Genomic DNA, 57,671 nt, shown 5'->3' with positions numbered 1-57,671 from the left:
TAAAGCTTTTGATCATCGCATTCGCCTTGGCATTATGTCGGTATTGATGGTAAATGAAAGTGCCGATTTCAATATGCTGAAAGAATTACTTGGCGTAACCGACGGAAATCTTGCCAGTCATACTAAAGCATTGGAAACCGAAAATTATATTATGATTGAAAAGCAATTTATCGGCAAAAAACCGAATACACGTTACATCGCCACAAACGAAGGTAAAAAAGCATTCAAAGAACATATTGAAGCGCTTGAAAAATTATTATCCAAAAACTAACGCTATTTTTTTATCTATTAACTTTGAAATTCAAAGTACTTTTAAATATTACTTATGAGAGATTTAATCATCGAAAAAATGTATGAATGGAGTAAAAAACCCTATCAAAAGTTCTTCAAAAAGAACGAACCCTGGAATATTACGCCAAAAGATTTGATTTTGCTGCCCAACGACAGTTTAGGCTTTCACATGGGTTGTTTTTTGCTGAAATACAACTTTGAAATGCAACCCAAATTGGAAGCTCACGATGTCATTCATGTGTTGACCAACACTGGAGTTTCGGTGATTGAAGAAATTGGGATGCAATATTATCTGTTAGGCAACGGCAAAAAAAGCGCCTATTTGTTTATGGTGATTTTCGCTGGAACGCTTTTCTACCCTAACCGACTGAAAACGTTTTACAAATATTACAAACGCGGTCAAAATGCGCATCAGTTTTACCATTTTCCTTTTCATAAAATGCTTTACAAATCACTGAGAGAAATTCAATTCACTTTTAATATTCGATAACATGAACTTTGCCTTAAAACTGTATCATCAAGACAAAAAAGTAAATCAAACGCTTTTTTTGTACATGATTTATTGTCTCACGCTACTTTTGGTTAGAGCCAAAATCACGCAATCTGTCTATTTGTTTTTCCTGATTTGGAACTTGTTTCTTGCTTTCGTTCCTTATATAATCAGTTCTTACTTTCAATCATTGGACACAAAAAACAATCCTAAATTTAAACTTTACACTCTATTGACAATTTGGCTTTTGTTTATCCCAAATTCGTTTTACATCATTACCGATTTGGTGCATTTGGACAATTCGGACGGATTTATTTTTTGGTTGGATTTAATCATCATCAGTTCGTATGCTTTGATTGGTTTTGGATTGGGATTGTTATCGCTTTCACATTTTGAAAAAACACTCCAAACGATTATTTCAAAGAAATACGCAACAATAACTCTGTTTTGTATTTCGTCTTTATGCGGTTTCGGAATTTATGTTGGACGAATTCTTCGCTACAACAGTTGGGATATCATCAGTAATCCGTTCGATTTAATTGTTGACCTTTTTATTGCGGCAACTTCCAAAACATCTTTGTTCTTCTCCGTTCAATTTGGAATTTTCATCTATTTCGCCTTTTTGATTAAAAAAAATATCACTTCTAAATAATTTATTCATGGAAACATTTTCACTCGAAAATCAAAAGTCTGCCGGATTTTCAACCTATTTAGCAATTGGTTCTTTTGGCATTGGAACGATTATTTTGATACTTCATTTTCTTTTTCCTCATAAAGACGGCATTCTAATCTTGGGCTTTTTCTACACGCTTTTTGCCATTCTTATCAACGGAATTACTTTTCTGAATTTACTCTTTCAGTTTTTCATCAAACCCACAGAACGTGAAGATTTAGCCATCAAAATGCTAATTATGTTAGCTAACATTCCAATCACACTATTGTACATCTACATCGTATTTCACAAATTTTAATCAATTATAAAACTCAACATCATGGAAAATCAAGAAATTCAAAACCAAGAACCAAAATCGTTCTTTCAATCAACAACTGCCAAAATGATTATGGTAGGTTTTTTAACCTTAGTCTTACTCATTCCGCTATTTTTTGTTCAGGATTTAATATCTGAACGTTCGCAACGCAAAAACGAAGTCACGAGAGAAGTTTCCAATCTTTGGGGAAGCGATATTCTGTTTTATGGTCCGATTTTAAAAATTCCTTATACTTCGTATGACAATTATAACGTTACCGATACTAAAACCGGCGTAACAACCATTCAGAAAAAAACAACAATTAATTATGCTTACTTTTTTCCAAATGAGTTGACCAATTCATCCAAAGTAATGAAGAATGAATCGTTGAAACGAGGTATTTTTAATCCAATTGTTTTTACGGCAAATATGAATTTTAAAGGAAATTTCACTTCGCCCAATTTTTCTAAATTGAATATTGCTCCCGAAAATATTCAATGGGATAAAGCTTCGATTATTGTAAAAACAACCAATTTAAAAAGCATTAAAAGCGAATTGAAAGTACAAGTAAACAACGAAAAACTGTCTTTTGAACCTCAAAACAACGACAAAACCGACTATAGTTTGCTTTCAACATCGGTTTTTGATTATAAAAATTTGGCAACCAATGACAAAATCAACTTCAATTTCAACATTGTTTACAACGGAAGCAACAGTTTGAAATTTGTCCCAATTGGAAAAGTAACGAATGTTTCCATTGATTCAGATTGGCAATCACCAAGTTTTGAAGGAACTTTTGCTTCAAATGATACTACAAAAAGCATTTCTGCGAAAGGTTTTCACGCCGATTGGAAAGTTTTAGACATCAACCGAACGTTTTCGCAGCAATACAGCAACGTTTTACCTGATTTGGATGATTATCTCTTTGGCGTAAAATTAATCGAAACAGTGGACGAATATCAGCAAAATGAGCGCGTTTCCAAATATGGTTTCCTTGTGATTGGTTTAACGTTCTTGATTTTCTTCCTAATTCAGTCGATTAGCAAAATCAATATCCACATTTTTCAGTATTCCATGATTGGAATTGCGTTGATTATGTTTTACACGCTTTTGATTTCAATTACAGAACACAGTAGTTTTAGTTTGGCGTATGGCATTTCGGGAATTGCAGTTGTGGCTTTAATTACTCTGTATTCGGTTTCTATTCTTAAAAACAAAAAATTTCCAATGTTTATTGCCACATCGCTTTCGGTTTTATATGCTTTTATCTTTGTGATTATCCAAATGGAAGATTACGCTTTACTTGCCGGAAGCATTGGTTTGTTCTTTATTTTGGCAGCTGTGATGTATTTTTCTAGAAAAATCGATTGGAGTAAATAGTTGTTGCACAAAGTTTCGCAGAGTTCTCACAGAGTTACACAAAATATTCTGTGAGACTTTTTGTTTTAAAACATATAAGGCATTTAAGAAAAATAAGCTTAATTCCTTTGTGAAACTTCGTGAAAACACTTTGTGAAACTTTGTGCTACAAAAAATCACAAATCAACTTTCCAATCCAATTCTGGTTTATACCAAAGTTGTCCTTTTTCAACCACAAGCGGACAATCAAAATTATTGGTGTACAAACTTCCGGTTCCTAAACCTTGCGGCATTTTTGTATTCAGTGTAAAAGTAAATTGTGCAATCGCATTCAAACCAATGTTGCTTTCCAAAGCCGAAGTAATCCACCAACCAATATTGTATTTTTCTGCCAACGAAATCCATTCTAAAGTTCCTCGAAATCCACCAATAAAACTTGGCTTTAAAATGATGTATTGTGGCATGATTTTTTGTAACAAATTTTCTTTTTCTGATGATGAAAACACGCCAATCAGTTCTTCGTCTAAAGCTATAGGTAAATTCGTATTTTTACACAAGACTGACATAGTGTCAGTATGATTTTTTTGTATCGGTTGCTCTATACTATGTAATTTAAAACCAGTCAATTGATTTATTTTATTTAAAGCTTCATTTTCATTAAAAGCTCCGTTAGCATCAACCCGAATTTCAATCGTGTTTTCATCAAAATTTTGACGAATAAAGCGTAATAACTCCAATTCTTTGTCAAATTCTATCGCTCCGATTTTCATTTTTATACAACCAAAACCTTGCGCAATCTTCTCCTCTATTTGCCGCTTCATGAACGCTTCATTTCCCATCCAAACCAACCCATTTATGACAATCGATTTTTCACCAGAAACAAATTCGGAAGGAAATAATTCAAAGGGATCTTTACTTCGTAAAGACAAAAAAGCCATCTCCATTCCAAACTGAATGGACGGAAATTCAATTAATTCTTGCCATAATTTTTCCTCGCCAAAATGAATGTTTTCGCATGTCCATTGCAGTTTTTCTTCATAATCAACTCTATCATCAGCCGAAAGTCCTCGAAGAATTCCACATTCACCTATTCCTTTTTTGCCGTTTTCTTCTAAAATAATGAACCAAGTTTCTTTTTCCGTCATAACACCTCGCGACGTTCCTGAAGCTTGCTTAAATTGAAGGATATGCTTTTTATACGTTGCTTTCAACATGGTTTTTTATTCTAAAATTCGTAAAATCTTCTTGAAATCATCTGTTGGTAAACCGTTTTTCTTGAAGTTTTCAAAATCTTCTTTAGTTGCTTCTACCCAGCTTTTACTGGAGCTCACATTATTTGAACGGTATTTTTTATGAATATCTTTCGCATCGCTTACGCGATCAGAAAACAAGTAAACGTGCGCCAAACGCAATTGATGTTCGATATTTGTAGCATTCATTGAAATCGCTTTCTTAATTGCCACTTCCGCTTTTATGTATTGCTTTGTCATCAAATAAAAATCGCCTTGTAAACCATAATCCAAATCGGTTGCTCTACCTTTTTGAATGATTTCGTTTTCAATCAACGACATTCCTTTTTCGTATTCTTTAGCTGATAAAAATCGTTTTGCCTCAGCCCGAATTCCATCCAAATAACTTTTCATTAAACCTGATTTTTTCAAGCTTTCCTCCATCACATCATTAAATGCTTTTGCTTTTTCGGCTGGAATTATTCCTTTATAATCATTAAAATTATATTTTGAAGTAAAAGTTTCGATAAAATATCCTAATAATTTATCTTTCTGATTTATAGATTTAAAAATTTCATTGTTTTCAACTTCAGAAAGTAATTCTTTTTTCGCTGCATTTGTCCAACCATTTTTGAATTTATAATCCACCCAAGGCACAACTTCAAAAACTATTTTTTGCTTCATAATCCAATTATCGCTTTCAAAAACAAACCATAGATTTTGATTACCGTTTAAACATTTCGATTTCTCCGAAAGCAGTTTAACTTCTTTGTTTATCGGTTCGTCTTGGACAACACAAGCATTTTTTAAAACACTTGACTTCTCGTATTCCAAAGCGTCTTTTTCATTGGTAAAAACAACATATTTACATTTGTCGTCACCAGAAATTGTAGAAGCCAAAAAAACTGCTCCAGCTGAACCTTGACTAATCCCTGTTGGATCAGGAATTGCTTTTAACACCGAAACCAAACTCGACGAAATCTTTTGATTATCATCTAAAATCGAAATTCGATACACGACTTCGGTTGTTCCAAGCGGAAAATCGGCAGTTTTGATCATTTTCTTTTTTCCAGCACCAAGCATAATCGTTTCGTTTGTGGTTCGAATATTATCCCAATATCCATCTTTGGATTGCGCTAAAACCAAAGAAGAAAACAACACAAGTAATACATTCAATTTTGTATTCATAACTTATTTTTATTTTACCTAAAACAATAAGAGTGCCAAAAATTTGACACTCTTTATTTTTTATTATTTATTTGATTTACAAATCAATACTTTGTCCTATCTCAAGTAACATTAAATCCTTTCCGGCATCGAAAAATTTCTTTTTCGCCTCATCGTGATCAACCATTATAAACCCAAAAGTATCAAAATGACAACCCAAAATCTTATCGCATTCTACGAAATCAGAAGCCATAATCGCATCTTCAACATCCATTGTAAAGCAATTTCCGATTGGAAAAACAGCCAAATCTAACTTGGTTCGCATTGGAATCAACTTCATATCCATCGTTAACGCTGTATCGCCAGAAACGTAAATATTTTTATGTTCGCCTTCAATTACAAAACCACCAGGATTTCCACCATACGTTCCGTCAGGAAAAGCACTAGAATGAACCGCGGCAACATATTTCACTTTTCCGAAATCAAAATTCCAGCTTCCACCCAAATTCATCGGATGATATTGAAAACCTTTGTTTCCGTAATACGTAGCGATTTCCCAATTAGAAACAATCACCGAATTGTTGTTTTTTGCAATTGCTTCAACATCTAAAATATGATCAAAATGCGCGTGAGTTATCAGAATATAATCTGCTTTTAACGAATTTATATCGATGTGCGCCGCTTTTTCATTGCCCGAAATAAACGGATCGACGATGATGTTTTTTCCGCTTACTTCAATTCCGATGCAAGCATGACCGTAAAATGTAATTTTCATAACTTATTTTTTATTTTTCTATTTCAAATACTTCTTTAAAAATATTTTCAAGCTTTCTTTTTTTTAGCCACATATAAAAACAGCTAAAAAACACAAAGCAAATCATTATTGAGTTTGCAATCACAAAATCTTTATAACTAGCCGATTTCACCTGAAAATAAAAAACTAAATTAAACAACGGAAACATAGCTAAAGGCATTATTCTAAACCAATAATAAATAAATCCCAAGTGTTTAATTTCATAACTCACTTCTGTTTGATTATTACCTTTCAACTTGTAATCACCACTAATTCTATATGTATTTGGAAAATATTCAAAAGTTTCAGTAATTTCAAACTTATTCTTTCCATACATTCCGAAGAACATTTTATCAGTTTTTGTAAATATGAAAAACACAATATTCAATGAATATCTTTTTGTATGCAAAGTTCCACGCTCTACATTTACCTTCAAAAACTCATTAAACTTCTCATTATCAACTTCAAAAGTACTTTTCAATCTTTTATGTTTTAAATAAAATTTTTAAACATAATTCACAACAACATCTGATATAAAAAATATCAAACACAAAGCTAAAAGCACTGCCAATAAAAATGTACTTATCGCTAATTTCTTCAATTCTGGATCTAAAAGTCGTGGCGTTTTGTTTCTATAAACCGTCATCAAATGACTAATCATTGGAAAATAAGCCACAACAAAAAAGTATTGATCAAAATGAAACTCATTCAAAAAAGCAAAAATCAGCACCAAAACCATCGCCGAAATCACCAAAAAGAAGTGATATTTCTTTGCCCAAGCTCCGCCGTTTTTTACTACAATCGTGTTTTTTCCAGCTTTTCTATCGCTTTCTTCGTCGCGCATGTTGTTTAAATTCAAAACTCCAACACTTAAAAAACCGATTGAAGTAGCTGGCAATAACAATAACCAATCCAATGATTTAGAAAACATAAAATATACTCCAAACGTGCTTACCATTCCAAAAAAGATAAACACAAAAACATCACCATAACCACGATAACCATAAGCACCTTTTCCAACGGTATATCGAATAGCTGAAGCAATTGCCAAAATTCCCAACACAAGAAAGATTAAAGAAAATAACAAGTATTTCTCTTTGAAAGCAAAATAAATCAACAGAACAGCAAATAATAGCGTAATTAAAGAAGTAATTATAATTGCTCGTTTCATTTCTGCAGGCGAAATCACACCGCTTTGTACTGCTCGTTTTGGCCCAACTCTATCGTTGTTGTCCGTTCCTTTTACACCATCGCCATAATCATTGGCAAAATTGGACAGAATTTGCAATCCTAACGTGGTTAATAGCGCAAAAATCACAATATTCCAATTGAACATTCCTTGTGACATCGCATAAAAACTTCCCACAATAATACCCGACACTGATAACGGTAATGTTCTCACTCGTGCAGCTTCAACCCAATGTTTCATTTTATTATATATTAAATTTTAGATATTAGATTTTAAATATTTGATATTTGAAATCTAATATTTTATATCAATTCCAATTACTATCTTTTTTTTCAATTTGGTATAACCAAAGATTGACATATTGATTGATTTTTTTAAAATTGCCTAGTTGAAAATTCACATTTCCTCCTGCGGTATGTATCGTCAATGACCCAATATTCAAACTTTTATGCCAAAACAATTGTGATGTTGTAATGGCTTGTATTTTTTCTATTTTAATAATTTCGTTATCTATATCCCAAGCACCGCTTTGCATAATTACATGTTTATCATTTATATGCAAACTATTGTTTTTAAACCCAAACAATAATCCGATAAATATAAAAACAGTATAAAATACCGCAATACTTTTGTATTCAAAAATGGAATTGACAAACCAATTACCTATCGTTAAATAAGCAGTTAAAGGTAATACAATTAATATAAAGATTGAAAATAGAAGTTTACGAAAATTTGGTTTTAATTTTTCTCCTTTTTCTGGGATTTCATTAAAAATTAATTGCAGAATTTCATCTCGCTCTATCTCGTTACAACCCGGAATTTCAATGATTGCTTTGTCTTTCTTGGTTTCGTCACTAATGGTTTGCTTGATGCTGATTTCAAGGATTTTTAGCTTTTTCTGGAAAAAATTTCGTGTAATTTTCACTATTTGAACTTTTTCTGGCTTTAAAATCGTGCTTTGCGTAGCGATTAATCCATAAGACATGATGAGCGAACCTTTTTGCTTAGCGATTTTAAAACCGTAATATTTTACCAATGTTCTAACGATATTGACGATGAAAATTACCGTAAACAATAACAATATCGCTACTAAAACCGAATAAACAGCGGTATAATTTGCAATAAAATCTTCCACTTTGCTTCCATCGATCAATTCATCTGCGCCAGCATGATTGAGATTTTCATAAATCGTAAAGAAAAAAGTCAACAACAAACCGATACTTTTGGCATAATTGGACGTAATTCCAACTTTTAGCAAACTGATTAAATCAATTTTCAGGAATGGCTTGTCCTCAATTTCTCTTTCAACCTCAACTGAATTATCAATAACTTCAACTCGTTCGTTATCCAAAAGCTTTGATTTTAAAGCCATGGCAACTTCTTTTGAAACAGCATTGATTACGGCTTCTTTTTCTTCACTTCCAGCAGAATCAATGTTAACTTGATACACATCAACTATTCGATGAATGATGTTTTGTTTTAGATTAACTTGTTGGATTTTATGTAATTGTACAACCGTTTTTGTTTTGTTCAAAATGCCGTGTTGCACAATGAATTCATTTTGCTCTTCATCAATATAAAAAGTAAAAGTTCGGTATTTTAAATACGAATAAACGCCGAAACCCAATAAAACCAAGACGAAAATTCCAATTCCCCAAAAAATATCCGTTGCTTTTCCTTTCAGAAAAAAAATGATAAGTACAATCCACATCGCTTTCATAAATTCGAAAAGCGAATTGGCAAACAAGACAAGTAAACCTGTTTTGGATTGTCTTTGAGGTGTTGAAAATTCGGATTTTATCATAGTTGCTTTTGAATTTTACCCATTAGCAACTGCTTGATATCTTCGGCTTGCTCTTTTTTAATTCCTGGAATTGATACATCACTAGAATCGCCGCCAGCAGTGAAGATTTCTACTTTTGCTAAATCAAAATAACGAGAAATAAAACCTTCGTGTAGCGCAACATGTTGTACTCGATTGTATGGAATAATCATCGTGTTTGTGGCTAAAATTCCGCTTCGATAGATTACATCGTGTTCTCTAAAAGCGAAACCTCTTTTTTTAAATGAAATGCGACACAACAGAAATGTAAAACCTAAAAACAAAATATAAACCAATCCGAAAAGCCAAGCAATGGAATGAATTTCTTCAACAAAATAGATAATTACGGCTAAAACAACTCCAATAATTAGAAAAGTTGCCACAATATTGAATAAAATTACATTCCAATATTTTGATTGCAACGCATTCAAATTTACCGCTTCATATCTTGGTAAAGCTGAAATATCAATTGGTTCGTTGGTAAAGTTTTCCATTTTTAATATTAGATTTTAGATATTCATTTGTTTATCAGAAATAGTTAAAACTTAAAACCAATTCCTATTTGAATATAATGAGTTTTTGACGAACCCGACATAGAATCTGTATCGAAAGCAACATATCTGTAACTTCCTTCTGCAAAAAGCACATCACTAAAATGATATCTTAAACCTGGATTTAAACTTATTCCGTTAAAGTTGTATTTCTTTGATTGATTTGGATTAAATACTGGATCAGGATTTGACCCCACAAAAAACTCGTCAAAATCAATTTTATAACTAAAAAACGAATACCCTAAATTAAAAAATGGTCTTAGTTTAGCATTAAAAGCGTTTACTTCTATTCCAATATTAGGATTAAAAACCAAAGCGTCATTTTTGAAAAAATTACTGCTTTCTTGTAAATAATCCAACCCTAAACCTGCGGAAACACTAACCTTTTCATTTTGATAAAACGAATAACGAGCATCCAAACCAATAATTCCACTGTATTCATGGTTTACAAGACTACCATCATCTAAATTACCGATATAATGCAAACTCACAGAAAATTTTGACTTATTCTTTACATCTTGCGAAAATGAAACGAACGAACTCAACAACAATACACTTAAAACTAATTTCTTCATTTTTTTATATAAATTATGGTAACCACTTTTTATCAAAGTTAGGTTTTCTTTTTTCTAAAAATGCATCGCGACCTTCTTTAGCTTCATCAGTCATATACGCTAAACGTGTAGCTTCGCCAGCAAAAACTTGTTGTCCAACCATTCCGTCATCGGTTAAATTCATGGCGAATTTTAGCATTTTGATAGATGTTGGCGATTTTGCCAAAATCTCTTGCGCCCATTCATAAGCTGTATCTTCCAACTCAGCATGCGGAATTACGGCATTTACCATTCCCATTTCGAAAGCTTCTTGAGCGGAATAATTTCGACCTAAAAAGAAAATTTCACGTGCCTTTTTCTGTCCGACCATTTTAGCCAAATACGCCGAACCATATCCGCCGTCAAAACTCGTTACATCGGCATCGGTTTGTTTAAAAATGGCGTGTTCTTTACTTGCTAAAGTTAAATCGCAAACGACATGAAGCGAATGTCCGCCGCCAACAGCCCAACCTGAAACAACGCAAATCACCGCTTTTGGCATAAAACGAATTAATCGCTGTACATCCAAAATATTCAATCTATGATAACCATCATCACCTACATAACCTTGATGACCACGCGCTTTTTGATCGCCACCAGAACAAAACGACCAAATTCCATCTTTAGAACTCGGACCTTCGGCAGAAAGCAAAACAACACCAATCGATGTATCTTCTTGTGCATCGTGAAAAGCTTGTAATAATTCGGCTGTAGTTTTTGGACGAAAAGCGTTGCGAACATCAGGTCGATTGAAAGCAATTCGCGCTACGCCATTGCATTTTTTGTAGGTTATATCTTCAAATTCTTTGACAGTTACCCAGTTGATTGTACTCATATTAGTATCTGATTTTTAAATTTACAGTTCTTATTATTTAGTTAAAAAAAACAGCTTACTGATGAAAACTATTATTTTAGCGTAAAAATAAACGATTTTACCCTTAAAACTAAACTATCTATTGTAATATTATGAATAAATTTTCTCTGTATTTGGGAGTTTTATCCCTAAGCTTTGCTTCCTATTCGCAGCAATATGATTTCCAAACCATTAAAGAAATAAACTGTTTACCTGTAACTTCGCAAGGAATTACTGGAACTTGCTGGAGTTTTTCGAGTACATCATTTCTTGAAGCCGAAATCATTCGCACAACTGGACAAAAAGTAGATTTATCCGAAATGTATAATGTTCGTTTTACTTATTTGGCGAAAGCCGAAAATTATGTAATGCGACAAGGAAAAGCACAGTTTGGCGAAGGCGGATTAAACCACGATGTTATCAATAGTGCTAAAAAACACGGACTTGCAACCGAAGCGGTTTTTAGTGGAAAACTTTCTGCTGATGCCAAACACGATCATTCAAAAATGGTTGGTGAACTTGAGCTAATTGTTAGAAAAGCGGTAGCCGAAACACCATTAAAATATCCAAATTGGAAAGAAGATTACAACGCTGTTTTAGACAAATATCTTGGTAAAATTGACGCTGTAAAACCAACTGATGCAAAAGAATACAAAATCAATTTAAACGATTATGTAACGATTACTTCTTTCAATCATGCGCCATTTTATTCGAAATTTATTTTGAATATTCCTGATAATTTTTCGAATGAAAGCTTTTACAATGTTACTTTAGATGAATTTATTCAAAACATTAACAATGCATTAGATAAAGGATTTACTTTAGCATTAGATAGCGATGTAAGTGAAGAAACTTTTTCGGGTAAAAATGGTATTGCGGTAATTCCTCAAAATAGCGATGATGTAAAGACTATTTTAACCGAAATCAAACCTGAAAAACAAATCACGCAAGAATATCGTCAGGCGGAATTTGAAAATTACAATACGGTTGATGATCACTTGATGCACATTGTTGGAAAAGTGAAAGACCAAAAAGGAAACATTTATTACAAAGTAAAAAACTCTTGGGGAACGAATTCTGGAAAAGATGGTTTTATGTACATGAGTGTTCCTTTTATAAAACTCAAAGCAATCTCTGTTATGCTTCATAAAGATGGTTTGACAAAACAAACCCGAAAAGCATTGAATATTTAATAAAAAAGGAAGCAAATGCTTCCTTTTTTGTTATCCTATTTTTACTGAAGTCATCGTCAACGAACCACCAACAGCTTTATCGTTAAAAAATGAAATTTCGTCTTTACCGTTTTGCAATCCTAAAGTATAAAGCAACGGATAATAATGATCTGGCGTTGGAATTGCCAATTTTGCTGCCGTTCCAAGCGATTGATAATTAATTAATGATTTGAAATCGTTATCCGTGATTTTCTGTTTGAATAATGAATTCATTTCATTCGCCCAATCAAAACCATATTCTGGCTCGTTGAGTTTATCCCAAGCTACCATTCTCAGATTATGTACCATATTTCCGCTACCGATAATCAAAACACCTTTTTTTCGCAATGAAGCTAGTTCTTTTGCTAAATCATAATGATATTGTGGTGGCTTATTGTAATCAATACTTAATTGCAATACCGGAATATCAGCATCGGGATACATGTGTCGAACGACTGTCCAAGTTCCATGATCCAAACCCCAATCATGATCTAAACCAACATGAGTTGAAGTAATCAACTTTGCCGTTTCTTCCGCTAAAATTGGATTTCCTTTTGCTGGATATTGTACATCAAACAATGCTTGAGGAAAACCTCCAAAATCATGAATGGTTTTAGGATTTTCCATTGCAGTAATATGTGTTCCTTTTGTCAACCAATGTGCCGAAACGACCAAAACTGCTTTTGGACGAGGAATTTCTCGACCTAATTTTGCCCATTTTTGCGAAAACTCATTGTCTTCTATTCCGTTCATTGGCGAACCGTGTCCAATAAAAAGAACTGGCAACTGAACATCTGTTTCCTTTAACTCTTTTGACCAATTATATAATGGTGTTAATGCCATAGCGGTTGTTCCTCCTATTATTGCTTTTATAAAATCTTTGCGCTGCATGATTTTAATATTTGTATATACAAATGTATAAATAATTCGCATCTGTAACATGTAAATATTTGTTAAATGTTTAGAATAAATTAAAATCTAAATAATGTACAATTAACATAAAAATGGTACCTTTAATAAAAATAAAATTAATGGAAAATAATATCTTCTTTTTCGGAATTATTGCGGTTGTATTGATTGTTTTAATCATATTCTTGGTTCGTCAAAATCAGAAAGACAAAGAAAAATTAGAAGAATATCTAAACAACGAAAACTCTTTTATTGACAAAGAAGACAACGAATTAAATGACGATTAATCTAAATTTTGTTTTATTTTTACGTTTATTAAATAAATTTAAAGAATGAAGCTCAAGATTTTTCTATTCGTTTTCTTCATTGGAATTACAACTGCTTTTAGTCAAACTATTGACGAAAAATTTGTTGCTGGCAAATGGAAAGTAAAAAAAGCTATCGTTACTAAAAACGGAGAAAATCCCGAAATCTTAGAACTTTTAGATGGTTTCCAAAAAGCAACTTATGTTTTTAATGCTAATCACACTTTTGAATTTTCAACTACGAGTAAATCCAAAATGATAGAACAATTGGGAAACATTTTCAAGAAAAACGAATGGTATTTTGATGCCAATAAAAAACAGCTTCGTGTTGGTCATAACGACGACAACTACTCCAACATTATTTTTCACATAAAAATTGAAGACAAAAAAATCATTTTTACAATAGAAGATACTTTCATCGAAATGGTTATGAAGAAAGTCAAATAGATTTTTACTGAAATTATTTCACTATTTTTGGGTAACCAAATAAATGATTTTGCAAAAAATTAAACAAAACAAAGAACTTATTAGTTATGCAATTGCAATGGCGATTTTGTTGCTATTGCTTCGATTATTGGAATACAAATTTCTTGTTTTAGAATATAAAGTCGAAATCTACGCTGGAATTATAGCAATCATTTTTCTATTAATTGGTATTTGGGTTGCCAATAAAGTTACCAAACCCAAAGTTGAAACTGTAGTCGTTGAAAAAGAAGTTAAAATCTTTCAAGACAATTTTTCTATAAACACCGAAGCGATTGAAACCTTAAAAATCAGTAGTCGTGAATTGGAAGTTTTACAACTAATGGCAAAAGGTTTGAGCAATCAAGAAATTGCCGATGCGCTTTTTGTTTCTTTGCATACGATTAAAACGCACAACGCTAATTTGTTTGAAAAACTAGACGTAAAACGCAGAACACAAGCGGTTGAAGTGGCAAAAAAACTCCAAATCATCACTCCTACTTTAGCGTGATTTTAGCAAAATCATACTAAAGAATGAGCCAAAATACTATTCAAAAAACCAATTTTGCTTCCTAATCAAAAATCTTTTATTATGAGAAAAATTATTATCACTTATGGATTAATTGCGGGAATTATTGTGGCTTCGTTCATGTTCTACAGCACGTATTCCTATATAACTGATCCAACATTTGAGCCAAGCATGATTATTGGCTATACTGGAATGTTGGTTGCCTATGTTTTTGTTTTTTTGGGAATTAAAAATTATCGCGATAAGCAAAACAACGGTTTCATTTCCTTTGGAAAAGCCTTAAAAATTGGCTATTGGATTTCGTTTATTGCAGCAACAATGTATGTTGGCGTTTGGTTGATTGAATATTACTGTTTCTTCCCCGATTTTATGGATAAATATGTAGAAACGGCAATCAACAAACTCGACAAAGCGACTTTAACTGCCGCAGAAATTAAAGCAGAAACCGATAAATTAAATATGTATAAAGAACTATACAAAAACCCAATTTGGGTAATTTTGATTACCTATTCCGAAGTTTTAGTTCCAATAGGTTTATTAGTTCCATTGATTTGTGCTTTAATCTTGAAGAAAAAACCGTCGACCAACGAATAAAGAAGCTTCTTTCCATCACTCAAAAATTTACAATTGCGGAAAATCATTTTTTATGGTTTTCCGCATTTTTTTTGAAAAAACACCAAAAAAACATCAGTTTTAAGCAAAAAACCCGTTTCTTTTTTGTATTTTGTAACCTTTTGAAGAAAGAAGCGTATAATCAAAACTATAAACCAATTACTATGACATTTTTTGAAAACCTTGAACCATTACTCAGAGCGTTTTGGTATATCGCTTTGCCAGTAAGTTTGTTTTTTTTGCTCCAAACCATTATGACTTTTGCTGGTTTTGGCGGAGCTGATGTTGAAACCGATATTGAAACTGAAGGTCACGACATTGGCGATGCACCTTTTGAATTATTCACACTTCGTAATCTTATTAATTTCCTATTAGGATTTAGCTGGAGCGGAATTTCATTTTACAATTCTATCGAAAACAAAACCGTTTTAATCGTCGTTGCAACAGTCGTTGGAGCTAGTTTTGTTGCTTTATTTTTCTTCATTATTAAGCAAATGATGAAACTTAACGAAAATAACTCTTTTTCACTAGACAAAGCCATCGATAAAACCGCAACAGTATATCTTTCTATTCCCGAAAAAAAATCAGGGAAAGGTAAAATTCAAATCAGTATCAACGGTTCATTTCACGAATTAGAAGCTTTAACCGAAAACGACCGAATTGAAACTGGCGTAGTCGTTTCTGTGACTAAAATTGAGAACAATATCCTAATTGTAGAAAAAATTTAATCCTTTATATATGCAACAAATCATTATTATCGTCGTTTTAGTCTTTGTGCTTTTTGTAACTATTACAGCACTAATTTCGCGTTACAAACGTTGTCCTTCGGATAAAATATTAGTTATCTATGGAAAAACTGGTGGAACTTCTGCTAAATGTGTTCACGGTGGCGGAGCTTTCATTTGGCCAGTTATTCAAGATTATGCTTTCTTAGATTTAAAACCTATTTCTATTGAAGCCAATTTGACCAACGCACTTTCTAGACAAAATATTCGTGTTGATGTTCCGTGTCGATTTACCATTGCCATTTCTACTGAAACCGATAGTATGAATACGGCTGCCGAGCGTTTGCTTGGTTTAGCACCAGAACAAATTCAGGAATTGGCAAAAGATATTCTTTTTGGTCAGTTACGTTTGGTTATTGCTACGATGACGATTGAAGAAATAAATTCCGACAGAGATAAATTCTTGGATAATATTTCTAAAAACGTAGATTCTGAATTGAAAAAAATCGGTTTGAAATTGATTAACGTAAACGTTACCGATATCAAAGACGAATCGGGTTATATTGAAGCATTAGGAAAAGAAGCTGCTGCTAAAGCGATTAACGAAGCTAAAATTTCGGTTGCTGAGCAAGAAAAAATCGGGGAAACCGGAAAAGCAATGGCAGACAGAGAAAAAGACGTCCAAATTGCAGAAACACATCGTGATCGTGACGTAAAAATTGCGATTACTAATAAAGATAGAGAAGTAAGTATTGCAGCTGCATTTAAAGACGAAAGTATTGGTAAAGCTGAAGCACAAAGAGATACGCGTGTCGCAACATCTGAAGCGAATGCTATTGCTATTCAAGGAGAAAACGAAGCAAAAATTGCCATTGCACAATCAGAAGCAACTCGTCGTGAAAAAGAAGCAGAAGCATTGCGTATTGCTTTAGCATCAGAAAAAGTTCAAAGTGCAAAAGCTTTAGAAGAATCGTATGTTGCAGAACAAAAAGCCGAAGCTGCTCGTGCTGAAAGAGAACGTTCTACACAAAATGCAAACGTGGTTATTCCGGCAGAAATTGCAAAACAAAAAGCCATCATCGAAGCTCAAGCCGAAGCCGAAAGAATTCGTGAGCAAGCAAAAGGTGAAGCCGATGCGATTTATGCAAAAATGGAAGCTGAAGCAAAAGGTTTATATGAAATCTTAACCAAGCAAGCCGAAGGTTACAAAGAAGTTGTAACTGCTGCTGGTGGTGATCCAACGAAAGCATTCCAATTATTGTTAATCGAAAAATTACCTGAATTAGTTAAAACTCAAGTTGAAGCCGTTAAAAATATCAAAATTGATAAAATTACCGTTTGGGATTCGGGAAATAATACCGATGGAAATGGTTCAACAGCCAATTTTGTTTCAGGAATGATGAAAACCGTTCCGCCATTGAACGATTTATTTAATATGGCTGGATTGAATTTGCCAACCTATTTAAAAGGTGAAAATGTTGCTGAAGAAGTAAAACCAGTTGACGAAAAGCCAACAAATACAGAAGAAATTTAAAAACTTCTGAATTAAACCAAAGCTTCATTATTTCTTACAAAAGGATAATTTAGTCTTTAAAAAAGTTTGCCAAATAATTAGTAGAAAAGAACAATTTTTACTTTTTGTTTGGCCTTTTTTATTACTTTTAATTCATAAACTTTTTGACTCTCTTTACTAATGAAAATATACAATTCGCTATTCGCTTTTTTTCTGCTGATTTCCAATTTGATAATTGCACAAACTAACCCAATTGAAGATTGGGCAAACCTAAAAAAATATGAAGCAGAAAATAAAACTGTTAAGCCAATGAAAAATGCAACCGTATTGATGGGCGATTCTATAACTGAATTCTGGAAACCAACTAGTCCTGATTTTTTCAAGAAATATCCTTTACTCGACCGAGGAATCAGCGGACAAACAACTTCGCAAATGTTGCTTCGGTTTGAGCAAGATGTAATTCAATTGAAACCATCAACAGTTGTAATTTTAGCCGGAATTAATGATATTGCAGAAAATACTGGTCCAATTACGCTTGAAGAAATTTTCGCCAATATTAAAAACATGGTTGAAAAAGCTAAAGAAAACAAAATTAAAGTTGTTTTGTGCTCCGTTTTACCAGCTAATAATTTCTATTGGAACACAAAAATTCTTCCTGCCGATAAAGTAATCATGCTAAACAAAATGATTAACGAATATGCTATCAAAAACAAAATCACCTACGTTGATTATTATTCAAAAATGGTTGATGATAAAAAAGGTTTACAAAAAATATATGGTGAAGATGGTGTTCATCCTAATGCCGAAGGATATAAAATCATGGAAACTTTACTTTTGAAAGCACTTCCGTTTTAAAACAAATATAGTCATGAAAATAAACATTACCCTTTTCATTTATTTCGTTTTTCAAATAGGTTTTAGTAAAAAGAATAAAAATTAATGCTGCTTCGAGTATTTAGAAATAAAAAAAAGGAAGCTTAAAGCTTCCCATTTTTAATTTCTTCCACAATTTCTGGATTTAGTAAGGTTGAAATATCCCCAAAATTAGAGAAATCGCCTTCGGCTATTTTGCGTAAAATTCTACGCATGATTTTACCCGAACGAGTTTTTGGCAATCCGGAAACAAACTGAATTTTATCCAATTTAGCAATTGGTCCTATTTGATCTGAAATCAGTTGATTGATTTCTTTTGCTAAATTATCTTGGTTACGGCTTTCTCCTGTTTCTTTCAAAATTACAAATCCATAAAGTGCATTTCCTTTTACATCGTGTTGGAAACCAACAATTGCGCTTTCCGCTACCGCTGGATGTTCATTTATAGAATCTTCAATTGGCGCTGTTCCAAGGTTATGTCCCGAAACAATAATCACGTCATCAACTCGACCTGTAATTCTGTAATAACCTACTTCATCACGCAATGCGCCATCGCCTGTGAAATATTTCCCTGGAAAAGCCGTAAAATAAGTTTCTCTATAACGTTGATGATCACCCCAAATGGTTCTGGCGATTGACGGCCAAGGAAACTTAATGCATAAACTTCCGGTAACTTGATTTCCTTCAATTTCGTTTCGCAATTCATCCATCAAAACAGGTTGAATTCCCGGTAACGGTAATGATGCATAAGTAGGTTTTGTAGGTGTTACAAACGGAATTGGTGAAATCATAATTCCTCCGGTTTCTGTTTGCCACCAAGTATCTACCAATGGACATCTTTTTCCTCCAACATGATCATTGTACCAATGCCAAGCTTCTTCATTGATAGGTTCTCCAACCGAACCAATCACTCGCAATGATTTCAAAGGGTATTTTTGAATATAATCTATGCTTTCTTTTGCCAAAGCACGAATAGCTGTTGGCGCCGTATAGAACTGAGTTATTTTATGTTTTTCAATTACATCCCAAAAACGACTGAAATTAGGATAAGACGGAACACCTTCAAAAATTACAGTTGTTGCGCCATTTAATAATGGTCCATATAATATATAAGAGTGACCTGTAATCCAACCGATATCAGCAGTACACCAATAAATATCATTTTCCTCGTAGTTAAAAATATTCTTGAACGTATAAGCTGTGTAAACCATATATCCGGCAGTAGTATGAACCATTCCTTTTGGCTTTCCTGTTGAACCTGATGTATAAAGAATGAACAAAGGATCTTCGGCATCCATGATTTCAGCAACACTATTCCCGATAGCAGCATCCAATAATGGTTGTAACCATAAATCACGACCTTCTTTCATATTGACAATCGTGTTGGTTCTTTTGGCTACCAAAACTTTCTCTACTGTAGGACATTTTTCAAGTGATTCGTCCACAATTCCTTTTAAATCAATGGACTTATTACCACGGTAGCTTCCGTCTGATGTGATAACCATTTTACATTCGCAATCATTGATTCGCGCAGCAACTGCCGAAGCCGAAAATCCTGCAAAAATCACCGAATGTATAGCTCCAATTCTGGCACAAGCCAAAACAGCCACTGCTAATTCAGGTATCATTGGTAAATAAATACAAACTCTGTCGCCTTTTTTAACACCTTGATCACGAAGTACATTTGCCATTTTTGCAACTCTTACATACAATTCGTTATAGGAAATATGCAAAGCTGGTTCGTCAGGATTATTAGGTTCAAAAATGATTGCGGTTTTGTCGCCACGTCTAGCTAAATGCCTATCGATACAGTTTTTAGTAATATTTACTTTAGCATCAATAAACCAACGGAACTTGGCTTCTTGAAAGTCAAAATCGAATACTTTTTCCCATTTTTGATACCAAGTAAAGTTTTCATCGGCTATTTTATCCCAAAATTTTCTCGGCTCGCGAACCGATTTTTTATACATTTTGAAATAGTGTTCTAAATTCTGTATTTTATAATAACTCATTGTTAATCTCCTTTTTTAATCGTTTGATATTGTAAATATAAATATTCTATGAATGTCATTTTATTTTTTGTTGCAAAATAAATATATATAGTTATTAACTATTTGAATGAACCAATTTTTGCTTTTACAAATTCTTCTCTCACTTCATCAATAATTGCTTCATCATCAATGGTTGATGGAATTTGGAATTTTTCTCCATCGGATATGCTTCGCAAAAGTTTACGTAAGATTTTACCCGAACGAGTTTTTGGTAATCGCTGAACTAAAACTACATCTCGTAAAGAAGCAACCGCTCCAATTTTTTCTCTGACTAATTGTACTATTTCATATTGCAATTGAAAATGTTCTATATTTTCGCCAAATTTTGTGACTACTAGAGCTAACGGTATTTGTCCTTTCAGTTCATCATTAATTCCGATCACAGCACATTCAGCAACTGCTTGATGTGATGCTACAATTTCTTCCATTTCGGCAGTTGATAATCGATGTCCTGCAACGTTTATCACATCATCTACTCTACCGGTAATAAAAATATAACCATCATCATCTTTAAATCCACCATCACCGGAAAAATAATAACCTGGAAATTTAGTCAAATAACCTGCTTGAAAGCGTTCATTATCATTCCAAATATCCAATAACGTTCCTGGTGGCAAAGGCAATTTGATTACAACATAACCTTCTTCATTTGCTCCAAGTTCCTGACCATTTTCTCCCAAAATCTGAATATCATAACCCGAAACTGCTTTACCTGACGAACCTGGTTTTATCGGTAAATATTCAACTCCCATCATATTAGCAATCATTGGCCAACCTGATTCTGTTTGCCACCAATGATCGATTGCCGGAATTGGAATATGTTTTTGATACCATTCTAACGTAGCTACATCACATCGTTCGCCTGCTAAAAACTGAGTTCGCAAACTTGAAATATCATATTGTTTGATGAATTCACCATTTGGATCTTCTTTTTTAATGGCACGAATGGCCGTTGGTGCCGTGAACATCGCGCTTACTTTATGCTCAGCAACAACTCGCCAAAATGTACTCGAATCTGGCGTTTTTATCGGTTTTCCTTCAAAAACTATCGTGGCATTTCGATTAATTAACGGTCCGTAAACTATGAAACTATGACCAACAACCCAACCAACATCTGAAGCTGCCCAAAAAACCTCATCGGGTTTTACGCCGTAAATTTTTTGCATCGAAAATTTTAAAGCAACAGCATATCCAGCGGTATCACGAACAATTCCTTTTGGTTTTCCTGTTGTTCCCGATGTATATAAAACATACAACGGATGTGTCGTTTCTACCGGAACGCAAGGAACTTCTTCCGAACCGTAAACTAACGCATCATAATCGACATCGTATTTCTTAAACGGAATTCTTGCTCCTAATTTTCGGTTTAAAACCACTACTTTTTTAGGTTTATGTTCAGCCAATTCAATGGCTTCATCCACCAAAGGTTTGTAGGCAATCAATCGATCAATCTCAATTCCCGACGAAGCTGTAAGAATAACTCGTGGTTTGCAATCATCAATACGAATCGCTAATTCATGTGGAGCAAACCCGCCAAAAACAACCGAATGCGTTACTCCTATTCTAGCACAAGCCAACATGGCAAAAGCCGCTTGTGGAATCATTGGCATATAAATAACTGCTGTATGTCCTTTTTTTAGTCCTAACGATGTTAAACCTCCGGCTAATCTTGCCACTTCTGATTTTACTTCGTTGAATGTATATTTTTTTACCGTTTGTGTAACCGGAGAATCATAAATGATAGCGGTTTGTTCGCCATATCCGTCTTGAATGTGTTTGTCCAAAGCTAAATAACATGCATTTAATATTCCGTCTTTGTACCATAATGGATAACCAGTTTCATCGTTGGAAAGAATTTGCTCCGGTTTAGCAAACCAATCAATTTCATTAGCCTGTTCTGTCCAAAATTTTTCAGGGTTTTCGATACTTTTATTGTAAAATTCTTGATAGTTCATTTTGTTAATTGTTAGTTCAGTTGTGAATGTAGTTATGGAATCCTATTCGGTTTGAATAAGACAAATTCATTATTTTTAATTGTTTATTTTGGGTTAAATTCCTAGCAGTTCGTTTACTTGTTCTACTACTTTTTTGATGGAAAAAGGTTTGGTTAAATAGGCATCGGCACCAAGTGTCATTCCTTTTTCTATATCGCTTTCTTTATTTTTTGCCGAAAGAAAAAGAACTTTGCAATGATTTAATTCTTCGTTCTTTTTAATTTGTTCCAATGTTTCAAATCCATCAACCAAAGGCATCATAATATCCAGAATAATAACATCGGGAAAATGAGTTTTTAAAATATCCAATGCTTCCTGTCCGTCACGAGCAATGAATACTTCAAAATTATTTTTCTTAAAAGTATATTCCAATGACATTACAATATTAGGCTCATCGTCAACTATTAAAATCTTCTTCATATATAGATTTGTTACTACATTAATTGATTATTGTTGCTTTTTTTGGTAAGGTAAAAGTAAGACAAGCACCGCCAGTGGCATTATTTCTTGCCCAAATTTTGCCTTTATGATGCTCGATTATTTGCTTACAAATTGCCAATCCCAAACCGCTACCAATTGGTTTTTTAAAATTTTGATTGGTTGACTGATAAAATTTATCAAAAATTGCTTCAAAATCACTTGACGCAATTCCTTTACCGTTGTCGCTTACTTCTATTTGCAAGTAATCGTGTTTATCATAAACAGCTAAGGTAATCAATCCGTTGGTTTCTGCACAAAATTTAATCGCATTAGAAACCAAATTCGTTATTACTTGAACAATTCGGTCTTCATCATAATCAGCTTTCAGATTTCTATTTCCTTCAATGTGAACCAAAATATCTTTATTCGTAATTAATTGTTGCAATGGTTCGATGGAATTTTCAATCGTTTCAATAATCAAATTATTCGAAAAGTTAACTTTTTGTCTTCCGGTTTCAAATTTTTCCAAATCGAGGATTTTATCAATCAACCTATTTAATCTATCTGATTCAGAAATAATGTTTTGTAAGAATTGTTTTTTGAGTTCTTCGGGAATTTCATCATCGTCGTGCAAAATTTCGCTGGAAGCTCGAATAGCGGTGATTGGCGTTCGCAATTCATGAGTTACTGTGTCCAAAAACTCGTCTTTTTGTTTGTCTTTTTCCATCAACGAAAGATTAGCTTCATGCAGTTTGGCTGAAATTTCTTTTAATTCATTGGACGTTTCGGTTAATTTTTTGTTGATAATGATGTTTTCTTTGGATTCTTCTAAAATCTTCAACACTTCGGGTAACGTAATTTTCTCTTCTTTTACTACACTTGAAATCAATATTTTAGCCGAAGCTGTTCCAATATGTCCTGTTAATAAATTTTCGGAGAATTTGATTAAACGAGCATCCGCCAATTCTTCATTCTTATCTACATTGTATTTGAGATTGAAGATATTCATTGCACGTTTTGTTCTTTCTTCGCCTAAAAATCTCACTAAAACTTTCTCAATATCTGTTCTATAAGCTGTTCCTCGCCAAACGAATGCATTTTCATGCATATTGATGTATTTATTGATGTCCAAGAACATTTCGGCATAATTTCGTTCTCTGTAATTTCCTTTAAAACTAACCGAAACCGCAATAAATGTCATAAAATTGAATAACAAACTCCAAAATAACGCATGTGGAATTGGATCGAGATAATCTAATCCGAAAAGTTGTAATGGTTTTAATAATTTTATTCCAAACAATCCTTCAGTAATAAAAGAAGTATCGGCTCGAGTTATTCCGATGGCATAAGGAATTAACAACGTATATAAGCAAATAATAAAACCAACTATTAATCCCGAAACGGCACCGGTTCTTGAACCTCTTCGCCAAAATAATGCTCCAAAAAATGATGGTGCTAATTGAGCAATAATTACAAAAGCAACCATTCCGATAGAAACCAAATTATAATCGAGAGCAAAAACACGATACAAGAAATAAGCAATGATAATCATCGAAAAAATCCCTATTCGTCTAATGTTTACAATCTTTTTATTGATGGTTGATTGTTCGTTATTTTGCAATCTTCCTAGTAATCCATACGGAATAATTAAGTTATTACTCACCATTGTTGAAAGTCCGATAGAAGAAACCACAATCATCGAAATTGCTGCGGAAAATCCTCCGAGAAAAACCATTACCGTTAATGTTTCATTTCCTAAAAACTGAGGAATTAGTAATGAATACATATCGGAATTTGCATTTTGACCATCAAACATGATATTTCCACCCCAAGCTATTGGAAACACAAAAATATTGAATAACAAAAGGTATAAAGGAAACAGCCAAATAGCTGTATTGACATGACTTTCTCTTGTATTTTCTATTACTGAAACCTGAAACTGTCTTGGCAACAAAAACATGGAAAATAAAGAAAGTACGCACAGAAAAAACCAGTTTATGGCTTGAGGCAAACCTCCAACCGTATTCTTTTTATGGAAATTTTCCAATAATGAAGCTTTGGCATAAATATCATCGAAACCATCAAAAACAAAAAATGTGACATATACACCAATGATGATAAAAAATACCAATTTTAGAATACTTTCTAATGCAACAGCTGTTACAATTCCTTTTCTTTTCTCGGAAGCATCGACATATTTTGTTCCGTAAATTGAAGCAAAGATTGCTAATGCAAATGCAATATAAGTTGTACTATCATCAAAAACATAGGTTCTTGCTTTGGTATTAGTTACAATGTGAAATGTTTCGGCTATGGCTTTCAGTTGCAATCCGATATAAGGTAGAATTCCAAAAAGGCAAACAATCGTAACTAAAGCTCCGAGAAAACGACTGTTTCCATAGCGAAGCGAAATAAAATCGGCAATGCTGGAAACTTTGTTTACTCTGGAAATTCGGATGATTTTTTTCATCAAAATAATCCAAGTAGGAATAATAATTATTGGTCCAAGATAAATGGGAATATAACTTAATCCTGAATCGGCTGCTACACCAATACTACCATAATACGTCCAAGCTGTACAATAAATTGCTAACGAAAATGAATAAACATAAGGATTGTTTACCCATTTTGAATTTCCTCTTTTTTCTGCCCAATTGGCAATTAAAAAAAGAATTCCAAGGTAAATCCCTAATATGATTAACAATCCTAAACTACTCATAATAGCGTTTTAGCAAAATATAGGACAACAGTATAGAGAACAACCATACCGAAAAAATGTAAACATAAATAACCGGTATTCCCATACAACTTTCTGAACTGTCAAAAAGTAATAAAATAGGAAGATTTAACCCTATTAAAAGGATTAGTGAAATGATTACAAATTTTTGTTGATGTCTTTGTTTCATAATTCTAAAAACCACAAGCTCTTATAAAAAGAGCTCATGGAAAATAACCAATCAATTTATTAACTAATCTTCATATTCGTTGGTTAAGGCGTACCAACCAAAAATGGTCAATCCGGTAACAACCATTGGCAATAATATAAAAAATACTATAATTCCAAATACCAAATCGTCTTGTTTTCCTGTGGTTAATTTGTAACCAAATATCCCAATGGAAAAATAGGCAACTGCAATTGCTAATGCAATCCAAACAATACCTAAATATTTTTTTAATGCGTTCATAATCTTATCTTTTAGTCGTGAAGTGTATTAATTTTTCTGTCGATGTAAATCATTCCAATAACAAAACAAACTGCCGCTATTGCAATTGGATACCATAATCCTTCGAGATAAAACTCAGGATCGCCGGCTTCTTTAGCATTGGTTACAAAATAGGTTGAAATAGCAGGAAGCAAACCTCCAAAAATTCCATTACCTACGTGATATGGCAACGACATTGATGTATATCTAATTTTTACTGGGAACATTTCTACCAAGAATGCTGCAATTGGTCCATAAACCATCGTTACAAAAATAACTTGAATAAATACCATAAAGACCAAAAACCATTTATCGGCACTATTGATTGTTTTTGTAACTTTAGTATCAACTTTTTCTTTTCCTTTATCATCAACCATCAATTTTCCGTTTTCAAAATGCTTGGTTTTGATTTCTTCCACTAAAGTTCCATCGGTATAAGCTTTTGTAGTAGTATAAACAGAGTCAATCTTTGTAGCGTCGATTTCTTTCAAAGACGGAACTACTTTAGTTTGTTCTGCTATTTCTACTTTTTTGGTTAAATCGGTAGAATCATACATTGCTCTATAAATTGGTCTGTATAGTAAAATAGCCAACAACATTCCCGCCATCATAATTGATTTTCGTCCCCATTTATCACTCAACCATCCGAAGAATACGAAAAACGGCGTTCCTAAAATTAATGCAATACCAAGTAACATATCCACTTGAGAAGAATCAATACTCTGAACTGTTTTCAAGAAATTCATCGCATAAAATTGTCCTGTGTACCAAACAACTCCTTGTCCCATTGTTGCTCCAAATAATGCTAAAAGAACAAATTTCAAATTGTATTTGTTGCCAAAACTTTCCTTCAATGGATTGGTTGCTGTTTTTCCTTCGGCTTTAGCTTTGGCAAAAACTGGGGATTCATCCATATTTTTTCTAATCAAATAAGAAACATACACCATCAAAATAGAAACCCAAAACGGAACTCTCCAACCCCAATCGTCGAAGGCTTCTTTAGATAACAGACTTTTTGTGATTAAAATTACCATCAGCGAAATGAATAAACCAACTGTTGCAGTTGTTTGAATCCAAGAAGTCCAATAGCCTTTTTCGCCTTTTGGTGCATGTTCAGCTACATAAGTTGCCGCTCCGCCATATTCACCTCCAAGGGCTAAACCTTGCAGCAAACGAAGAATTAAGACCAATACTGGCGCTAAAAATCCAATACTTTCATAACTTGGAATACATCCAATGACAAAAGTTGCTCCACCCATCAACATTAAGGTTACCATAAAGGTATATTTTCTTCCGATTAAATCGCCTAATCTTCCGAAAAATAATGCTCCAAACGGACGCACCACGAAACCTGCTGCAAAGGTTGCTAATGTTGACAAGAAAGCTGCTGTTGGATTATCAGACGGGAAAAATTTTGTTGATAAAACAACGGCTAAACTTCCGAAAATATAGAAGTCATACCATTCAATCATCGTTCCCATTGAGGAAGCGGATATTACTTTCCAAATTCCTTTTTTTGAATTGTTGCTCATAGTATATAATTTTTGGTTTGATTAATTTTATAAATAAATTTGAAGTTGTAGCGTAAACTCTCCTTTTGAACTGTCTTTGTTTCCAATCGCTGTATAAACAGGTCTAGTTGAATATTGAGCTGTTACTTTTGCATGATGTCCGTCAAGAAGCAAGTTAGTTCCAAAATCAAATTGAGAACTTGGTGCATCCAATCGTTCAAAGTTTTTATATGTATAAGCAGCAAATGGTTGTACTCTTACTTTTGGTTTATCCACAGAAGAAGGTAAAAGTACTCCAGCTTGTGTGTACCAAATATTCCCTGTTCCAATAGTAGGTTGTGCATTTCCTGCTCCAGCCAAAGCCGGTGTTCCAGTAAAAGTTGGGTCAACCGATGAAACATTCATAATTCCAATGTTTCTTAAATAATTTGGTCCAAAATCGAAATTATAGAAAACACTATAAGCTGTTACTGCTGCTTTGTTTTTTGCTGTTCCAAACGGCATGTCTAAAAAGGTATCTACTGCAAATAAATTAATATTGTGCTTTTTAACTTCTCCAGCTACTGAAGTTCGGGTAGCATCTGGTGCGGAATAAAACCCGGCACCAACATTGAAAACTCTTTTTGTTCCTAAATATGTTCCTACTTTGAACGGAAGGAAATTAGATTCCTGGTCTAAAAATTGATATTCAAAATAACCTGCTTTTGACCATTGTGTATTTCCACTATTATCAACTGCTATTGCTGCATCTGCTGTTGGCACATCTGCTGGAGCTAAATTAGTAGCAAAAGGTTTGTTGAAACTTATACGATATTCTAATTTACCATATTTTCCTTTGGCAAAAAGTCCAATTTGACGCGCAAATTGGTCGGAGTTTTCTATTAACGGCCAATTAAAAATAGGTGCATCAACTGTTAAAAAATTAAGTGTTGAAGCCATTGTCATTCGTGACAATCCCATAAAATAATGCAATCCGCCACCAAGAGAAAGACAGAAATTCTTTGATTCTTCGGGAAGTACTACAGCATATTCGTTCCATGCATCATGAAAAAACAATCCTGGTTTTTTTCCTCCACCATAACCTCCAGTTCCCGATGTTCCAGATGCTCCACCATTGGTAAATGTTTGATTATTTATACCAAAATGTGTCATAACCATATAGCGCTTTGAAATTTGAGCATACGCCAGAAAACGTAATCGTCTGTTTCCAATATCAAAACTGGAAGAAGCCGATTCTCCATTTATAGCCGATCCCGAATTATTATCTGTTGATCTTAGCCATACTTGATTCCATGCTATCACACGCATATACTTTGAACCATCTGGATTAATATTAATTTTTAAACCTGAACCGTAATCTGTAGAACCCTGAGCAAAGCTTAGCTTGGCTAATAACAGCAGCACTACACTTAATGCCAATTTTTTCATTTTAATTTATTGGTTTTAGTTAGTTTTTGGTTCAGCCAAATTCCAATAAATCATTGATGAAAAAAATTATGATATATAATTTTGTTAACTACTATAGTTAATCTTTAAATCGCTCCCATTTTATTAGCATAAATTTATCGCCTAACTCAGTTATAATCATCCCAGCACCTTTCAAAACTTCTTTGTTTTTCAAAAACTCTACCAGTTCTAAATGATTGTATATCTTATAGGTTGGATGATAATCAGTGTGATTGGGTTTTGAAATTTTGTACTCTTTCACCCAATTGCTTACCGTAACATGAGAAACACCTATAATTCGTTCTATTTCTCTATAACTTAAACCTTCAAGATACAGCTGAAGTGCTTTGGTCACGTAGTAACTATCTATCTTTTTACCAAGTTTATTGACCGTGAAATAATAATTACATTTTTTACACAAAAACCTTTGTCTGTCTTTGATTATACCACTTTTTACAATAGTGTTACTTTGACATTTAGGACAGCTAAAAACCTCCATATATATAAATTTTGCATAAATATACTATTTTAGCAAATATATAAAAATAAATAATTAATTTTTTTTACACAATAATTACACATTATTCATTTTTATTAGTATTTTATTGAGTAGTACATAATTTTAAGAGGTTTTATGTCTTATGTAAAAAACAGAAGAAAAAAAGAATAAAAAAAGGAACTACAATTTGTAGCTCCTTTGTTAAAAGTCAAAAAAACAATGAAACTTTTATATTTCAAAATCTTTTTTTATTTCTTTTACTGCTTTTTCAACTTGACTTTGGATACTTTTAAAAGTATCTTCAATTTCTTTACGCTTTCCTTCTCTTTTTGTCCAAGCTTCCACCTGAAGAATTTCTTCAAAAGCTACAGTCATTCCCAATAAATCTAATGTTGGTTTTATTTTATGAGCGAAACTGTAAGCTAATTTGTGATCTTTACTGTCAATTCCTATCTCGATTTGTTTCATATCTTCAGGAACTTCGGTTACGAACAATGTGATAATTTGTAATACAAACTCAGGATCGTTATCTGATAGTTCATATACTTTTGCTAGGTTGTAGTTTATTGCCATTATTTTATATATAAGCTAAATAGTTTTTTGTCGTTTATAAATCCTTCTAAAACATCTTTTTCAGATATTTTTGCAACGCCTTCTGGTGTTCCGGTAAAAATTATATCTCCTTTTTTTAATGTAAAATACTGAGAAACATAAGCAATTAGTTCATCAATTTTCCACAACATTTGGCTTGTATTTCCTTTTTGAACGGATTTTCCATTATTTGTTAACTCAAAATTAATATTTTCTAACGAAGTAAAAGAATTTTTCGGTAGAAAGTCACCAATAATCGCTGAACCGTCAAAAGCTTTTGATTTTTCCCATGGCAGACCTTTTTCTTTAAGTTTATTCTGTAAATCTCTTGCCGTAAAATCGATACCTAAACCTATTTCGTCATAATATTTATGAGCAAATTTTTTATCGATATATTTTCCAACTTTAGAAATTTTGACCAAAATTTCAACTTCGTGATGAATTTCGTTGCTAAATTCAGGAATAATAAATGGTGCTTTAAATGGTAATATTGCTGTATCGGGTTTTAAAAAAATAACAGGTTCACTTGGTCGTTCATTTTTTAATTCCTCGATATGGCTTGCATAATTTCTACCAATGCAAATTATTTTCATAACAGATTATGTCAATTTATTGTTTAATTTTTTGAGTTTGATTGCTGTTAGCACTTTTTTTGTATATAATGGAAAATCTGCATTTTGTATCCATCCAAAATAACCAGGTTCTTTATCAAAAACCTCTTCAACCAACGCACCTTTATGCTTTCCGAAGGTAAATATTTCTTGACCTTTGTCATTTAAAGCAATAAATCCTGCAAAATCAACTGACTTTTTTCGAGTTGTAAACTCTGAAAGTGATTTTATATCATTTTCTAAATCTTCATATCTATCGAGTTGCGCTTTAAGAATTTCGTAGGTTGCCATAGTATCAGCTTCGGCAGAATGTGCATTTTCTAGTGTTTGATTGCAGTAAAATTTATAGGCAGCTGAAAGTGTTCTTTCTTCCTTTTTATGAAAAATAGTTTGAACGTCAACAGAAACTCTATTTTTCATATCAAAATCAACTTCGGCTCGAAGTAATTCTTCTGCCAATAGTGGAATATCAAATCTATCGGAATTAAATCCTGCCAAATCAGAATCTTTAATCATTGCATATATTTGGCTAGAAAGTTCTTTAAAAGTAGGTTCGTTTGCTACTTTCTCATTGGTAATTCCATGAACTGCTGTAGATTGTGCCGGAATTGGAATAGTTGGATTTACTAACCAAGTTTTGCTTTCTTTATTTCCGTTAGGATATACTTTAAAAATTGCTATTTCAACAATTCTATCTTTGGCTACTTCAATCCCTGTTGTTTCGAGGTCAAAAAAGCAAATTGGTCGTGTGAGTTTTAATTCCATTCTAAAAAATTATGTTTGAACAAATATAAAGTTTTGATTTCAGTTTTGTTTTTATTGATAAAAAAATCCCGCTATTTGCGGGAAAATTTTATTTAGTTATGACACGTTTTGTCTAGGTGTCGTTTTTTACCATTTCCAGATGTTCCACAAGTTGGAATTTCATCAAACGGATATGTATAAATAGGTGTTGCTGACAAGTTTTTTATCTCGTAACTGGTTAAATATCCATCGCCATCATCATCTGCATCAAGGAAATCTGGAATATAATTACCGTCTTTCTCATCTGCTTCATCTGTATTATCAATATTTGAAACTCCTTTCTTTAAAAGATACATGTAACCATCGCCATTCAAATCTTCCAAATATGAAGGAATACCATCTCCATCTTGATCTGTACGTTCTAATTCAAATAATTTTATGGTAAATATCAATGGAGAATAAGATGGAATTGTTGATTTACTTGTTCCAAAATAGGCCAATCCTGATGGCAAAAACATTACTCCTGCGCCAAAATCGTTATGAGAAATGGTTCCGTCTGGATTTTCAGAGTAAGTTCCGGTTCTAAACTGAGGAAAAATTTCACTCCAACCTCTAATTACACCACCATAAAGTAAAAATTTAGTTTGCGAATTTTTATTTTCTTCAAATTGTTTTCCTAGTACTTCTGTAGTTGTTACGTTGTCTACTGTGGTTGTTTCTTTATAAATATATTCACCTCGATATCCAGCGAAAACATTATCAACATTGCATGGTTTTTTTCCCGAACCTTCTCTTAATTTTAGAAAATATATTTTGTAACTTACTTCACTATCACCATGATCAACCGATATTTCTCTTGTTTGGACTGGATAGTCTGTTTGATCCCAAACTGATACTTGGCTTCCACCTTCTGGAATTTTTGTAAAGATAACATCCATATCGTCAGGCTGACCAGGATTACTAACAACTGTCATGTAGTGAGTCTTCATATACTCTTCTATGTTAGCAAGATCTGTAATATATTGTTCTTGATAATCTCTAAGCTCAACTGTATCATTATCACTTTTATCACAAGACAACAACATAGTTGCCACAAATATAAAGGAAAGAATTTTTGAAAGAATGTTCATTTTATATGTTATTTTGGATGCGCAAGATACAATATTGATTTATTTTTGTAAACAAATTAACGTTGATTTTAGAAAAAAGTATGAGAGTTGATAAATATCTTTGGTGTGTTCGATATTATAAAACCCGAAGTATGGTTACTGAGGCATGTAAAAAAAACCATATTACGGTAAATGGTCAAGTTGCAAAACCTTCAAAAGAAGTGTTTCCTATGGATAAAATCACTTTTAGAAAAGACCAAATTACCTATATTGTTACCGTTTTGGATATTCCTAGTAATCGAGTTGGTCCAAAATTAGTTGACGTATATAGAAAAGATGAAACTCCTGAAGAAGCTTTTGAACATTTTGAAATGATGAAATTATCCAAAGAACATTACAGAAAGCACGGTGAAGGACGGCCAACTAAAAAAGATAGACGAGATTTGGATGGAATTTCATTTGAAGAGGAAGAAAATTAATTTTTGCAAACAAAACTTCTCTACAATTTTTTAATACTTTTGGAATAGAAAAAAAACAACACAACAATGAGTACAATTACAATTCTTGAAAATAAAGAAATCGAGCAAAAAACACTTCGAATAGCCTATCAAATATATGAAACCCTTGGAGATGATGAAGATTTAATTCTTGCGGGGATATCAAAAAACGGTTTTATTTTTGCTCAAAAAATCGGCAAATCTTTAGAGAAAATATCAGAGACAAGAGTCGCACTATGTGAAGTTTTTATTGATAAAACAAATCCTTTAAACCCTATAACTACATCTATCTCAAAAGAAAATTACACCAATAAAAATATCGTTCTAGTAGATGATGTCTTAAACACCGGCACTACTTTAATATATGGAGTAAAACATTTTTTAGAAGTTCCAACAAAAAAAATAAAAACAGCTGTACTTGTTGACAGAAACCATAAAAAATATCCCGTTAAAGCTGATTTTAAAGGTATTTCATTATCAACTTCTTTAAAAGAACATGTTCAAGTTGTATTCGAAAACGATAAAAGTTACGCTTACTTAACCTAGTAGACTTATTATTTCTTCAGAAATTTTTGAAATTGATTTTCCATCAACCTCAACAGTATATTTTGCTTTATTGTAATAAAAATTCCTTTCAAACAAATGTTTTCCAACAAACTCCAGAAGCTGTTCATCAGTAAGCTGAGCTACTAATGGTCTAGTTTTCTTTTCCGTTTTTAATCTTTCTACTAACATAGTTATTGACGCTTTCAAATAAACTGAAATTACGTTTTCGTCTTGTAGTAATTTATAATTCTCATAATAACATGGCGTTCCTCCACCAACACTTAAAACGAAACTCTCGTCTTTCAACATTAATTCTTCAAAACAATCTCTTTCTATTCGTCTAAAATAAATTTCTCCTTTTGACTTAAAAATATCTTCAACACTTAAATTGACCTTTTTTTCGATAAAATCATCTAAATCATAATATGCTAATTTAAGATTTTCTGATATTTTTTTACCCAAAACTGTCTTTCCGACACCCATATAACCAATTAACACAATTTTATTCACGCTGATAATTCCTTATAAATTAGTAGATTAAGAGAAGTATAAAAAAAAAGGTAAATTTATAACAAAATTGCTTTGAATTATAAATAATAACACCTTATATTTGCACCCGCATTCAAAAAATAAAAACAGACTCGATAGCTCAGTTGGTAGAGCACAACACTTTTAATGTTGGGGTCCTGGGTTCGAGCCCCAGTCGGGTCACTTTTTTTATTTTTTATTTGCCGAAGACTCGATAGCTCAGTTGGTAGAGCACAACACTTTTAATGTTGGGGTCCTGGGTTCGAGCCCCAGTCGGGTCACAAAAAGTTGTTCGCTAAAGCGAATGACTTTTTTTGTTTATGGCCACGTGGAGAAACTGGTAGACTCGCCATCTTGAGGGGGTGGTGTTGCAAGACGTATGGGTTCGAATCCCATCGTGGTCACTTAAAAAAAGATAAATTCATCATAGAGTTTATCTTTTTTTTTATTTTAAATAGCTTCTATTCAATTTCTTTTTATTATTTTTGTTTAACTTTTTTACAAAAAAGATGAACATAGTTAAAAACACCTTCAGCATAAAAGATCTTGAAAACCTTTCAGGGATAAAAGCTCATACGATCAGAATATGGGAAAAACGATATAACATATTAGAACCCATGCGAACTGAAACCAACATTAGATTGTATGATTTAGAAAACCTTCAAAAGTTACTAAACATTACATTACTTCATGATCACGGATATAAAATTTCTAAAATATCGAAATTTCCAAAGGATAAAATCCCTGCATTAGTTAATGAAATCGTTACCGAAAAAAGTGCCAAAAGCCATGCGTTAAGTTCATTTAAAATGGCAATGATGAATTTTGATCAAACACTTTTTTTTAAAACATATAACGAATTATTATCCGAGAAATCGTTTAGAGAAATATTCTACGAGGTTTTTATTCCATTAATACAAGAAATTGGATTACTATGGCAAACAGACACAATTACACCAGCTCACGAGCACTTTATTAGCTATCTAATCAAACAAAAAGTACTAATCAATACTGAAGAACTTCAAATAAAAGAACCAACTAAGAACGATAAAGTCTTTGTGTTATACTTACCCTTAAATGAAATTCACGAACTAGGATTGATGTATCTAAATTATGAAATTTTATCAAACGGCTACAAAACAATCTATCTTGGAGAAAGCGTTCCCATCGAAAATCTTAAAGATATTGCAAATTACTTCAACAACATAACCTTTGTTTGTTACATGACTGTTGAGCCTAACCCTAATGAGGTCAACGAATACGTAGAGAAACTGATAAGTCAATTTGATACTAAAACTAATAATTTTTGGTTAATTGGACGAATGGTTGAAAATATAAATCCAAAACTATTTACAAATGAAATCCGAAAATTCGAATCAATTGTTGACTTAACCTATAGCCTTTAATCAAATGACAAAAAAAATAAACATAATTGGTTCGGGATTTTCGTCGTTAGCGGCAGCTTGTTATTTAGCAAAAGCTGGAAATGAAGTTACTGTCTATGAAAAAAATGAAACTATCGGAGGAAGAGCAAGACAGCTCAAAAAAGATGGTTTTACTTTTGATATTGGACCAACATGGTATTGGATGCCCGATGTTTTTGAACGCTTCTTTTCTGATTTTGGTAAAAAACCATCTGATTATTATGAATTGACCAAATTATCTCCAGCCTATCAGGTATATTTTGGAATTAATGATTTTGTAACGATAGCTGACAATCTTTCGGAGATTTGCAACACATTTGAAACCATAGAAAAAGGAAGTGGCAAAAAGCTCGACAAGTTTATCAAGGAAGCTCAAAACAATTATGATATAGCCATTAAGGATTTAGTTTATCGTCCAGGAGTTTCGCCAATGGAACTAGTAACGCTTGAAACGGCTAAAAAAATCAATCAATTCTTTGGAAACATCTCCAAAGACATTCGAAGAAAATTTAAAAATAAAAAACTAGTTCAAATTTTAGAATTTCCAGTACTATTCCTTGGTGCCAAACCTTCAGACACGCCATCGTTTTATAGCTTTATGAATTTTGCCGATTTCGGTCTTGGTACTTGGCATCCAAAAAACGGAATGTACAGCGTCATTTTGGCTATGGAAAAACTCGCTCTAGAACTCGGTGTTTCTATCCAAACCAATTCCTCTGTAGAGAAAATTGTGGTAGAAAATGGAACTGCAAAAGCCATTATCATCAACGGAGAAAAATTTGAAGCCGACATTATTCTAAGCGGTGCCGATTATCATCACAGCGAAACATTGCTTGATGAAAAATATCGCGCATATTCAGAGAAATATTGGGACAAAAAAACATTTGCACCATCTTCACTCCTATTTTATGTTGGTTTTGACAAAAAAATCCAAAACGTAGAACATCATTCTTTGTTTTTTGACGTTGATTTTGATGCTCATGCTTCTGATATTTATGATTTTCCAAAATGGCCAGATGAACCGCTATTTTATGCTAGTTTTCCATCAAAAACAGATGACAATGTTGCTCCAAATGGCAAAGAAGCCGGAATATTTTTAATTCCATTGGCACCCGGATTAAAAGACACTGAATTTCTCAGAGATCGTTATTTTGATAAAATAATTTCACGATTTGAGAAACTTACACAACAAGAAATAAAAAATTCTATTATCTTTAGAGAGTCATTTTGCGTAAATGATTTCATTAAAGATTATAATTCGTATAAAGGGAATGCATACGGTTTAGCCAATACCTTATTGCAAACTGCTTTTTTAAGACCTAAATTGAAAAGTAAAAAAGTAAAAAACCTCTATTTTACTGGACAATTGACTGTTCCCGGACCAGGTGTTCCGCCATCATTAATCTCAGGAAAATTAGTATCCGAACTTATTCAAAAAAACAGTTAAAAAATCTTGCTATGAAATCTCTTTTTGACACCGTATCATTCGATTGTAGTAGAAATGTAACCAAATCTTACAGCACTTCTTTTTCTGCTGCTGTAAAAATGTTAGCACCAAAAATCCGACAAGACATTTATAATATTTATGGTTTTGTTCGTTTTGCCGATGAAATTGTAGATACTTTTCACGATTACAATAAGGAAGAACTTTTTGAACTTTTTGAAAAAGATTTAAAGAAAGCGTTGAACGATAAAATCAGTTTGAACCCTATTTTAAATTCGTTTCAACATACTGTTCATAAATACAATATTCCAATAGTGATGATTGATGCATTTATGAAAAGTATGCGTCTGGATTTGCATAAAAACGAATACAAAACGTTTGACGAATACAACGAATACATTTATGGTTCTGCAGATGTAGTTGGACTAATGTGCCTTAAAGTTTTTGTAAATGGTGATGATGCTAAATTTAAAGAATTAGAGCATTCTGCTATGCGACTGGGTTCGGCATTTCAAAAAGTAAATTTCCTTCGTGATTTAAAAGCTGATTATGAAGATTTAAACCGAACTTATTTTCCAAATACCGACTTATCAAAATTGGATGAGCATTCGAAAAACGAAATCATTAAAGAAATTGAAGCCGATTTTCAGGCTGGATTGGAAGGAATTCTAAAACTGCCTATCGAAGCTAAATTTGGCGTTTACACCGCTTATGTTTACTACAAAAAATTGCTTTCTAAACTTAAAAAAACGCCTTCTTTGGAAATAAAGAACACTCGCATTCGCGTACCTGATTATCAAAAAGTTGGGTTACTTGCAAAATGCTATGTTAATTATCGTTTAAACTTATTATAAAATTATGTTACTATATATTATTGTTTTCATTCTTACTTTTTGCATCATGGAATTCATGGCTTGGTTTACCCATAAATATGTCATGCACGGATTTTTATGGAATTTACACGCTGATCATCACAAAAAAGATCACGATTCTTGGTTTGAACGCAATGATGCTTTTTTTATCTTTTACGCAGTAGTAAGCATTGGTTTCTTTCTACTTTGGCAAAACAATATTCTTGAAATTGGTTTAGCTATTGGATTGGGGATTTTTGCTTATGGATTGGCTTATTTTTTGGTTCATGACATTTTTATTCATCAACGTTTTAAGTTGTTTAGAAATGCTAATAATCGTTATGCAAAAGCCGTTAGACGAGCACACAAAATGCATCACAAACATATTGGTAAAGAAAAAGGAGAATGCTTTGGAATGTTGGTTGTTCCTTTAAAATATTTCAAAAAATAAAAAAGAATGTTTCACAACGAAACATTCTTTTTTAAAACTAAAAACTAACCCAATATTTATTTTATTAAACCTTCCAATGGTTTTAGCTGTTCTAAATCAATTTTAGATTCTTTTAAAACTGTCATCAAAGCCAAGATGTTGTTAGGATTCATATCATCGCCTAAAACTCTAACTACGGCAAAACCATTTTCGTCTTTTTTTGCATAAAGAATAAACTCCTTGATATTATCTTCGCTACCAACAAAACTTACTGATGCAATGTCAGATCCAGAGTTGACTTTCATTAATTCTTGATATTCTTTTGCTTTCAAAATTTGATTTATCTTTTTACTTTCTGTTTCAAATTTTACAACATTGGTTGAATCTTTTCTAAAAGCAAGAATATTTAATTTATCAAATGACTCTAATGCTGTTTTTTGTTCCGATGACAATTTAGTTTTATCAAGATTTAATATTGTAGAAGTAACATCTAGCACAATAAAATCTTTATTTTCAGAATTGTCAACAAAATAGCGTTGCAAACTTTGTTTATCATTGCAACTACACAATAAAACGGCTACTAAAACAGCTATTATGAATGTAAATCTCATAACGATTATTTTTTACCTTTTGAAGCTTTGTTCAAAACATCTCTTCCTGGTAAATTCATTTTTTCTGTTAAAACCGAAAGTTCGTCTAGGTCAAAATCGCCAGTTAACGACATCAAAACGGTTTCTTCTTTTCCTGAACCTTCGATAAACATGAACAATTCTTTAATTTGAGAATCTGTTGCTCCTGATTTTACAAAGATTTTCACTAATTTTCCTTTATCGTTTACCTGCATCAATTCTTCAAGAGAAGCTGTTTTCAAATATTTACCAGCAGTAGCTTTCATTTCGCTTGCCCATGATGAATTTGTGGTAACAAAAACTTTAAGATTATCCAGTTTTTTGATCAAATTTACATACTGTTGCGTTTCTTTATCTTCTACTTTCATTTTACTTAAAAGCGAAAACATTTTTTTATTTACTACTACTGAAGTAACATTCTCATTTCCGTTGAATTTATCAAAAAGGGTTTGCTGTGCAAAAATGGTATTGCTGATAAATACTAATGCTATTACTAAAATTATTTTTCTCATGATTTCTTTTTATTTAAAAATTTTGTTTTTTGATTGTTGATATTCACTTAAATAATTCACACTTTCGATGCCAGTATTTACATGTTTTGAAATTAGTGCCAATGCTTTTTGAGTTTCTCTAAACGCTATTTCTGGATCATCGATAACGCCAAGATTTTCTTGAGTTGGTTCACTTGTATTTTGGTATGCAAAAAATCCTATGCCAAGCATTACTACTACAGATGCCGCAACAGATAACCAAGCTAATCTTTTTTGTTTTCTTCTAGATTTTAAAGGTATCAATGCTGTAAACTGTTCTTGTTTTGCTTGAGAGAAATAACCAAAAACAGGTTTGTATTGTTCCAAATGCTGCGCAACATCTGATGAAGAAAAATAAGCTTTCAACTCTTTTTCTTCGGCAATACTTGTTTCTCCTTCGAAGTATTTTTCTATTAATATTTCTATTCTATCCAATGCCATAACTATGTGTATTTGTCATTTTTTCTCTTATCATTTTTCTTGCTCTTGATAATGCTGTTCGAACCGCTTGTTCATTCATTTCTAAAATTTTTGCAATCTCTTCAAACTCCATTTCTTCAATATCTCGCATTTGAACAATTAGTTTTTGTTGTTCGGGTAAATCGTTTATTATTTTTTCTACCCATTTCCAAGTGTCGTTGTCTTCTACTTTTTGCTGTAAACTTGCTTCTCTATCAGTAAAATTATTGTGAACAATGGTCAAATTACTGGCTCGTTTTGACTTTAATTGGTCCAAACAATAATTTTTTGTCATCGTCATGGCAACCGCTTCAACACTTTTATATTCGTCTAAATTTTCATTTTTATTCCACAACTTTACTAGAACTTCCTGCGTTGCATCTTCGGCTTCTTCAGTACTAACCAATAGTCGTTTGGCAAGCCGAAAGACTTTGTCCTTAAATGGAGAAACCAGTTGCATAAACTCTTTTTGGTTCATTGTTTCGGTTGGGTTATATAGTCAAGACGAGTGATAAATTCTTTTGTTACAAAAAAAATATTTTTTCTAATCTAAACTTACTAAATTTACGTTTATAAAAAGAAATGCTCGCTATGAAAAAAATTGCAATTTCCTTATTATTAGGACTTTTTATCTTTACCACTATTAGTTGCGAAGATAATGATGATAATGCTGTTCCAAAGGCATTACAAAGTAAAGATTTTGTTTGGAAAGGTTTGAACTTATACTATTTATGGAAAAATAATGTTCCCGATTTAGCCGACAACCGTTTTGCTAATCAAGACCAATTGAATGCTTATTCCGAAAGTTTTGCTAATCCAACCGAATTATTCAACGGATTACTATACGACAGAACAAATGTCGATAAATACAGTGTGATTTACAGTGATTATTCGGTTTTAGAAGGTGTTTTAAGTGGAAATACAAAAAGTAATGGTGTTGATTTTGCAATAAGTAGAAAACCAGGAAGTTCAACCGAAGTTTATGGTTGGGTTCGCTATATTGTTCCAAATTCTGATGCTTCTACAAAAGACATTCAGCGTGGCGATATTTTTTATGCCGTAAACGGAACTACTTTAACTGTTGAAAATTACAGAACATTGCTACTTAGCACTGATAATTACACATTAAATCTAGCCGATTACGATGGTGGAACTATTACTCCAAATGGTCAATCGGTTGCTTTAACGAAAACTAATTTGGCTGAAAATCCAATTTTACTGAATACTGTAATTACGCAAGGCGAAAAGAAAGTTGGTTACTTGATGTACAACGGATTTTATGGTCAATATGACAATCAACTCAATACGGTTTTTGGAAATTTTAAATCGCAAGGTGTAACGCATTTGGTTTTGGATTTACGCTATAATTCTGGTGGTTCGGTAAATACTGCAACCAAATTAGCGAGTATGATTACAGGACAATTTCCTGGACAATTATTTGCTAAACAACAATGGAACGAAAAAGCACAAGCTTACTACGAAAGTAAAAGTCCAAATTCATTACTCAATAAATTCTATACTGGATTGAATGGTTTGAATTTAACCAAAGTATATATTTTAACGTCTCAATCTTCGGCTTCGGCAAGCGAATTGGTCATTAATTGTTTAAAACCTTACATTAATGTAATCCAAATTGGCGATAAAACTACAGGGAAAAATGTGGGTTCAATAACGTTATACGATTCACCAACTTTTGCCAAAAAGGATGTAAATCCAAGTCACAAATATGCCATGCAACCTATTGTGTTGAAAATTGTAAACAAAGATGGTTTTGGCGATTATACCGCAGGAATTTCTCCAAACATTGAAGTAATTGAAGATCATGGAAATTTAGGTATTTTAGGCGATGTAAACGAACCTTTACTTAGTGCAGCACTCGAAAATATTTCCCTCAACGGAAGAATGAAACCAAGAACTCCTTCAACTACTGAACGAGATTTAACAGATTTCAAAGCGCTAAATCCTTTACGAACTGAAATGTATGTGGAATTGGAGTAGAACAAAAAAACGGCTTTCAAATTGAAAGCCGTTTTTAGTATTTATAAAACAATATTTACACCTAACTTGAAGTTTCTTCCTCGTGTGGAATAACCCGCATTTTCAACAAATTCTTCATTAAAAATATTCGTTACCGTTCCAAATACAGTTAGTCTATTTTGAATTAATTCATATTTTGCCAAAGCATTTAACAACTGATAAGAACCCAATTGGATTGTATCCACAGCAAAAGTTGTTCCGTTATAAAAAGCATCATTTCTAGCATTAAAATATTGGTAGTTTAGATTAAACAAAGTTCTTTTGGTTGGTTGAAAATCAATACTTGCATTGGCTTTGTGCTTTGGAATTAATCTGTCCAACACTTTATCAACTTGTGTAAAAGTGTAATTTCCGTTTAAGCTAACTTTTTCGGTTAAAGCAACTGAAACGGTTGTTTCAACTCCTTTTGCTTTACTTTTTCCATCAATATTAACATAATAAGCTTCAAAAGTATCTGGATTGTAGAAAAAATCAATAGCATCATTTTGGTCACGATAAAAACCTACTGCGCTTAATTTTATCTTTTTATTCCATAATTCCGTCTCAAAACCTGCTTCGATTGTTGCATTTTCTTCTGGAGTTAAATCGGTGTTTCCATATTCTGAATACAATTGGTACAAACTTGGCGTGATGAAAGCTGTACTATAGGAAGCCAAAACTTTCAACGGAAAACTCGTTTTGAAGTTATATGAAGGATTAAAATTATACACTACATTGTTACCATATTGACTGTGCGTATTCAATCGTGCTCCAGCATTTACATTCAATCCAAAACTTGAATTATAAACTAAAGTTGTAAAACCATCCAAAATATTAAATTTTGCCGCTTCATTTTCAATAGTTGCAAATGGCGTTTGGCTCAACATATCGTGAAACTGATAATTTGCTCCTCCAATCAAAGCAAATTCATTATTAAAATTATATTTATTAAATCCGTCCAAAACAACACTTCTTGATTCGTACAAAGAATAATCGGTAGTATTTGTCCATGAATTTAACTCATTATAATCACGTTTTATTTTGGTAAACCCTGAATTTAATACAAATTCACCGTTGTTATACTTATATTTTGGTGAAAACCCAAAACGAACTTGCTCCGAAGTGGTTTCGTTTACATCATTATCATTAAAACCAGTATTGTCAAAAGCAAAATCGAAATCATTTTTAATTTTGTCATAATTTCCAAAGAAATCAAGCGTCAATTTTTCTGTGGCTTTGAAACCTAATTTTGCTATTGCATTTTGTCTCGAAAAACGATCTTCTTCATATTTTGTTCCAACAGGTTCAGCAATTTGCGACATTCCGCTAGTTTCAGTACTATTAAATCCAGCAAAATAATTCACTTTTTTAACTTCGCCATTCACCGAAATTCCTTGATTAAAATCTTGTCCGTTGTATTTTTTGTTTTCCGAAGTATTATTGGAACCAATATTCACATAAGCATTTCCTTGAACTTCCTTCTTAGCTGATTTTTTCAACGTAATATTTATAACTCCAGTTGCTGCGCCAGTTCCATAAAGCGTACTTGCCGCACCTTTCATTACTTCAATGCGTTCCACTTGTTCTACAGGCAATAATCGTAAATCATATTCAATATTAATTCCAGATGCATCAGTAACCGGAATTCCATCAATCATGATTAGAACTTGGCGATTTTTTCCGCCACGAATGTAATAACCCAAATTCTTTCCGTTAGCCGATTGATTTCCATTGATTTCAACACCAGCAACTTGACTTAGAACAGTTGCTAAACTTTGTCCTGATTTTTTTGCTAAATCTTCTGCAGTTATCACTTCAATAACTTTTCCCGATTTTTCTTTTTTGAGAGCAAATTTAGTATCCGAAATTACCACTTCTTTCAATGGATTGATACTTAGAGAATCTTTTTCTTGTGCCAAAACACAAGTCGATACCAATGCAAAAAACGCACTGATTTTTACTGTTTTTTTCATTTTTTAGTTAAACAATAATTTAAAAATACTGGGAGAAAAGCATAGAATTTACCCATACCCAAACCTTTTTTCCCGAAAGTTTGTTACTCAATGAATAAAGGCAGGTTTCCTGACTTGCATCGATGTTGTTCGTCTTCTCATTCGCCGTGGCAAACAATGACATGTAGTTAACAACTCGTTTATAGCTTACAGTTGCGGGAACAGCTTTGGATTTTAACCAAATTCCCTTTTAATGTGATTTTGAAAAACTAAAATCACAACCTTAATTCGAGTGCAAAAGTAAACGAAAATATTACTTTTCGTCTCTCTTTTTGGAAAATTTATATATTAACCATACAAATCCAATGATAAAATGTAATACAATTACTCCGCCAACTATGTACATAAAGGTATTCGAATTATCTCTCATAATCTTAATTTTCAACAAATTTCGAAAGATTTAAAAAATGAATTTGCATCAATTGTTACACAAAAGAGATTTTGTTATCATAAACGTATATTTTTGCAAAAATCATTTCAATGAAAAATTTAAATCCCTTTTTATTAATCATAGCAATCTGTTCTTTATTCATTCAGTGTAAAACCGAAACTCAAAAAAATCAAACTATTTCTGCTGAAAATACAGTGAAATATGCCAAAGGTTTTTCCATTGAAAATTATGATGGCTTTAGCATCGTTACGGTTAAAAATCCTTGGCCAAAAGCTACAAAAACATACACTTACATTCTAAAAGAGAAAGACGGAATTGTTCCCGATAGTTTATCTCAAAACCCAATTATCAACGTTCCTATTCAGAAAATTGTAGTTACCTCAACAACGCATATCCCGTCATTGGAAATGTTTGACGAAGAGACAAAACTAATTGGTTTTCCGAACTTAGATTATATTTCTTCGGAAAAAGTACGCACATTAATTGACCAGAAAAAAGTAAAAGAACTTGGAAATAATCAATCACTCAACACTGAAGTTATACTTGATTTGCAACCTGATGTCATCATTGGTTATGGCATTGACAACAACAATCCAACGCTGGATAATTTGCAAAAAAGTGGTTTAAAAGTAATGCTTAACGGCGATTGGAACGAAGAAACTCCATTGGGAAAAGCGGAATGGATTAAATTTTTCGGAGCGATTTTTGGCAAACAGGAAAAAGCCGAAGAATTATTTACCAAAATTGAAACCGACTATTTAAAAACCATCGAAATTGCCAAACGTGCTACTTCTACTCCAACGGTTTTAGCAGGCGACATGTTTGAAGACAAATGGTATTTACCACGCGGAACAAGTTGGGGAAGTTTATTATTAAAACAAGCCAATGCCAACTATTTATGGCAAGAAACAACCGGAACCGGAAGTTTATCTTTGTCTTTTGAAACTGTTTTTGAAAAAGCAAAAAATGCTGATATTTGGCTAACTTCGGGACAATTTTCTACCTTAAAAGAAATGACTGATGCCAATCCGCATTATGGGCAATTTGATGCATTTAAAAACAAAAACGTATATTCGTTCACTCGAAAAAGAGGAAAAACTGGCGGTGTTTTATATTATGAATTGGCACCCAATCGTCCGGATATTGTGTTGAAAGATTTGGTAAAAATTTTGCATCCAGAATTATTGGTTGGCTATGAACCTTTCTTTTTTGAGAAGTTGCAATAAAACACAGATTACACAAATTTGAACAGATTTGAATTCAAAAAAAAACATATCTCTTTTTACTTTTTTGTCATTATTACTGCTATTGACATTGCTATTGAACATTTCCTTTGGTCAGGTTTCTATCCCGATTAAAGAAGTGGTGAAAAGTATTTTGGGTTCATCAGTCGAAAAAGAAACTTGGGAATACATCATTACCAATTATCGTTTACCCAAAGCAATTACGGCAATTTTGGTGGGAATTTCACTTTCTGTTAGTGGATTATTAATGCAAACTTTTTTTAGAAATCCACTTGCTGGTCCGTATGTTTTAGGATTAAGTTCGGGTTCAAGTCTTGGCGTAGCGTTTGTCGTTTTGGGTTCTAGTTTTTTACCCGCTGTAATTGCACAATTTTTTGTTTCTTCCTATGGAATAATTTTGGCTTCGTGTGTTGGAAGCTTATTCATTTTATTGCTCATCGTTTTAGTTTCAAAATATCTGCGTGATGTGATGTCAATTTTGATTGTCGGGTTGATGTTCAGTAGTTTTACGAGTGCAATTGTCAATATTCTAACCTATTTTAGCACAGCAGAACAATTACAGAAATACACTTTTTGGTCAATGGGAAACATCGGAAATATCAGTTGGCAAAATATCGGTTTTCTCTCGGTTGTAATTTTTATTGGAACGCTATTAAGTATTGCTTCATTGAAACCTTTGGATGCATTATTATTAGGAGAAAATTACGCTAAAAGCATGGGTTTGAATTTCAAGAAAACTCAAAATATCATCATACTTTCAACTAGTATTTTAACCGGAAGCATTACCGCTTTTGTTGGTCCGATTGCTTTTATTGGATTAGCTGTACCACATTTGACAAAACTATTATTTCAAACCAGCAATCATAAAATTTTATTCATCGGAACGATTTTAATTGGCTCAATAATCATGTTACTTTGTGATTTGATTTCCCAAATGCCGATGAGTGATTTTACATTACCAATTAATGCAATTACATCATTAGTTGGTGCACCAATTGTTATTTGGTTGATTATTAAACGAAAAACTATTTGATTTATTTTTAAACACATAGAATTTGAAAACTATTTTAAATTTTCTCGCTTTATTTATTTTGTTTCTAACATTCAATAGTTGCAGTGAACTCATTGATTGCATAGCAAGCACGAAACCTGAATTGAACTCAAAATCGTTACCATTAGGATACACAAACCAAAATTACAGCAATTTTATAACTGCATCCGTAAAAAATGATCCCAATGATGATGACTATGATTATCATTTTTCAATATCCGGAAATTATCCGCCGGGAATGACTTATTTTGAACAAGGAAGAAAATTATATTTCAGCGGTGCAGCCAATCAAGCTGGTGTTTATACTTTTAAAGTTACTGTAACCATCGATTATCCCGAATATTATGATGAAGATCAAGGTTTTTGGGAAGATGATAATAGAATTTGCTTCGGAAATGATACCGTTTCAAAAGAGTACACGATAACAATACAATAATTTTGAATAAAGAAACCATCATAGCAACTAACGATTTATCCATTGGCTACAAAACCAAAAAGGAAACCATTATCATTGCCAAAAATCTAAATTTGGAATTGACTTCGGGTAAATTAATCACGCTTGTTGGTGCGAACGGAATAGGAAAATCAACGCTTTTACGAACCTTAACCGGAATTCAGAAACCAATCTCTGGCGATGTTTTTTTAGCCGAAAAAAATATAAACTCTTTTGATAATCTGGAACTTGCACAAAATCTAAGTTTGGTTTTAACCGAAAAATTGCCTCCAAGTAATTTGACCGTTTTTGAATTGATCGCTTTAGGAAGACAACCTTATACCAATTGGCTTGGAAGACTTTCAGAAGATGATTTGAAAATCGTAAAAAAAGTAATGGAATTGGTTCAAATTGATCATTTAGCCGAGAAAAAACATTTTGAAATAAGCGATGGACAATTGCAAAAAGTGATGATTGCACGCGCTTTGGCACAAGAAACTTCGATTATTATTTTGGACGAACCAACAACGCATTTGGATTTATTTCATAAGGTTTCGGTTTTTAAACTTTTGAAAAAATTATCGCAAGAAACCAATAAATGCATTCTTTTTTCTACACATGATATTGATTTAGCCATTCAACTTAGTGACGAAATGATTGTCATGACTGAAGAAAATATCGTTCAAGATCAACCTTGTAACTTGATTTCAAAAGGAATTTTTAATTCACTTTTTAAAGATGAAACCATAACTTTTGATAGTGAAAAAGGGAAGTTTGTTATACAAAATACTGATTTTAAGACATAAAGACATTTGGATTTAAAGATTAGAAGACAAAAATTGTTCTTTCAATCCTTCAATCTTTCAATCTCACAAATAAATCTGCCTTCTCGCTTCTCCAATGACAAATGCTACAGAATTAGCTATATTGTAACTTCTAATTAGGTTTGACATTGGAATTTTTAGATGATTTTCAAATTTTGCTAGAATTTCTTGGCTTAAACCAACGCTTTCTTTGCCAAAAACCAACCAATCGCCATCTTGATATTCCACATCATAAATCGATTTTGAAGCATGGGAACTCATCAAGAAAACTCTTGATTTATCAGGAATTTGAGCCATCCATTCTTCGACATTATTATATTCGTTCCAATCCAAATGAACCCAATAATCTAAACCCGAACGCTTCAAGTTTTTATCGGTTATTTCAAATCCATAAGGTTTTATCAAGTGCAAACGACTTTCGGTACCAACGCAAAGACGACCAATATTTCCTGTATTGTTTGGTATTTCGGGTTCAACGAGAACGATGTTTAGCATTAATTTAGATTGTTAGATTATAAGATTTTCAGATTATTAGACATCGAATTGATCAATTTCTAAAACTTCTCCAGCTTTTAAGTTTTGCAAATGTAGGTTTCCTACTCGAATTCTAACCAATCGAAGCGTAGGAAATCCAACTGCTGCTGTCATTTTTCTGACTTGGCGAAATTTCCCTTCCGTTAAAGTAATCGAAATCCAAGAAGTTGGTCCGTGGCGTTCATCTCGAATTCGGCGACCTTCGCCAATGCAATTTGGTAATTGGGTAATAATCTTAGCTTCACATTTTTTGGTTGTATATCGAATGCCTTTGAAACCTATTTCTACGCCATTTTTGAGTTGTTCGATTGCTTCGTCAGTGATTATTCCGTCAACTTGTGCTAGATATTCTTTTTCAACGGTTTTACTTCTCACAATTTCACTCATCATTCCGTCGGTTGTAAGCAAAAGTAAACCTTCACTGTCTTCGTCCAATCGACCAATTGCCATCGTATTTTCGGGGAAATCAAATAGTTCGCCCAACAACTTTTTATGTCGCTTTTTTTCGTAAATAAATTGGCTTAAATATCCATTTGGCTTGTGAAGTAAAAAATGACGATGCATTGCTTTTTATTTGAAAACAAAAATACATTTTTCAAATCGTGTGTTTCAATTTAATGTTTATTTTTACAAAAACATTTTACAAAATGCCTGAATTTATTTCTCTTATTATCACTTTCATCATCGCCTTAGCTATTGGAATTTTTATTGGCAAAATCATTTTTTCTGCCAATTCTAAAACCGAAAAAGCTTCATTAGAAGAAAAAATAAACGGTTTATTGCAACAAATTGAACAATTGAAATTGCAAGTAAATCAAACCGCTCAAGAGCGCGAAACCATTAGAACCGAGAAAGAAGCTTTGGTTATTCAACTTTCAAAGAAAGAAACCGATTTTGAAAATCTTTGGGAAAGAAATAAAGAGCAAAAAGAGGAAGTAGAAAAGCTTCAGGAGAAATTTACTAAAGAATTTGAGAATTTGGCGAATAAAATTCTGGAAGAGAAAACCACGAAATTCACAGAACAAAACAAAGAAAATTTAAAAAATATTCTTTCGCCATTGCAAGACAAAATTCAGCTTTTTGAAAAGAAAGTTGAAGATACGCACAAAGAAAGTATTGATTATCATGCAGCGTTGCGTCAGCAAATTTTGGGTTTGCGTGAAATGAACGAGCAAATGAGTAAGGAAACGCTGAATTTGACCAAAGCTTTGAAAGGCGACAGCAAAATGCAAGGAAATTGGGGCGAATTGATTTTGGAACGTGTTTTGGAAAAATCGGGATTGGAAAAAGGTCGCGAATATGAAGTGCAACAAAGTTTTACCACCGAAGAAGGCAATCGTGTGCAACCCGATGTTGTGATTAATCTTCCAGACGGAAAGAAAATGATTGTTGATTCTAAAGTAACGCTTACGGCTTATGAAAAATACATCAACGAGGAAGATGACAACTTAAAATCGCAATTTCTAAAAGAACATTTGGTTTCATTAAAACGTCATGTGGATCAATTGAGCGAAAAAAATTATCACGATTTATATCAAATGGAAAGTCCTGATTTTGTGTTACTTTTTATCCCTATAGAATCGGCATTTGCTTTGGCTTTAAACGAAGACACCACTTTATACAACAAAGCATTTGAGAAAAACATTGTGATTGTTACGCCATCAACACTTTTGGCAACCTTGCGGACCATCGACAGCATGTGGACAAATCAAAAGCAACAGGAAAATGCCGTAGAAATTGCGCGACAAGCTGGAGCATTGTATGATAAATTCCACGGACTTTTGAGTGATTTGATTTCAGTTGGTAAAAAAATGGATGATGCCAAAGCTGGGTATTCTGATGCGATGAACAAATTAATTGATGGCAAAGGAAACCTCATTACTAGTGTAGAAAAACTAAAAAAAATGGGCGCAAAAGCTAAAAAAGCATTGCCCGAAAACATCCTAAACAGAGCCGAAAAAGAGGATTAAGCAATTATTAATTTCACTATAAAAACATTTAAAAACTAATAATTTATATAATTTTAACTATATTTTAATATTGTATCCTCAAAGATTATGTCATTTTAAAAAATTTACTATATTTGGTTCAATTTTTTAAAATTACAATGAAAAAAATTTACTTTTTGATACTACTTTTCACTTCATTCAACTTTATTTCTTGTTCTGATGATGATAGTGAATATGAAGATGTTTTACCCGTTGCTACAGACGATATTGCCAATTATGAAATTCTTACTCCAGCAACCGTAAATGTTTTGCTAAACGATACTTCTGGAGATGCTGTTGTACCAACAACTGTAAGCATCGTTGGCGGAACTGATACTGACACCAACGGAACTTTAGACAAATTAACCGTTACTAATGAAGGAATTTGGACTGTAGATGCAACAACTGGTTCCATCACTTTTACGCCAAACGGTGATTTTGGAGGAATACCTTCTGTCATAAAATATACTGTAAAAGATGCGCAAGGAAATGTATCAAACGAAGCTAGTGTAACCTTATTACCAGCTTCATCGGTTACTATGGATTTATCTCAAGTTCCTTACCCAAAACTTTCTGATTATAAGTTTTTTGGCGGAATGATGAAAAATCAAATTCCTACATTAAATGTATTACCATTTGAACCTGAAAGTTCTTTGTTTACTGATTATGCCTTAAAAAAACGTTTTGTTTGGATGCCATCCGGAACAAAAGCTACTTACAATGGTGATGGCAAAGTATTGGAACTTCCTGTTGGAGCAGTTTTGATAAAGAATTTCTATTATAATAATGTATTGCCATCAAATACTACACGAATAATCGAAACCCGATTAATGATTAGAAAAGCAAGTGGATGGATTTTTGCAGAATACGTTTGGAACGAAGAACAAACCGAAGCTTTTTACAATATGGATGGTTCTACTACCAATATTTCATGGATTGAAAATGGTACTACTAAAACAGTTACAAATTACAGAATTCCATCTGAAACCGAGTGTTTCGTTTGCCATAAAGTCAACAATGTTACTGCGCCAATTGGCATAAAACCTCAAAGCTTGAATAATAATTTCAACTTTTCTACTGGAACGCAAAATCAATTAGCAAAATGGATAGAAAGCGGCTATTTAGAGAACAATTTACCCAATAATATTGCTACTACAGTAGATTATAAAGATACGTCTAAACCTTTAGTAGATAGAGTTCGTTCGTATCTGGATATTAATTGTGCACATTGTCATAGTGCCGAAGGTCATTGTGAATACCGTCCAATGAGATTATCTTTTGGTGATACAGGAAATTCTTCTAATGGATTAACCAATTTAGGTGTTTGCGTTGACACAGAAGATATGCAAGGATTTCCTAGTAACCTTTCACTGATAATTAATCCAGGAAATGCCGAAAGATCAATGATGTTTTATCGTTTAAATACCAACAACCCAACCTATAGAATGCCACTACATGGAAGAAGTGTTATTCATGATGAAGGAGTTGCTTTACTAGAAGAATGGATAAATTCCCTAACCGCTTGTCCTTAAAAATTAAAATATGAAAAAAATTACTTTTATTATTGTTTTGTCATTAATGAGTTTTTTCTCGTTTGGGCAAGATAATTGTGGTGCAGCTTTAGCTATAACCGCAGGAAATACCGTTGTTGATGGTATTAATGGTTCTCAGGTTCCAGTACTTCTTTGTTCTTCAGAACAAGGTGCAGTTCCTGCAAATCGACCACCGAGAGGTAAATGGTATTCTTACACGCCAACTGCTAATCACACCGTAACTATTACAACGGATATTGCTCAAAATACTCCAAGAGTTGACACACGCTTTCATGTTTACACTGGAACATGTGAAAATTTAGTTTGTCATTCAGGTGATGATGACTCAGGAGTTGGATCAGGCAACTATTCATCTGTTGCTACTTTTGATGTTGTTGCTAACACAACTTATTATATTGCTTGGGATAATAGATGGACTTCTAATGGATTTACTTTTCAACTACTTGAACATGGTGAAAATCCTTGTGTAACAGCAACACCAATTACTGCAGGAAATACTGTAACGGTTTCTAGCATTGATGGTGAAAACATAACTGGTGGTGGATGTTCTCCAACTGCTACAGCCGCAAAATGGTATTCTTATACTCCAAATACAACTTTAAATCTTACTATTAGCTCTGACTTACCTCAAAATATTTGTAAAAACACCAACTTTAGTGTTTATACTGGAAATTGCCCAGGAGTTTTAACTTGTGTTACTAGTGATGATGATTCAGGTGTATTACAATGTAATTCAGGCAATACAAATTCTCTTTTATCTAAAAAAACTTTCGAGGTTAATGCAGGAACTACCTATTACATTGCATGGGATAACAAATGGAGTGATGCAGGTTTTGATTTTATCTTGACAGAGCAAGTTATCGTTATTCCTGTTGCTTATTCAACTCAAACTATTCCAAATCTTAACAGTCAATACACAAGTTGTATTGTTGATATGAATAACGATAATCTTGATGATGTTGTTGGTGTTAGTGATAACAATTTAAACATTCATTATCAAACAAATAGTAGTAGTTTTAATGCTGTAAACATTCCTGTAACCGGAACTAGCAAAATGCCAACTTGGAGTATTGCTGCAGGAGATTATAACAAAGATGGCTATAACGATTTGGTGTTAGGTGATTACAATGGTTTATCACTTTGGAAATCATCAAACAACGGAACAGCATATACAAGTATTACTCCGGGAGATTACATTTTTTGTCAAAGAACGAATTTTGTTGATTTGAACAACGATGGAAATTTAGATATTTTTTCTTGTCATGATATTGATCCTAACGTTTACTATTTGAATGACATCGCTGGAAATCTGAATTACTACCAATCAGGAACAACTCCTGGAGCTTATATGCTAGGAATAACACCAAGTGGCGGAAATTATGCTTCAATCTGGACCGATTATGACAATGATGGTGATGTTGATTTATTTATCTCAAAATGTTCTGGTCCACCAAGTGAATTGCACAGAAATGACGGAAATGGCGTTTTTACTGATATTTCTGCTCAAGCTGGAGTTAACATTGTTCCGATTCAGTCTTGGTCATCAGTTGTTGCTGATTTTGACAACGATGGCGATATGGACATTGTAATTGGTTCAAACGGTGGTGTTGGACATAAATTCTTAAGAAATGATTTAGACAAAACAAATGACGTTGAAGAACCTTTTATGAATATCACTACTGGTTCTGGTTTAGATTTAGACAATACTAACAGTAGAGATTATATTGCCTATGATTTTGACAATGATGGATGGGTTGATATTATGGGAAGTGGAAGCAAAATAATGTTCAATAAAGGAAATAACACTTTTGAACCTACAGTTTATAATTCAATTGGTGTTGGTGCTATTGGTGATTTGAACAACGACGGATTCTTAGATATCGTTAACGGAAGTACTGTTCGTTATGCTGTTCCAAATGGTAACAAATGGTTAAAAATTACTACCAAAGGTATTCAAAGTAACGGTAATGGAATTGGAGCAAGAATTGAAATTTATGGTGCTTGGGGAAAACAAATTAGAGATGTTCGTAGTGGCGAAGGATTTGAATACATGAGTACATTAAATACTCATTTTGGAATTGGGACAGCATCAACAATTGACCAAGTTGTTATTAAATGGCCTTCTGGAATTGTTGATACTTTTACAAATGTTGCACCAAATCAGGTTTTAAATGTTGTAGAAGGACAAACTTTGGGAACCAATTCTTTTGATAGTTTTGTTTTTACAGTTTATCCAAATCCAGTGAAAAATATTATTAATATAAACATCAATACAACTAATCCTGTTGAATTTAATTCGGCTGTAATTTATGACTTAAACGGTAGAATGGTTCAGCAAGCAAAAGTTGAAAACAAAACCGTAAATGTTGATGCTTTAGCAAAAGGAACTTATATACTTAAACTAAAAGACGAATACAGCAGAGAATATTCTCAAAAATTCATAAAAGAATAATCTTCTAGTTATTTTCAATAAAAAAAGTCTTCGCTTTAAGCAGTGAAGACTTTTTTTATATCTCTTTTTCCATCACAAAATCATCCATGATGAAATTATTACCAATATCGATAACTTCTTCATAAGCAACAACAAATCCTATTTTCTTGTAAAAATTTTGAGCTGGATTGTATTTATTTACATTCAAAAAAATAGCCGACTGATGATTTTCTTTCGCTTTTTCAGATAAAAAGTTAACCAACTTCACTCCTATTCCGCTGCCTTGTGTTTCAGGTAAAACGTATAGTTTGTGCAATTTTGTTTTTCCAACTGAATTACAATTCAATTCATACGAAGCAAAACCTAAAAACTCCTTTTCTTTTTTTGCCAAAATAAAATGATGCTTTTTAACTTCCAACTGTTCTTTTAAAGCAGACTTACTGTACATCATTTCAAGCATATACTCAATTTGAGCCGATGAAATCACATCTTTGTATGCAATTGGCCATGTTTTTTGAGCAATATCTTGAACGATATCAAGTTGTTCTACTTTGGCTTCAATAATTTCAATCATCTTATCGCTTTAAATTTTTTTCATACAACGAAATCCAATCCTGAACCGACATTTTAGCAACCAATTGACCTAATAATTCATACGGAATATCATTCATCTTTTTAAATCGAATACAACTTTTTCCCATATCTAATTTGGTTTTACAATGCTTTGGATATTCAGCAATAAACCAGTTTAATAAACTTTCATCGGCATAAATTCCCATGTGATAAAAAGCAATAAAATTCTTTTGCGAAGCAACTGATATAAAAGGCAAAGGCGTTTTTGGATCACAATGATAACCACTTGGATAAATAGAATGTGGCACAACATAGCCTAACATTCCATAACCCATCGTTTCTTCAAAACCTTCTGGTAAGTTATCCAAAACCGTTTTTCTAATGTTTTCAATTACACTTTTTCGTTCATCAGGAAGTGAATCGACATATTCTGCTGGTGTTTTTGCTGTAGATTGCATACTTGTTTAATTTGTTCTTCAAAAATAGAAATTATTTTAATAGTTTTACGATTGATAATACTTTCCAAATTATGTCACACAATACAATTCGAGAAGATAAAACCTGTTTAAACTGTAATCATGTTGTGGCACAACGTTTTTGCCCAAATTGCGGTCAAGAAAATATCGATACTCGAAAGACATTCTATCAACTATTTGTTCATTTTTTTGAAGATTTAACCCATTATGAAAATTCGTTTTGGAAAACCATTCGCAACTTGATTTTCAAACCGGCATCGCTTACAAAAGAATATTTGTCTGGAAAAAGAATGTCGTATTTGGCGCCAATTAGATTATACATTTTCATCAGTTTTGTTACTTTTTTTGTCATTTCAATAATCCCAGAAAATGAGAATGATGATGTTGTTAAAGTTAAAGAATCTACTGTTTATGAAGATGAATTAGATTCTTTAAACACTAAAAAAGACAGTATTGTTACTACTAATTTCATTAAAGGTCTTGAAAAAAAAGGGATAATTGACAAAGAAGACGTTGATTCTCTTCAAAAAGAAATGGAAATATCTAGGAAGAAGAACAGAAACAAAGAACGAATTGTTAATATTGGATATGCTTCGATAGAAGAAATGGATTCTATTCAAAAATTTGCAAAAGAAGATGAAAAACTGAGTGATTTTTACTATTGGCTCAACAAAAAATTCATTCTCGCTCAAAAAGGTAAAACACAAAAAGAAGTTAGAGAAAAGTTTACGGAATCGTTCTTTAAGAATATTCCTAAAGGCTTATTCATCTACATGCCTTTATTTGCCTTTGTTTTATGGCTATTTCAAGATAAAAAGCGATGGTATTATTTTGACCACGGAATTTTTACCTTGCATTATTTTTCTTTTTTACTACTGGCAACCTTAATCATCGAATTATATACCTTTTTCTTTGGTTTGGCTGGAGAAAACGTAATACTTCAATCAATCGTTGGAATACTTGATTTTATAATCATCGTTTATATGCTTTATTATTTTTTTCCTGCGCATCATCGATTTTATGGTCAATCAAGAATGGTTACCATACTAAAAGGTACAATAATATTCTTCATCAACATGATTATTCTTGGCTTCATACTTACTGCACTTGCAGCCTATTCATTCATTAACATACATTAAAACCATGATAAAAAAACTCATTCCTTTATTTGCTTTAACATTTTTCATCAGTTGTTCTACAGCTAAAAAAACTGTTGATTATGATAAAATCGAAGCAAAATATGTCAATCAAATTAATCCTGAAAATCTAAAAAAGCATTTAACAATCATTGCTTCTGACGAAATGGAAGGCAGAAACACAGGAAGCGAAGGTCAAAAAAAAGCCGGACGATATATGATTGATGAATACAAGAAGATGAATGTTTCGTTTCCAAAAGGTGCAAAAGATTACTATCAAGCTGTTCCTGCTTCGTTCTTGAATGCCAAAAGAAATCTGAACTTACCTGATTCTGAAAATATTTGGGCTTACATTGAAGGTTCAGATAAAAAAGATGAAATCGTGGTAGTTTCGGCACATTATGATCATGTTGGAATGAAAAATGGCGAAATTTACAATGGTGCTGACGACGATGGTTCCGGAACAGTTGCATTAATGGAAATCGCGAGAGTTTTCCAAAAAGCAAAAGAAAACGGAAATGGTCCAAGACGTTCTATCTTAATTCTTCATGTTACTGCCGAAGAAGTTGGTCTACACGGTTCAAGATATTATTCTGAAAATCCATTATTTCCATTAGCTAACACTGTTGCCGATGTGAATATCGATATGATTGGTCGTCGTGATGAGTTACACAAAGATTCCAACAATTATGTTTATGTTATTGGTTCGGATTATCTTTCGACCGATTTGTATAACATTTGTGAAAATGCCAATACAAAACACGGATTATTGACTTTAGATTACAAATACAACGATAAGAATGATAAAAACCGTTTTTATTACCGTTCTGACCATTATAACTTCGCTAAAAACGGAATTCCATCAGTGTTTTTATTCAGTGGCGTTCACGAAGATTACCATAAACCAACGGATGATGTCGATAAAATTGAGTTTGACGCTGTAACTACAAGAACAAAATATGCGTTTGCCATTGCTTGGGAAATTGCTAACAGAGAAAACAAATTAATTGTAGATAAAAACGATGCACAATAATCGTAAAAAGTATAA

At 32.7% G+C, this 57,671-nt stretch carries 61 protein-coding genes, 3 tRNA genes and 1 riboswitch (1 of these 65 only partly in view); of the genes, 32 read left to right on the top strand and 32 right to left on the bottom strand.

Going from position 1 to position 57,671, the window contains the following annotated elements:
• The 5 genes in view from G6042_RS12855 to creD are tightly spaced (at most 54 nt apart) and all read left to right on the top strand, a layout consistent with a single transcriptional unit that may run on beyond the window.
• Positions 1-271: the 3' portion of a winged helix-turn-helix domain-containing protein gene (locus G6042_RS12855; protein WP_133532891.1), read on the top strand. It extends 26 nt beyond the left edge of the window; only the last 271 of its 297 coding nucleotides appear in the window; its start codon lies beyond the left edge, outside the window; its stop codon occupies positions 269-271.
• A 54-nt stretch (positions 272-325) separates the two neighbouring features.
• Positions 326-781 carry a Coq4 family protein gene (locus tag G6042_RS12850; RefSeq protein ID WP_169524849.1) on the top strand — a complete coding sequence of 152 codons (456 nt, stop codon included), beginning with the start codon at positions 326-328 and terminating at the stop codon, positions 779-781.
• A 1-nt stretch (position 782) separates the two neighbouring features.
• Positions 783-1,433 (top strand): DUF1361 domain-containing protein, encoded by a 651-nt coding sequence (locus tag G6042_RS12845; RefSeq protein ID WP_169524848.1) that lies wholly within the window; start codon positions 783-785, stop codon positions 1,431-1,433.
• A gap of 7 nt (positions 1,434-1,440) precedes the next feature.
• Positions 1,441-1,752 (top strand): hypothetical protein, encoded by a 312-nt coding sequence (locus G6042_RS12840; protein WP_169524847.1) that lies wholly within the window; start codon positions 1,441-1,443, stop codon positions 1,750-1,752.
• A gap of 21 nt (positions 1,753-1,773) precedes the next feature.
• Positions 1,774-3,129 carry a cell envelope integrity protein CreD gene (creD, locus tag G6042_RS12835; RefSeq protein ID WP_169524846.1) on the top strand — a complete coding sequence of 452 codons (1,356 nt, stop codon included), beginning with the start codon at positions 1,774-1,776 and terminating at the stop codon, positions 3,127-3,129.
• Between the two features lie 155 nt (positions 3,130-3,284).
• On the opposite strand, the gene G6042_RS12830 is transcribed toward creD, so the two are convergent.
• The 9 genes from G6042_RS12830 to G6042_RS12790 all read right to left on the bottom strand — a co-directional run bounded on the left by G6042_RS12830 (position 3,285) and on the right by G6042_RS12790 (position 11,287).
• Entirely contained in the window at positions 3,285-4,319 is a 1,035-nt protein-coding gene (locus tag G6042_RS12830; protein ID WP_169525100.1) for an o-succinylbenzoate synthase, read from the bottom strand.
• 9 nt (positions 4,320-4,328) lie between these two features.
• A complete protein-coding gene (locus tag G6042_RS12825) occupies positions 4,329-5,525 on the bottom strand; it encodes a tetratricopeptide repeat protein (protein ID WP_169524845.1) in 1,197 nt (398 codons plus the stop codon).
• A 76-nt stretch (positions 5,526-5,601) separates the two neighbouring features.
• The gene (locus G6042_RS12820) at positions 5,602-6,279 is read right to left on the bottom strand and encodes a metal-dependent hydrolase (RefSeq protein ID WP_169524844.1); all 678 of its coding nucleotides are present in this window, start codon (positions 6,277-6,279) and stop codon (positions 5,602-5,604) included.
• Positions 6,280-6,289: 10 nt separating this feature from the next.
• Entirely contained in the window at positions 6,290-6,778 is a 489-nt protein-coding gene (locus G6042_RS12815) for a hypothetical protein (RefSeq protein ID WP_169524843.1), read from the bottom strand.
• Between the two features lie 24 nt (positions 6,779-6,802).
• A complete protein-coding gene (menA, locus tag G6042_RS12810) occupies positions 6,803-7,726 on the bottom strand; it encodes a 1,4-dihydroxy-2-naphthoate octaprenyltransferase (RefSeq protein WP_169524842.1) in 924 nt (307 codons plus the stop codon).
• A 67-nt stretch (positions 7,727-7,793) separates the two neighbouring features.
• Complete coding sequence (locus tag G6042_RS12805) at positions 7,794-9,290, bottom strand: PH domain-containing protein (RefSeq protein WP_169524841.1); 1,497 nt, start codon at positions 9,288-9,290, stop codon at positions 7,794-7,796.
• A complete protein-coding gene (locus tag G6042_RS12800; RefSeq protein WP_169524840.1) occupies positions 9,287-9,802 on the bottom strand; it encodes a PH domain-containing protein in 516 nt (171 codons plus the stop codon). Before G6042_RS12800 ends, G6042_RS12805 begins: the two co-directional genes overlap by 4 nt.
• Positions 9,803-9,846: 44 nt before the next feature.
• Positions 9,847-10,434, bottom strand: a complete 588-nt coding sequence (locus G6042_RS12795) for an outer membrane beta-barrel protein (RefSeq protein WP_169524839.1) — start codon at positions 10,432-10,434, stop codon at positions 9,847-9,849.
• A 13-nt stretch (positions 10,435-10,447) separates the two neighbouring features.
• Positions 10,448-11,287, bottom strand: a complete 840-nt coding sequence (locus G6042_RS12790) for a 1,4-dihydroxy-2-naphthoyl-CoA synthase (protein WP_169524838.1) — start codon at positions 11,285-11,287, stop codon at positions 10,448-10,450.
• Between the two features lie 131 nt (positions 11,288-11,418).
• On the opposite strand from G6042_RS12790, the gene G6042_RS12785 reads away from it, so the two are divergent.
• Positions 11,419-12,498, top strand: coding sequence for a C1 family peptidase (locus G6042_RS12785; RefSeq protein WP_169524837.1), 1,080 nt, complete (start codon positions 11,419-11,421; stop codon positions 12,496-12,498).
• A gap of 30 nt (positions 12,499-12,528) precedes the next feature.
• Here G6042_RS12785 and ygiD read toward each other — a convergent pair whose 3' ends face one another.
• Complete coding sequence (gene ygiD / locus G6042_RS12780; protein ID WP_449404253.1) at positions 12,529-13,359, bottom strand: 4,5-DOPA-extradiol-dioxygenase; 831 nt, start codon at positions 13,357-13,359, stop codon at positions 12,529-12,531.
• A gap of 188 nt (positions 13,360-13,547) precedes the next feature.
• On the opposite strand from ygiD, the gene G6042_RS12775 reads away from it, so the two are divergent.
• The 7 genes from G6042_RS12775 (at position 13,548) to G6042_RS12745 (ending at position 18,426) form a co-directional block, all read left to right on the top strand.
• Entirely contained in the window at positions 13,548-13,712 is a 165-nt protein-coding gene (locus G6042_RS12775) for a hypothetical protein (RefSeq protein WP_169524835.1), read from the top strand.
• A gap of 45 nt (positions 13,713-13,757) precedes the next feature.
• The gene (locus G6042_RS12770) at positions 13,758-14,177 is read left to right on the top strand and encodes a hypothetical protein (RefSeq protein WP_169524834.1); all 420 of its coding nucleotides are present in this window, start codon (positions 13,758-13,760) and stop codon (positions 14,175-14,177) included.
• A gap of 49 nt (positions 14,178-14,226) precedes the next feature.
• Positions 14,227-14,703, top strand: coding sequence for a response regulator transcription factor (locus G6042_RS12765; protein ID WP_235933314.1), 477 nt, complete (start codon positions 14,227-14,229; stop codon positions 14,701-14,703).
• 81 nt (positions 14,704-14,784) lie between these two features.
• Positions 14,785-15,315: a DUF4199 domain-containing protein gene (locus G6042_RS12760; RefSeq protein ID WP_169524832.1), complete on the top strand. Its 531-nt coding sequence runs from the start codon at positions 14,785-14,787 to the stop codon at positions 15,313-15,315.
• 182 nt (positions 15,316-15,497) lie between these two features.
• Positions 15,498-16,061 carry an NfeD family protein gene (locus G6042_RS12755; protein WP_169524831.1) on the top strand — a complete coding sequence of 188 codons (564 nt, stop codon included), beginning with the start codon at positions 15,498-15,500 and terminating at the stop codon, positions 16,059-16,061.
• Positions 16,062-16,071: 10 nt separating this feature from the next.
• A complete protein-coding gene (locus tag G6042_RS12750; RefSeq protein ID WP_169524830.1) occupies positions 16,072-17,592 on the top strand; it encodes a flotillin family protein in 1,521 nt (506 codons plus the stop codon).
• A 159-nt stretch (positions 17,593-17,751) separates the two neighbouring features.
• Positions 17,752-18,426 (top strand): GDSL-type esterase/lipase family protein, encoded by a 675-nt coding sequence (locus G6042_RS12745; protein ID WP_169524829.1) that lies wholly within the window; start codon positions 17,752-17,754, stop codon positions 18,424-18,426.
• A gap of 122 nt (positions 18,427-18,548) precedes the next feature.
• Here G6042_RS12745 and acs read toward each other — a convergent pair whose 3' ends face one another.
• The 12 genes from acs to G6042_RS12685 all read right to left on the bottom strand — a co-directional run bounded on the left by acs (position 18,549) and on the right by G6042_RS12685 (position 32,644).
• Complete coding sequence (acs, locus tag G6042_RS12740; protein WP_169524828.1) at positions 18,549-20,456, bottom strand: acetate--CoA ligase; 1,908 nt, start codon at positions 20,454-20,456, stop codon at positions 18,549-18,551.
• A gap of 98 nt (positions 20,457-20,554) precedes the next feature.
• Positions 20,555-22,486 carry an acetate--CoA ligase gene (locus tag G6042_RS12735; RefSeq protein WP_317168106.1) on the bottom strand — a complete coding sequence of 644 codons (1,932 nt, stop codon included), beginning with the start codon at positions 22,484-22,486 and terminating at the stop codon, positions 20,555-20,557.
• A 57-nt stretch (positions 22,487-22,543) separates the two neighbouring features.
• Positions 22,544-22,909: a response regulator transcription factor gene (locus G6042_RS12730; RefSeq protein ID WP_169524826.1), complete on the bottom strand. Its 366-nt coding sequence runs from the start codon at positions 22,907-22,909 to the stop codon at positions 22,544-22,546.
• 19 nt (positions 22,910-22,928) lie between these two features.
• The gene (locus G6042_RS12725; protein WP_169524825.1) at positions 22,929-25,628 is read right to left on the bottom strand and encodes an ATP-binding protein; all 2,700 of its coding nucleotides are present in this window, start codon (positions 25,626-25,628) and stop codon (positions 22,929-22,931) included.
• Positions 25,629-25,878: 250 nt separating this feature from the next.
• Positions 25,879-26,094, bottom strand: coding sequence for a DUF6814 family protein (locus G6042_RS12720; RefSeq protein ID WP_169524824.1), 216 nt, complete (start codon positions 26,092-26,094; stop codon positions 25,879-25,881).
• Between the two features lie 11 nt (positions 26,095-26,105).
• Positions 26,106-27,644: an MFS transporter gene (locus G6042_RS12715; protein ID WP_169524823.1), complete on the bottom strand. Its 1,539-nt coding sequence runs from the start codon at positions 27,642-27,644 to the stop codon at positions 26,106-26,108.
• 27 nt (positions 27,645-27,671) lie between these two features.
• Entirely contained in the window at positions 27,672-29,051 is a 1,380-nt protein-coding gene (locus G6042_RS12710; RefSeq protein ID WP_169524822.1) for a porin, read from the bottom strand.
• Between the two features lie 97 nt (positions 29,052-29,148).
• Positions 29,149-29,568 (bottom strand): IS1/IS1595 family N-terminal zinc-binding domain-containing protein, encoded by a 420-nt coding sequence (locus G6042_RS12705; protein WP_169524821.1) that lies wholly within the window; start codon positions 29,566-29,568, stop codon positions 29,149-29,151.
• A 228-nt stretch (positions 29,569-29,796) separates the two neighbouring features.
• Entirely contained in the window at positions 29,797-30,141 is a 345-nt protein-coding gene (locus tag G6042_RS12700; RefSeq protein ID WP_169524820.1) for an Hpt domain-containing protein, read from the bottom strand.
• Positions 30,141-30,752 (bottom strand): fumarylacetoacetate hydrolase family protein, encoded by a 612-nt coding sequence (locus G6042_RS12695; RefSeq protein WP_169524819.1) that lies wholly within the window; start codon positions 30,750-30,752, stop codon positions 30,141-30,143. The genes G6042_RS12700 and G6042_RS12695 overlap by 1 nt, the downstream gene beginning before the upstream one ends.
• Positions 30,753-30,758: 6 nt before the next feature.
• A complete protein-coding gene (locus tag G6042_RS12690) occupies positions 30,759-31,535 on the bottom strand; it encodes a 3'-5' exonuclease (RefSeq protein WP_169524818.1) in 777 nt (258 codons plus the stop codon).
• Positions 31,536-31,627: 92 nt separating this feature from the next.
• A complete protein-coding gene (locus G6042_RS12685; RefSeq protein ID WP_169524817.1) occupies positions 31,628-32,644 on the bottom strand; it encodes an FKBP-type peptidyl-prolyl cis-trans isomerase in 1,017 nt (338 codons plus the stop codon).
• Positions 32,645-32,724: 80 nt separating this feature from the next.
• Between G6042_RS12685 and G6042_RS12680 the strand changes: the two genes are divergently transcribed.
• Positions 32,725-33,102: an RNA-binding S4 domain-containing protein gene (locus G6042_RS12680; protein ID WP_169524816.1), complete on the top strand. Its 378-nt coding sequence runs from the start codon at positions 32,725-32,727 to the stop codon at positions 33,100-33,102.
• Between the two features lie 66 nt (positions 33,103-33,168).
• On the top strand, positions 33,169-33,666 hold the full coding sequence (locus G6042_RS12675; RefSeq protein ID WP_169524815.1) for a phosphoribosyltransferase family protein: 498 nt from the start codon (positions 33,169-33,171) through the stop codon (positions 33,664-33,666).
• Here G6042_RS12675 and G6042_RS12670 read toward each other — a convergent pair.
• A complete protein-coding gene (locus G6042_RS12670) occupies positions 33,658-34,164 on the bottom strand; it encodes a shikimate kinase (protein WP_317168095.1) in 507 nt (168 codons plus the stop codon). The two genes, G6042_RS12675 and G6042_RS12670, sit on opposite strands and share 9 nt — an antisense overlap.
• Before the next feature lie 140 nt (positions 34,165-34,304).
• Here G6042_RS12670 and G6042_RS12665 point away from each other — a divergent pair.
• The 7 genes from G6042_RS12665 to G6042_RS12635 all read left to right on the top strand — a co-directional run bounded on the left by G6042_RS12665 (position 34,305) and on the right by G6042_RS12635 (position 38,364).
• Positions 34,305-34,377: transfer RNA gene (locus tag G6042_RS12665), tRNA-Lys, on the top strand.
• A 25-nt stretch (positions 34,378-34,402) separates the two neighbouring features.
• Positions 34,403-34,475, top strand: a tRNA-Lys gene (locus G6042_RS12660).
• A 41-nt stretch (positions 34,476-34,516) separates the two neighbouring features.
• Positions 34,517-34,598 (top strand) — tRNA-Leu (locus G6042_RS12655).
• A gap of 105 nt (positions 34,599-34,703) precedes the next feature.
• A complete protein-coding gene (locus G6042_RS12650; RefSeq protein WP_169524813.1) occupies positions 34,704-35,600 on the top strand; it encodes a MerR family transcriptional regulator in 897 nt (298 codons plus the stop codon).
• Between the two features lie 4 nt (positions 35,601-35,604).
• The gene (locus G6042_RS12645; protein ID WP_169524812.1) at positions 35,605-37,065 is read left to right on the top strand and encodes a phytoene desaturase family protein; all 1,461 of its coding nucleotides are present in this window, start codon (positions 35,605-35,607) and stop codon (positions 37,063-37,065) included.
• An 11-nt stretch (positions 37,066-37,076) separates the two neighbouring features.
• Entirely contained in the window at positions 37,077-37,916 is an 840-nt protein-coding gene (locus G6042_RS12640; protein ID WP_169524811.1) for a phytoene/squalene synthase family protein, read from the top strand.
• A gap of 4 nt (positions 37,917-37,920) precedes the next feature.
• Positions 37,921-38,364, top strand: a complete 444-nt coding sequence (locus G6042_RS12635; protein ID WP_169524810.1) for a sterol desaturase family protein — start codon at positions 37,921-37,923, stop codon at positions 38,362-38,364.
• Between the two features lie 56 nt (positions 38,365-38,420).
• Here the strand turns inward: G6042_RS12635 and G6042_RS12630 are convergent, their stop codons facing one another.
• The 4 genes from G6042_RS12630 to G6042_RS12615 are packed head-to-tail and all read right to left on the bottom strand — an operon-like array spanning position 38,421 to position 40,439.
• Positions 38,421-38,954, bottom strand: coding sequence for a DUF4252 domain-containing protein (locus tag G6042_RS12630; RefSeq protein ID WP_169524809.1), 534 nt, complete (start codon positions 38,952-38,954; stop codon positions 38,421-38,423).
• A gap of 5 nt (positions 38,955-38,959) precedes the next feature.
• The gene (locus tag G6042_RS12625; RefSeq protein WP_169524808.1) at positions 38,960-39,484 is read right to left on the bottom strand and encodes a DUF4252 domain-containing protein; all 525 of its coding nucleotides are present in this window, start codon (positions 39,482-39,484) and stop codon (positions 38,960-38,962) included.
• Between the two features lie 9 nt (positions 39,485-39,493).
• On the bottom strand, positions 39,494-39,943 hold the full coding sequence (locus tag G6042_RS12620; RefSeq protein WP_169524807.1) for a hypothetical protein: 450 nt from the start codon (positions 39,941-39,943) through the stop codon (positions 39,494-39,496).
• Complete coding sequence (locus tag G6042_RS12615) at positions 39,930-40,439, bottom strand: RNA polymerase sigma factor (protein ID WP_169524806.1); 510 nt, start codon at positions 40,437-40,439, stop codon at positions 39,930-39,932. The genes G6042_RS12620 and G6042_RS12615 overlap by 14 nt, the downstream gene beginning before the upstream one ends.
• 113 nt (positions 40,440-40,552) lie before the next feature.
• Between G6042_RS12615 and G6042_RS12610 the strand changes: the two genes are divergently transcribed.
• Complete coding sequence (locus tag G6042_RS12610) at positions 40,553-41,959, top strand: S41 family peptidase (RefSeq protein WP_169524805.1); 1,407 nt, start codon at positions 40,553-40,555, stop codon at positions 41,957-41,959.
• A 41-nt stretch (positions 41,960-42,000) separates the two neighbouring features.
• On the opposite strand, the gene G6042_RS12605 is transcribed toward G6042_RS12610, so the two are convergent.
• A complete protein-coding gene (locus G6042_RS12605) occupies positions 42,001-43,950 on the bottom strand; it encodes a TonB-dependent receptor plug domain-containing protein (protein ID WP_169524804.1) in 1,950 nt (649 codons plus the stop codon).
• An 82-nt stretch (positions 43,951-44,032) separates the two neighbouring features.
• A riboswitch (cobalamin riboswitch) is annotated at positions 44,033-44,230 on the bottom strand.
• A 239-nt stretch (positions 44,231-44,469) separates the two neighbouring features.
• Here G6042_RS12605 and G6042_RS12600 point away from each other — a divergent pair.
• Genes G6042_RS12600 through G6042_RS12585 form a run of 4 tightly spaced genes read left to right on the top strand, consistent with a single transcriptional unit; the run spans position 44,470 to position 47,914 of the window.
• On the top strand, positions 44,470-45,606 hold the full coding sequence (locus G6042_RS12600) for an ABC transporter substrate-binding protein (protein WP_169524803.1): 1,137 nt from the start codon (positions 44,470-44,472) through the stop codon (positions 45,604-45,606).
• Between the two features lie 28 nt (positions 45,607-45,634).
• Entirely contained in the window at positions 45,635-46,657 is a 1,023-nt protein-coding gene (locus tag G6042_RS12595) for an iron ABC transporter permease (protein ID WP_169524802.1), read from the top strand.
• 22 nt (positions 46,658-46,679) lie between these two features.
• Entirely contained in the window at positions 46,680-47,111 is a 432-nt protein-coding gene (locus G6042_RS12590; RefSeq protein ID WP_169524801.1) for a putative Ig domain-containing protein, read from the top strand.
• 2 nt (positions 47,112-47,113) lie between these two features.
• Positions 47,114-47,914, top strand: a complete 801-nt coding sequence (locus G6042_RS12585; protein WP_169524800.1) for an ABC transporter ATP-binding protein — start codon at positions 47,114-47,116, stop codon at positions 47,912-47,914.
• Between the two features lie 63 nt (positions 47,915-47,977).
• On the opposite strand, the gene G6042_RS12580 is transcribed toward G6042_RS12585, so the two are convergent.
• Positions 47,978-48,427 (bottom strand): tRNA (cytidine(34)-2'-O)-methyltransferase, encoded by a 450-nt coding sequence (locus G6042_RS12580; RefSeq protein ID WP_169524799.1) that lies wholly within the window; start codon positions 48,425-48,427, stop codon positions 47,978-47,980.
• A 36-nt stretch (positions 48,428-48,463) separates the two neighbouring features.
• Positions 48,464-49,030 (bottom strand): pseudouridine synthase, encoded by a 567-nt coding sequence (locus G6042_RS12575; RefSeq protein WP_169524798.1) that lies wholly within the window; start codon positions 49,028-49,030, stop codon positions 48,464-48,466.
• A gap of 83 nt (positions 49,031-49,113) precedes the next feature.
• Here G6042_RS12575 and rmuC point away from each other — a divergent pair, with 83 nt between their 5' ends.
• From rmuC to G6042_RS12560, 3 genes are all read left to right on the top strand, one after another.
• Positions 49,114-50,436, top strand: a complete 1,323-nt coding sequence (rmuC, locus tag G6042_RS12570) for a DNA recombination protein RmuC (protein WP_169524797.1) — start codon at positions 49,114-49,116, stop codon at positions 50,434-50,436.
• A 137-nt stretch (positions 50,437-50,573) separates the two neighbouring features.
• Complete coding sequence (locus tag G6042_RS12565) at positions 50,574-51,986, top strand: Ig-like domain-containing protein (RefSeq protein ID WP_169524796.1); 1,413 nt, start codon at positions 50,574-50,576, stop codon at positions 51,984-51,986.
• A gap of 10 nt (positions 51,987-51,996) precedes the next feature.
• Positions 51,997-54,459 (top strand): FG-GAP-like repeat-containing protein, encoded by a 2,463-nt coding sequence (locus tag G6042_RS12560; RefSeq protein WP_235933310.1) that lies wholly within the window; start codon positions 51,997-51,999, stop codon positions 54,457-54,459.
• Between the two features lie 55 nt (positions 54,460-54,514).
• On the opposite strand, the gene G6042_RS12555 is transcribed toward G6042_RS12560, so the two are convergent.
• Both G6042_RS12555 and G6042_RS12550 read right to left on the bottom strand, forming a co-directional pair.
• Entirely contained in the window at positions 54,515-55,012 is a 498-nt protein-coding gene (locus G6042_RS12555; protein ID WP_169524795.1) for a GNAT family N-acetyltransferase, read from the bottom strand.
• Position 55,013: 1 nt separating this feature from the next.
• Complete coding sequence (locus tag G6042_RS12550) at positions 55,014-55,469, bottom strand: DUF1801 domain-containing protein (protein ID WP_169524794.1); 456 nt, start codon at positions 55,467-55,469, stop codon at positions 55,014-55,016.
• 71 nt (positions 55,470-55,540) lie between these two features.
• On the opposite strand from G6042_RS12550, the gene G6042_RS12545 reads away from it, so the two are divergent.
• The gene (locus G6042_RS12545; protein ID WP_169524793.1) at positions 55,541-56,626 is read left to right on the top strand and encodes a DUF3667 domain-containing protein; all 1,086 of its coding nucleotides are present in this window, start codon (positions 55,541-55,543) and stop codon (positions 56,624-56,626) included.
• Positions 56,627-56,630: 4 nt separating this feature from the next.
• A complete protein-coding gene (locus G6042_RS12540; protein WP_211161686.1) occupies positions 56,631-57,656 on the top strand; it encodes a M28 family metallopeptidase in 1,026 nt (341 codons plus the stop codon).
• The last annotated feature ends 15 nt before the right edge of the window (positions 57,657-57,671 follow it).

The sequence above is a fragment of the Flavobacterium solisilvae genome (assembly GCF_012911605.1).
GTDB lineage: Bacteria > Bacteroidota > Bacteroidia > Flavobacteriales > Flavobacteriaceae > Flavobacterium > Flavobacterium solisilvae.
Note: the sequence above shows the minus strand (reverse complement) of the source record. Positions and strands in the feature narration are given on the sequence as shown.

Excerpts from the sequence above, each read along its gene's own strand:
- G6042_RS12850 (WP_169524849.1), top strand. The coding sequence starts at position 326 with ATGAGAGATTTAATCATCGAAAAAATGTATGAATGGAGTAAAAAACCC.
- G6042_RS12845 (WP_169524848.1), top strand. The coding sequence starts at position 783 with ATGAACTTTGCCTTAAAACTGTATCATCAAGACAAAAAAGTAAATCAA.
- G6042_RS12840 (WP_169524847.1), top strand. The coding sequence starts at position 1,441 with ATGGAAACATTTTCACTCGAAAATCAAAAGTCTGCCGGATTTTCAACC.
- creD (WP_169524846.1), top strand. The coding sequence starts at position 1,774 with ATGGAAAATCAAGAAATTCAAAACCAAGAACCAAAATCGTTCTTTCAA.
- G6042_RS12825 (WP_169524845.1), bottom strand. The coding sequence starts at position 5,525 with ATGAATACAAAATTGAATGTATTACTTGTGTTGTTTTCTTCTTTGGTT.
- G6042_RS12820 (WP_169524844.1), bottom strand. The coding sequence starts at position 6,279 with ATGAAAATTACATTTTACGGTCATGCTTGCATCGGAATTGAAGTAAGC.
- menA (WP_169524842.1), bottom strand. The coding sequence starts at position 7,726 with ATGAAACATTGGGTTGAAGCTGCACGAGTGAGAACATTACCGTTATCA.
- G6042_RS12805 (WP_169524841.1), bottom strand. The coding sequence starts at position 9,290 with ATGATAAAATCCGAATTTTCAACACCTCAAAGACAATCCAAAACAGGT.
- G6042_RS12800 (WP_169524840.1), bottom strand. The coding sequence starts at position 9,802 with ATGGAAAACTTTACCAACGAACCAATTGATATTTCAGCTTTACCAAGA.
- G6042_RS12795 (WP_169524839.1), bottom strand. The coding sequence starts at position 10,434 with ATGAAGAAATTAGTTTTAAGTGTATTGTTGTTGAGTTCGTTCGTTTCA.
- G6042_RS12790 (WP_169524838.1), bottom strand. The coding sequence starts at position 11,287 with ATGAGTACAATCAACTGGGTAACTGTCAAAGAATTTGAAGATATAACC.
- G6042_RS12785 (WP_169524837.1), top strand. The coding sequence starts at position 11,419 with ATGAATAAATTTTCTCTGTATTTGGGAGTTTTATCCCTAAGCTTTGCT.
- ygiD (WP_449404253.1), bottom strand. The coding sequence starts at position 13,359 with ATGGCATTAACACCATTATATAATTGGTCAAAAGAGTTAAAGGAAACA.
- G6042_RS12775 (WP_169524835.1), top strand. The coding sequence starts at position 13,548 with ATGGAAAATAATATCTTCTTTTTCGGAATTATTGCGGTTGTATTGATT.
- G6042_RS12770 (WP_169524834.1), top strand. The coding sequence starts at position 13,758 with ATGAAGCTCAAGATTTTTCTATTCGTTTTCTTCATTGGAATTACAACT.
- G6042_RS12760 (WP_169524832.1), top strand. The coding sequence starts at position 14,785 with ATGAGAAAAATTATTATCACTTATGGATTAATTGCGGGAATTATTGTG.
- G6042_RS12755 (WP_169524831.1), top strand. The coding sequence starts at position 15,498 with ATGACATTTTTTGAAAACCTTGAACCATTACTCAGAGCGTTTTGGTAT.
- G6042_RS12750 (WP_169524830.1), top strand. The coding sequence starts at position 16,072 with ATGCAACAAATCATTATTATCGTCGTTTTAGTCTTTGTGCTTTTTGTA.
- G6042_RS12745 (WP_169524829.1), top strand. The coding sequence starts at position 17,752 with ATGAAAATATACAATTCGCTATTCGCTTTTTTTCTGCTGATTTCCAAT.
- acs (WP_169524828.1), bottom strand. The coding sequence starts at position 20,456 with ATGAGTTATTATAAAATACAGAATTTAGAACACTATTTCAAAATGTAT.
- G6042_RS12730 (WP_169524826.1), bottom strand. The coding sequence starts at position 22,909 with ATGAAGAAGATTTTAATAGTTGACGATGAGCCTAATATTGTAATGTCA.
- G6042_RS12725 (WP_169524825.1), bottom strand. The coding sequence starts at position 25,628 with ATGAGTAGTTTAGGATTGTTAATCATATTAGGGATTTACCTTGGAATT.
- G6042_RS12720 (WP_169524824.1), bottom strand. The coding sequence starts at position 26,094 with ATGAACGCATTAAAAAAATATTTAGGTATTGTTTGGATTGCATTAGCA.
- G6042_RS12715 (WP_169524823.1), bottom strand. The coding sequence starts at position 27,644 with ATGAGCAACAATTCAAAAAAAGGAATTTGGAAAGTAATATCCGCTTCC.
- G6042_RS12710 (WP_169524822.1), bottom strand. The coding sequence starts at position 29,051 with ATGAAAAAATTGGCATTAAGTGTAGTGCTGCTGTTATTAGCCAAGCTA.
- G6042_RS12705 (WP_169524821.1), bottom strand. The coding sequence starts at position 29,568 with ATGGAGGTTTTTAGCTGTCCTAAATGTCAAAGTAACACTATTGTAAAA.
- G6042_RS12700 (WP_169524820.1), bottom strand. The coding sequence starts at position 30,141 with ATGGCAATAAACTACAACCTAGCAAAAGTATATGAACTATCAGATAAC.
- G6042_RS12695 (WP_169524819.1), bottom strand. The coding sequence starts at position 30,752 with ATGAAAATAATTTGCATTGGTAGAAATTATGCAAGCCATATCGAGGAA.
- G6042_RS12690 (WP_169524818.1), bottom strand. The coding sequence starts at position 31,535 with ATGGAATTAAAACTCACACGACCAATTTGCTTTTTTGACCTCGAAACA.
- G6042_RS12685 (WP_169524817.1), bottom strand. The coding sequence starts at position 32,644 with ATGAACATTCTTTCAAAAATTCTTTCCTTTATATTTGTGGCAACTATG.
- G6042_RS12680 (WP_169524816.1), top strand. The coding sequence starts at position 32,725 with ATGAGAGTTGATAAATATCTTTGGTGTGTTCGATATTATAAAACCCGA.
- G6042_RS12675 (WP_169524815.1), top strand. The coding sequence starts at position 33,169 with ATGAGTACAATTACAATTCTTGAAAATAAAGAAATCGAGCAAAAAACA.
- G6042_RS12650 (WP_169524813.1), top strand. The coding sequence starts at position 34,704 with ATGAACATAGTTAAAAACACCTTCAGCATAAAAGATCTTGAAAACCTT.
- G6042_RS12645 (WP_169524812.1), top strand. The coding sequence starts at position 35,605 with ATGACAAAAAAAATAAACATAATTGGTTCGGGATTTTCGTCGTTAGCG.
- G6042_RS12640 (WP_169524811.1), top strand. The coding sequence starts at position 37,077 with ATGAAATCTCTTTTTGACACCGTATCATTCGATTGTAGTAGAAATGTA.
- G6042_RS12635 (WP_169524810.1), top strand. The coding sequence starts at position 37,921 with ATGTTACTATATATTATTGTTTTCATTCTTACTTTTTGCATCATGGAA.
- G6042_RS12630 (WP_169524809.1), bottom strand. The coding sequence starts at position 38,954 with ATGAGATTTACATTCATAATAGCTGTTTTAGTAGCCGTTTTATTGTGT.
- G6042_RS12625 (WP_169524808.1), bottom strand. The coding sequence starts at position 39,484 with ATGAGAAAAATAATTTTAGTAATAGCATTAGTATTTATCAGCAATACC.
- G6042_RS12620 (WP_169524807.1), bottom strand. The coding sequence starts at position 39,943 with ATGGCATTGGATAGAATAGAAATATTAATAGAAAAATACTTCGAAGGA.
- G6042_RS12615 (WP_169524806.1), bottom strand. The coding sequence starts at position 40,439 with ATGAACCAAAAAGAGTTTATGCAACTGGTTTCTCCATTTAAGGACAAA.
- G6042_RS12610 (WP_169524805.1), top strand. The coding sequence starts at position 40,553 with ATGAAAAAAATTGCAATTTCCTTATTATTAGGACTTTTTATCTTTACC.
- G6042_RS12605 (WP_169524804.1), bottom strand. The coding sequence starts at position 43,950 with ATGAAAAAAACAGTAAAAATCAGTGCGTTTTTTGCATTGGTATCGACT.
- G6042_RS12600 (WP_169524803.1), top strand. The coding sequence starts at position 44,470 with ATGAAAAATTTAAATCCCTTTTTATTAATCATAGCAATCTGTTCTTTA.
- G6042_RS12580 (WP_169524799.1), bottom strand. The coding sequence starts at position 48,427 with ATGCTAAACATCGTTCTCGTTGAACCCGAAATACCAAACAATACAGGA.
- G6042_RS12575 (WP_169524798.1), bottom strand. The coding sequence starts at position 49,030 with ATGCATCGTCATTTTTTACTTCACAAGCCAAATGGATATTTAAGCCAA.
- rmuC (WP_169524797.1), top strand. The coding sequence starts at position 49,114 with ATGCCTGAATTTATTTCTCTTATTATCACTTTCATCATCGCCTTAGCT.
- G6042_RS12565 (WP_169524796.1), top strand. The coding sequence starts at position 50,574 with ATGAAAAAAATTTACTTTTTGATACTACTTTTCACTTCATTCAACTTT.
- G6042_RS12560 (WP_235933310.1), top strand. The coding sequence starts at position 51,997 with ATGAAAAAAATTACTTTTATTATTGTTTTGTCATTAATGAGTTTTTTC.
- G6042_RS12555 (WP_169524795.1), bottom strand. The coding sequence starts at position 55,012 with ATGATTGAAATTATTGAAGCCAAAGTAGAACAACTTGATATCGTTCAA.
- G6042_RS12550 (WP_169524794.1), bottom strand. The coding sequence starts at position 55,469 with ATGCAATCTACAGCAAAAACACCAGCAGAATATGTCGATTCACTTCCT.
- G6042_RS12545 (WP_169524793.1), top strand. The coding sequence starts at position 55,541 with ATGTCACACAATACAATTCGAGAAGATAAAACCTGTTTAAACTGTAAT.
- G6042_RS12540 (WP_211161686.1), top strand. The coding sequence starts at position 56,631 with ATGATAAAAAAACTCATTCCTTTATTTGCTTTAACATTTTTCATCAGT.